Annotated in this window: 51 protein-coding genes, 1 tRNA gene and 1 other RNA gene (1 of these 53 running past the window's edge); 17 read left to right on the forward strand and 36 right to left on the reverse strand. The window is 71.8% G+C overall.

Translation table 11 applies throughout. From position 1 onward, the window contains the following. A partial coding sequence (locus tag ACFWBW_RS25800) for a DUF2510 domain-containing protein (RefSeq protein WP_385376723.1) occupies positions 1-886 on the reverse strand: 886 nt, incomplete at its 3' end. 286 nt (positions 887-1,172) lie between these two features. Here ACFWBW_RS25800 and ACFWBW_RS25805 point away from each other — a divergent pair. Then, positions 1,173-1,652, forward strand: a complete 480-nt coding sequence (locus ACFWBW_RS25805) for an SsgA family sporulation/cell division regulator (RefSeq protein ID WP_385376726.1) — start codon at positions 1,173-1,175, stop codon at positions 1,650-1,652. A gap of 8 nt (positions 1,653-1,660) precedes the next feature. Here ACFWBW_RS25805 and ACFWBW_RS25810 read toward each other — a convergent pair whose 3' ends face one another. Next, positions 1,661-3,058, reverse strand: a complete 1,398-nt coding sequence (locus tag ACFWBW_RS25810) for an FAD-binding oxidoreductase (protein ID WP_385376728.1) — start codon at positions 3,056-3,058, stop codon at positions 1,661-1,663. A gap of 96 nt (positions 3,059-3,154) precedes the next feature. On the opposite strand from ACFWBW_RS25810, the gene ACFWBW_RS25815 reads away from it, so the two are divergent. After that, positions 3,155-4,639 (forward strand): tetratricopeptide repeat protein, encoded by a 1,485-nt coding sequence (locus ACFWBW_RS25815; RefSeq protein ID WP_385376731.1) that lies wholly within the window; start codon positions 3,155-3,157, stop codon positions 4,637-4,639. Between the two features lie 240 nt (positions 4,640-4,879). Here ACFWBW_RS25815 and hppD read toward each other — a convergent pair whose 3' ends face one another. Continuing rightward, positions 4,880-6,031 carry a 4-hydroxyphenylpyruvate dioxygenase gene (gene hppD / locus ACFWBW_RS25820; RefSeq protein ID WP_385376734.1) on the reverse strand — a complete coding sequence of 384 codons (1,152 nt, stop codon included), beginning with the start codon at positions 6,029-6,031 and terminating at the stop codon, positions 4,880-4,882. A 133-nt stretch (positions 6,032-6,164) separates the two neighbouring features. Here hppD and ACFWBW_RS25825 point away from each other — a divergent pair, with 133 nt between their 5' ends. The 8 genes from ACFWBW_RS25825 to ACFWBW_RS25860 all read left to right on the forward strand — a co-directional run bounded on the left by ACFWBW_RS25825 (position 6,165) and on the right by ACFWBW_RS25860 (position 12,781). After that, positions 6,165-6,635 carry an Lrp/AsnC family transcriptional regulator gene (locus ACFWBW_RS25825; protein ID WP_112448141.1) on the forward strand — a complete coding sequence of 157 codons (471 nt, stop codon included), beginning with the start codon at positions 6,165-6,167 and terminating at the stop codon, positions 6,633-6,635. 87 nt (positions 6,636-6,722) lie between these two features. Continuing rightward, positions 6,723-7,370, forward strand: a complete 648-nt coding sequence (locus ACFWBW_RS25830) for an ABC transporter permease (protein ID WP_274552927.1) — start codon at positions 6,723-6,725, stop codon at positions 7,368-7,370. Further along, positions 7,363-8,652 (forward strand): betaine/proline/choline family ABC transporter ATP-binding protein, encoded by a 1,290-nt coding sequence (locus tag ACFWBW_RS25835; protein ID WP_385376737.1) that lies wholly within the window; start codon positions 7,363-7,365, stop codon positions 8,650-8,652. The genes ACFWBW_RS25830 and ACFWBW_RS25835 overlap by 8 nt, the downstream gene beginning before the upstream one ends. After that, positions 8,649-9,515, forward strand: coding sequence for an ABC transporter permease (locus tag ACFWBW_RS25840; RefSeq protein WP_385376741.1), 867 nt, complete (start codon positions 8,649-8,651; stop codon positions 9,513-9,515). Before ACFWBW_RS25835 ends, ACFWBW_RS25840 begins: the two co-directional genes overlap by 4 nt. Then, positions 9,516-10,502, forward strand: a complete 987-nt coding sequence (locus ACFWBW_RS25845; RefSeq protein WP_385376743.1) for a glycine betaine ABC transporter substrate-binding protein — start codon at positions 9,516-9,518, stop codon at positions 10,500-10,502. Positions 10,503-10,586: 84 nt separating this feature from the next. Continuing rightward, complete coding sequence (locus ACFWBW_RS25850; RefSeq protein ID WP_385376746.1) at positions 10,587-11,180, forward strand: ArsR/SmtB family transcription factor; 594 nt, start codon at positions 10,587-10,589, stop codon at positions 11,178-11,180. A 48-nt stretch (positions 11,181-11,228) separates the two neighbouring features. Next, positions 11,229-11,483 carry a hypothetical protein gene (locus tag ACFWBW_RS25855; protein ID WP_385376749.1) on the forward strand — a complete coding sequence of 85 codons (255 nt, stop codon included), beginning with the start codon at positions 11,229-11,231 and terminating at the stop codon, positions 11,481-11,483. Further along, complete coding sequence (locus ACFWBW_RS25860; protein WP_385376752.1) at positions 11,480-12,781, forward strand: MFS transporter; 1,302 nt, start codon at positions 11,480-11,482, stop codon at positions 12,779-12,781. Before ACFWBW_RS25855 ends, ACFWBW_RS25860 begins: the two co-directional genes overlap by 4 nt. Here the strand turns inward: ACFWBW_RS25860 and ACFWBW_RS25865 are convergent. The 6 genes from ACFWBW_RS25865 to ACFWBW_RS25890 all read right to left on the reverse strand — a co-directional run bounded on the left by ACFWBW_RS25865 (position 12,711) and on the right by ACFWBW_RS25890 (position 18,992). Next, positions 12,711-13,508, reverse strand: coding sequence for a S16 family serine protease (locus ACFWBW_RS25865; protein ID WP_385376755.1), 798 nt, complete (start codon positions 13,506-13,508; stop codon positions 12,711-12,713). The two genes, ACFWBW_RS25860 and ACFWBW_RS25865, sit on opposite strands and share 71 nt — an antisense overlap. Positions 13,509-13,607: 99 nt before the next feature. Then, on the reverse strand, positions 13,608-14,249 hold the full coding sequence (locus tag ACFWBW_RS25870; protein WP_054222485.1) for an IclR family transcriptional regulator: 642 nt from the start codon (positions 14,247-14,249) through the stop codon (positions 13,608-13,610). A 405-nt stretch (positions 14,250-14,654) separates the two neighbouring features. Continuing rightward, a complete protein-coding gene (locus tag ACFWBW_RS25875; RefSeq protein WP_327252973.1) occupies positions 14,655-16,439 on the reverse strand; it encodes a DEAD/DEAH box helicase in 1,785 nt (594 codons plus the stop codon). 207 nt (positions 16,440-16,646) lie between these two features. Continuing rightward, positions 16,647-17,018, reverse strand: coding sequence for a type II toxin-antitoxin system death-on-curing family toxin (locus ACFWBW_RS25880; protein WP_385376759.1), 372 nt, complete (start codon positions 17,016-17,018; stop codon positions 16,647-16,649). Beyond that, the gene (locus tag ACFWBW_RS25885; RefSeq protein WP_053702279.1) at positions 17,015-17,212 is read right to left on the reverse strand and encodes a plasmid mobilization protein; all 198 of its coding nucleotides are present in this window, start codon (positions 17,210-17,212) and stop codon (positions 17,015-17,017) included. Before ACFWBW_RS25885 ends, ACFWBW_RS25880 begins: the two co-directional genes overlap by 4 nt. Before the next feature lie 319 nt (positions 17,213-17,531). Beyond that, entirely contained in the window at positions 17,532-18,992 is a 1,461-nt protein-coding gene (locus ACFWBW_RS25890; RefSeq protein ID WP_385376762.1) for an MFS transporter, read from the reverse strand. Positions 18,993-19,195: 203 nt separating this feature from the next. On the opposite strand from ACFWBW_RS25890, the gene ACFWBW_RS25895 reads away from it, so the two are divergent. Further along, a tRNA-Cys gene (locus ACFWBW_RS25895) sits at positions 19,196-19,270 on the forward strand. A 56-nt stretch (positions 19,271-19,326) separates the two neighbouring features. Here the strand turns inward: ACFWBW_RS25895 and ACFWBW_RS25900 are convergent. The 12 genes from ACFWBW_RS25900 to ACFWBW_RS25955 all read right to left on the reverse strand — a co-directional run bounded on the left by ACFWBW_RS25900 (position 19,327) and on the right by ACFWBW_RS25955 (position 34,580). After that, positions 19,327-19,869, reverse strand: a complete 543-nt coding sequence (locus ACFWBW_RS25900; RefSeq protein ID WP_385376765.1) for a hypothetical protein — start codon at positions 19,867-19,869, stop codon at positions 19,327-19,329. Next, a complete protein-coding gene (locus ACFWBW_RS25905) occupies positions 19,869-22,154 on the reverse strand; it encodes a hypothetical protein (protein ID WP_385376768.1) in 2,286 nt (761 codons plus the stop codon). The genes ACFWBW_RS25900 and ACFWBW_RS25905 overlap by 1 nt, the downstream gene beginning before the upstream one ends. Positions 22,155-22,170: 16 nt before the next feature. Continuing rightward, complete coding sequence (locus tag ACFWBW_RS25910) at positions 22,171-22,596, reverse strand: hypothetical protein (protein ID WP_385376770.1); 426 nt, start codon at positions 22,594-22,596, stop codon at positions 22,171-22,173. A gap of 55 nt (positions 22,597-22,651) precedes the next feature. Then, positions 22,652-23,833: a type VII secretion-associated serine protease mycosin gene (gene mycP / locus ACFWBW_RS25915; protein WP_385376773.1), complete on the reverse strand. Its 1,182-nt coding sequence runs from the start codon at positions 23,831-23,833 to the stop codon at positions 22,652-22,654. A 21-nt stretch (positions 23,834-23,854) separates the two neighbouring features. Then, complete coding sequence (locus tag ACFWBW_RS25920) at positions 23,855-25,366, reverse strand: WXG100 family type VII secretion target (RefSeq protein WP_385376776.1); 1,512 nt, start codon at positions 25,364-25,366, stop codon at positions 23,855-23,857. Continuing rightward, entirely contained in the window at positions 25,366-25,866 is a 501-nt protein-coding gene (locus ACFWBW_RS25925) for a hypothetical protein (protein WP_385376778.1), read from the reverse strand. Before ACFWBW_RS25925 ends, ACFWBW_RS25920 begins: the two co-directional genes overlap by 1 nt. 146 nt (positions 25,867-26,012) lie before the next feature. After that, positions 26,013-28,346: a xanthine dehydrogenase family protein molybdopterin-binding subunit gene (locus ACFWBW_RS25930; protein WP_385376781.1), complete on the reverse strand. Its 2,334-nt coding sequence runs from the start codon at positions 28,344-28,346 to the stop codon at positions 26,013-26,015. After that, positions 28,343-30,478 carry a (2Fe-2S)-binding protein gene (locus ACFWBW_RS25935; protein ID WP_385376784.1) on the reverse strand — a complete coding sequence of 712 codons (2,136 nt, stop codon included), beginning with the start codon at positions 30,476-30,478 and terminating at the stop codon, positions 28,343-28,345. The genes ACFWBW_RS25930 and ACFWBW_RS25935 overlap by 4 nt, the downstream gene beginning before the upstream one ends. Beyond that, complete coding sequence (locus tag ACFWBW_RS25940; protein ID WP_385376787.1) at positions 30,475-31,407, reverse strand: FAD binding domain-containing protein; 933 nt, start codon at positions 31,405-31,407, stop codon at positions 30,475-30,477. The genes ACFWBW_RS25935 and ACFWBW_RS25940 overlap by 4 nt, the downstream gene beginning before the upstream one ends. Before the next feature lie 434 nt (positions 31,408-31,841). Continuing rightward, positions 31,842-33,479, reverse strand: coding sequence for a beta-N-acetylhexosaminidase (locus tag ACFWBW_RS25945; RefSeq protein WP_385376789.1), 1,638 nt, complete (start codon positions 33,477-33,479; stop codon positions 31,842-31,844). A gap of 165 nt (positions 33,480-33,644) precedes the next feature. Further along, positions 33,645-33,932, reverse strand: coding sequence for a DUF3039 domain-containing protein (locus ACFWBW_RS25950; protein WP_243337322.1), 288 nt, complete (start codon positions 33,930-33,932; stop codon positions 33,645-33,647). An 87-nt stretch (positions 33,933-34,019) separates the two neighbouring features. Further along, entirely contained in the window at positions 34,020-34,580 is a 561-nt protein-coding gene (locus ACFWBW_RS25955) for a YqgE/AlgH family protein (protein WP_385376792.1), read from the reverse strand. Positions 34,581-34,865: 285 nt separating this feature from the next. Between ACFWBW_RS25955 and murA the strand changes: the two genes are divergently transcribed. Then, a complete protein-coding gene (gene murA / locus ACFWBW_RS25960) occupies positions 34,866-36,209 on the forward strand; it encodes a UDP-N-acetylglucosamine 1-carboxyvinyltransferase (protein WP_383951820.1) in 1,344 nt (447 codons plus the stop codon). Positions 36,210-36,460: 251 nt separating this feature from the next. Here the strand turns inward: murA and ACFWBW_RS25965 are convergent, their stop codons facing one another. The 8 genes from ACFWBW_RS25965 to ACFWBW_RS26000 form a co-directional block, all read right to left on the reverse strand. Continuing rightward, entirely contained in the window at positions 36,461-36,742 is a 282-nt protein-coding gene (locus tag ACFWBW_RS25965) for an HU family DNA-binding protein (protein WP_007264399.1), read from the reverse strand. Between the two features lie 333 nt (positions 36,743-37,075). Further along, positions 37,076-38,500: an NAD-dependent malic enzyme gene (locus ACFWBW_RS25970; protein ID WP_385376797.1), complete on the reverse strand. Its 1,425-nt coding sequence runs from the start codon at positions 38,498-38,500 to the stop codon at positions 37,076-37,078. A gap of 485 nt (positions 38,501-38,985) precedes the next feature. Then, positions 38,986-41,307, reverse strand: a complete 2,322-nt coding sequence (locus ACFWBW_RS25975) for a HelD family protein (protein WP_385376800.1) — start codon at positions 41,305-41,307, stop codon at positions 38,986-38,988. 150 nt (positions 41,308-41,457) lie between these two features. Next, a complete protein-coding gene (locus ACFWBW_RS25980) occupies positions 41,458-42,027 on the reverse strand; it encodes a CGNR zinc finger domain-containing protein (protein ID WP_385376802.1) in 570 nt (189 codons plus the stop codon). A 60-nt stretch (positions 42,028-42,087) separates the two neighbouring features. Then, complete coding sequence (locus tag ACFWBW_RS25985; protein WP_385376805.1) at positions 42,088-42,633, reverse strand: GNAT family N-acetyltransferase; 546 nt, start codon at positions 42,631-42,633, stop codon at positions 42,088-42,090. 47 nt (positions 42,634-42,680) lie between these two features. Next, complete coding sequence (locus ACFWBW_RS25990; protein ID WP_385376808.1) at positions 42,681-43,841, reverse strand: uroporphyrinogen-III synthase; 1,161 nt, start codon at positions 43,839-43,841, stop codon at positions 42,681-42,683. Positions 43,842-44,009: 168 nt separating this feature from the next. Next, positions 44,010-45,380 carry a nitrate/nitrite transporter gene (locus ACFWBW_RS25995; RefSeq protein WP_385376810.1) on the reverse strand — a complete coding sequence of 457 codons (1,371 nt, stop codon included), beginning with the start codon at positions 45,378-45,380 and terminating at the stop codon, positions 44,010-44,012. 141 nt (positions 45,381-45,521) lie between these two features. After that, on the reverse strand, positions 45,522-46,484 hold the full coding sequence (locus tag ACFWBW_RS26000; RefSeq protein ID WP_385376813.1) for a LysR family transcriptional regulator: 963 nt from the start codon (positions 46,482-46,484) through the stop codon (positions 45,522-45,524). 83 nt (positions 46,485-46,567) lie between these two features. Here ACFWBW_RS26000 and ACFWBW_RS26005 point away from each other — a divergent pair, with 83 nt between their 5' ends. Genes ACFWBW_RS26005 through ACFWBW_RS26015 form a run of 3 tightly spaced genes read left to right on the forward strand, consistent with a single transcriptional unit; the run spans position 46,568 to position 48,623 of the window. Beyond that, positions 46,568-47,974: an MFS transporter gene (locus ACFWBW_RS26005; protein WP_385376816.1), complete on the forward strand. Its 1,407-nt coding sequence runs from the start codon at positions 46,568-46,570 to the stop codon at positions 47,972-47,974. Positions 47,975-48,012: 38 nt separating this feature from the next. Next, the gene (locus ACFWBW_RS26010) at positions 48,013-48,276 is read left to right on the forward strand and encodes a hypothetical protein (protein ID WP_385376819.1); all 264 of its coding nucleotides are present in this window, start codon (positions 48,013-48,015) and stop codon (positions 48,274-48,276) included. Then, positions 48,273-48,623 carry a type II toxin-antitoxin system PemK/MazF family toxin gene (locus ACFWBW_RS26015; RefSeq protein WP_385376822.1) on the forward strand — a complete coding sequence of 117 codons (351 nt, stop codon included), beginning with the start codon at positions 48,273-48,275 and terminating at the stop codon, positions 48,621-48,623. Before ACFWBW_RS26010 ends, ACFWBW_RS26015 begins: the two co-directional genes overlap by 4 nt. A gap of 70 nt (positions 48,624-48,693) precedes the next feature. Here ACFWBW_RS26015 and ssrA read toward each other — a convergent pair. From ssrA to ftsE, 5 genes are all read right to left on the reverse strand, one after another. Next, positions 48,694-49,082, reverse strand: a transfer-messenger RNA (tmRNA) gene (gene ssrA, locus ACFWBW_RS26020). Between the two features lie 127 nt (positions 49,083-49,209). Beyond that, entirely contained in the window at positions 49,210-49,695 is a 486-nt protein-coding gene (gene smpB / locus ACFWBW_RS26025; RefSeq protein WP_266908355.1) for an SsrA-binding protein SmpB, read from the reverse strand. Between the two features lie 18 nt (positions 49,696-49,713). Beyond that, on the reverse strand, positions 49,714-50,940 hold the full coding sequence (locus ACFWBW_RS26030; protein WP_385376825.1) for a S41 family peptidase: 1,227 nt from the start codon (positions 50,938-50,940) through the stop codon (positions 49,714-49,716). A gap of 67 nt (positions 50,941-51,007) precedes the next feature. Then, on the reverse strand, positions 51,008-51,931 hold the full coding sequence (ftsX, locus tag ACFWBW_RS26035) for a permease-like cell division protein FtsX (protein ID WP_327252992.1): 924 nt from the start codon (positions 51,929-51,931) through the stop codon (positions 51,008-51,010). Positions 51,932-51,948: 17 nt separating this feature from the next. Continuing rightward, positions 51,949-52,638 (reverse strand): cell division ATP-binding protein FtsE, encoded by a 690-nt coding sequence (ftsE, locus tag ACFWBW_RS26040; RefSeq protein ID WP_243337359.1) that lies wholly within the window; start codon positions 52,636-52,638, stop codon positions 51,949-51,951. A 225-nt stretch (positions 52,639-52,863) separates the two neighbouring features. On the opposite strand from ftsE, the gene ACFWBW_RS26045 reads away from it, so the two are divergent. Then, a complete protein-coding gene (locus tag ACFWBW_RS26045; protein ID WP_385376829.1) occupies positions 52,864-53,058 on the forward strand; it encodes a hypothetical protein in 195 nt (64 codons plus the stop codon). Positions 53,059-53,191: 133 nt separating this feature from the next. Here ACFWBW_RS26045 and prfB read toward each other — a convergent pair whose 3' ends face one another. After that, on the reverse strand, positions 53,192-54,301 hold the full coding sequence (gene prfB / locus ACFWBW_RS26050; protein ID WP_327252994.1) for a peptide chain release factor 2: 1,110 nt from the start codon (positions 54,299-54,301) through the stop codon (positions 53,192-53,194). A gap of 313 nt (positions 54,302-54,614) precedes the next feature. Here prfB and ACFWBW_RS26055 point away from each other — a divergent pair, with 313 nt between their 5' ends. After that, a complete protein-coding gene (locus ACFWBW_RS26055; protein WP_385376832.1) occupies positions 54,615-55,664 on the forward strand; it encodes an isopenicillin N synthase family dioxygenase in 1,050 nt (349 codons plus the stop codon). A gap of 231 nt (positions 55,665-55,895) precedes the next feature. On the opposite strand, the gene ACFWBW_RS26060 is transcribed toward ACFWBW_RS26055, so the two are convergent. Continuing rightward, positions 55,896-56,885 carry the 3' portion of a serine/threonine-protein kinase gene (locus ACFWBW_RS26060; RefSeq protein WP_385376835.1) on the reverse strand. Its footprint extends 258 nt past the window's final position, so the window shows 990 of its 1,248 coding nt (coding positions 259-1,248); the start codon falls outside the window, past its right edge — the gene reads right to left on this strand; it ends in the stop codon at positions 55,896-55,898.

A 56,885-nucleotide genomic window follows, 5' to 3' on the forward strand; every position in this document is an offset into this window, starting at 1 on the left:
GGGCCGGGCGCTCCGCGGGCCGCACGCGCGCCGCGGGCCGCACGCGCTCCGCCGGCTCCGGGTCCGGGCCGGACGAGCCCGGGGCGGGGGGCCACACCGGGTCGGGATCAGGGGCCGCGGCGGGCGCGGGGGCCGCCGGGACCGGGGAGGGCGCCGACAGGATCCCGAGGCCGCCCGGGGCAGCGGAGCCGGACACCTGCGCGGGCAGGGCGGCGGACACGCGCGCCGGGGCCGGGACGGGAGCGAGGGCCGGGGCCGGGACGGGAGCCGGGGCCGGCGGGCGGGCCAGGGAGATCCCGCCGGGGCGGGCGGCCGCGGCCTCCTCGTGGCCCCAGGACACCCGGTGGTCGCGCGGCCCGCCGAACCCGGCCTGGTGCAGCGGGTCGACCTGCCACCCCGCGGGCTCGGGGTCCGCGCCGGGCTGCTCCCACGGCCCGGACTCCGCCCGGGGGGCGGGCGCGGACCAGGACTCGGACTCGGACCAGGACTCGGACTCGGGACGTGACGCGGCCGGCTCCGGCCAGGACTCGGGCTCCCGCCGGGGAGCGGGCTCCGGCCACGACTCGGACGACTCCGCCCGGAGGTCGGGCTGCTGCCGGAGAGCGGGCTCCGCGCGCGGCGCGGCCGGCTCCGGCCAGGCTTCGGGGGCCTGGCGGGGAGCCGGTTGCGGCCGGGGCTGCGGCCACCGCTCCGGCTCGCGCAGCGCCTCGCTCATGCCCGTCTGGTCGAGGAACACGGGACCCGTCTCGTCGGCAGGGGCCGCGGGGCGGCTCGTACCGGGAACCCAGTTCAGGCCGTTCCAGAACCTGACGTACCCGGGGATGGACGGATCGGGGTAGTAGCCCTCGCGGGCCGCGTGCTCGCCGTCACCAGGGGAGGCCGTCAATGTCCCCAACTCCGATCGTGGCTTGAGGCTTCTTGCAGGGGTGGACCATAGCCAAGAACCGCCCCCCGACAGGTCCGGTAACGGGAGAATCCAAGCGATCGGGGGAACCTTGGCGAACGCAGCCCCGTACGGAAGATTTCGGTCAGCCGATTGATTTCGGCCAATCCTCGATGTGCCTCGCGAAGTCGCGTCATACCCGGGCACTTCGGCGCTCTCTGCGGGTGTGGGCCGGTACTCCGGCCCGTGCAGCACCCGAACACGTACCCCGTACCGAAATGAGGCCGCCATGCAGCACCCCGTCGTCGAGCGCGAGCTGGAACTGAAGCTGGTCCTGTCCCCCGAGCGCAGCGTCCCCGTCCCCGCTCGGCTGCTGTACCTGACGGACGACCCGTACGCCGTGCACATCACCTTCCACACCGGCTCGAGCACCCCGGTCAACTGGACCTTCGCCCGCGAACTGCTGGTCGAGGGGGTGTTCCGTCCGTGCGGCCACGGCGACGTGCGGATCTGGCCCACGAAGGTCGGCCAGCAGGCCGTCCTGTGCATGGCGCTCAGCTCGCCCGACGGCGACGCCCTGCTGGAGGCCCCCGCCGTATCGGTGTCGGCCTGGCTGGAGCGGACCCTGCGGATCGTGCCGCCGGGCACCGAGGCCGACCGGCTCGGCCTGGACGCGGCGCTGGCCGAGCTGCTCGCCCCGACGCCGGCCGACGAGCTGTGGATGCGCGACCCGTGGCCGTCGGACGAGTCGGCGGACGGGGACCGGTGACCGGTGGTTCAGAACAGCTTGCCCGGGTTGAGCAGTCCCTCCGGGTCGAAGGCCTGCTTGACGGCGCGCTGCATCTCCAGCCCGACCGGGCCGAGTTCGCGGGCGAGCCACTCCTTCTTCAGGACGCCGACCCCGTGCTCCCCGGTGATGGTCCCGCCCAGTTCGAGCCCCAGCGCCATGATCTCCTCGAAGGACGCGCGGGCCCGCCGGGTCTCGTCCTCGTCGGCGGGGTCGAAGCAGACGATGGGGTGGGTGTTGCCGTCGCCAGCGTGCGCGCAGACCCCGATGAGCAGGTCGTGCGTACGGGCGATGGCGGCGGTCCCGTCCAGCATCTCCGCGAGCCGGGTGCGCGGTACGCACACGTCGTCGATCATCGTCGCGGGCCGCAGGGCCTCCAGGGCGGGCAGGGCCATCCGGCGGGCCTGGAGGAGCAGTTCGGACTCCGCCGCGTCCTCGGCCGGTACGACGGCGCTCGCCCCGGCGGCGGTGCACAGCTCCCCCACGGCGGCGAGGTCCTCGGGCGCGTGCGGGGTGTCGAAGGCGGCGAGCAGCAGGGCCTCGGTGGTCTCGGGCAGGCCCATCTTGCCGAGCGCGTTGACGGCGCGGACGGTCGTACGGTCCATCAGTTCCAGCAGTGAGGGCGTCAGACCGGCCTCCATGACGGCGCAGACGGCTTCGCAGGCGGCCGCGGCGGAGGGGAACTCGGCGGCGAGCGCGAGCTGGCGGAGCGGGGCCGGGCGCAGGGCGAGGACGGCCCGGACGACGACTCCGAGGCTGCCTTCGGAGCCGACGAACAGGCGGGTGAGGTCGTACCCGGCGACGCCCTTGGCGGTGCGCCGGCCGGTCCGCAGGAGCCTGCCGTCGGCGAGGACCACGTCGAGGCCGAGGACGTACTCGGCGGTGACCCCGTACTTGACGCAGCACAGACCGCCGGCGGCGGTGCCGATGTTCCCGCCGATGGTGCACTGCTCCCAGCTGGAGGGGTCCGGCGGGTAGTGCAGTCCGCGCTCGGCGACGGCGCGCGAGAGGACGGCGTTGACGACGCCCGGTTCGACGACGGCGATCCGGTCGACGGTGTCGATCTCCAGGATCCGGTCCATCTTCACGAGGGAGAGCACGACGCAGCCGTCGGAGGCGTTGGCCGCGCCGGACAGGCCCGTACGGGCGCCCTGCGGGACGACGGGGACGCGGAGCGCGTGGGCGGTGCGCAGGACGTGCTGGACCTGTTCGACGGTCCGGGGCAGGACCACGGCGGCCGGGGTGCCCGCGGCGCAGAAGCCGGCCATGTCGGTGGCGTAGGAGGCGGTCACCTGGGGGTCGGTGAGCAGGGCCTCGGGCGGAAGGCCTTCGAGGAGCCGCTCGTGGAGTTCGCGTGACCCGTCATCAACTTCGTCGACATCGTCCATGGGGCCAGCGTGGCACCCGGGGCCATCGGTGTGAACACGCCCGCGACGTTCTTCGGACACCTCGGCGAGCTCTTCATATTGACGCACAGTGACCCCATGGACCCTATGCGCGACGCATCCGTCTCCCAGGAGAGGCAGCAGCAGGCTGCCCCGCCCGTGACCTTCACCGGCCGCAAGACGCTCGTTGCGGCGGCGGCCCTGGTGGTCCTGATCGCCGGGGCCCTGCTGATCCGGCCGGCCCGCACGGGCGACGACGCGCGCCCGCCGGGGCCCAGCGAGCGGGCCCGCGCGGCGGTCGGGATGGGTGCGCCGGTGGCGGCGGTGGACCTGTCGGCCCTGGTCCTCGACCGGGAGAACTGGGTCGCGGCGCACCCGGACGACGACGCCTCGTGGGCGGTGCTGGGATCGGCGTACCTGGAGCAGGCGCGGCGCACGGCCGATCCCGGCTGGTACCCGAAGGCGGAGGGCGCGCTGAAGCGCTCGCTGGAGCTGCGCCCGGCCGAGAAGGGCAACTTCGACGCGATGACGGGCATGGGCACGCTGGCCAACGCCCGGCGGGACTTCGGGACCGGGAAGAAGTGGGGCGAGCTCGTACGGGCGCAGGAGCCGAAGCGGTGGACGGCGTACCCGGTGCTCGTGGACGCGTACGGCGGTCTCGGCGACTACAAGGCCGCCGAGAAGTCGATGGAGCGCCTGGTGGACCTGCGGCCGGGACTGGCGGCCTTCATGAAGGCCTCGCAGGTGTACCGGGACCGGGGCTGGCGCGAGGACGCGACCATGTCCATGGAGCACGCGGGCGGCGCGGCGAAGGCCCCGGCGGAGAAGGCGTACGTGCTGTTCCGGCTCGGGGAGCTGGCCTGGGAGCGCGGTGACGACGCGGAGGCCCTGAAGCAGTACGAGGCCGCGCTGCGCACCGATCCGGCGCAGGCGCAGGCGCTGGGCGGCCGGGCGCGGGTGCTGGCGGCGCTGGGCCGCGGCGGGGAGGCCGTACGGGACTACCGGATGGCGCTGGGGCGGGCCGCGGTGCCGGCGCTGTCGCTGGAGCTGGGCGAGCTGCTGGAGTCGCTGGGCCGGGGCGACGAGGCGAAGGCGGTGTACGACGGGATCGCGGCGCAGGCCGCCCGGAGCGGGGTCAACGAGGAGCTGCTCCTGGGCCGGTTCGAGGCGGACCACGGTGACCCGGCGGCGGCCGTACGGCGCCTCACGGCGGAGTGGGCCCGGCACAAGAACGTGCAGGTGGCGGACGCGCTGGGGTGGGCGCTGCACAAGACGGGCGACGACGCGGCGGCGCTGGAGTACGCGAAGAAGGCCACGGAGCAGGGACTGCGGATCGCGGAGTTCTCGTACCACCGGGCGATGATCGAGCGCGGCCTGGGCGACGTGGCCGGGGCGCGGCGGCACCTGGAGGAGGCCCTGCGGACGAACCCGCGGTTCTCGCCGGTCCGGGCGCCGCTGGCCAAGCAGGCCCTGGCGGCGATCGGCAAGCCCCCGGCGGGCGGCCCGGAGAACATGCGGCCCACCAAGCCGTGGGTGGCCCCGGAACTCCCGAAGGCGAAGCCGGTGCCCAAGCCGAAGCCGTAGCCGTAGGCGGGCGGGGCGGGACCGCTGCCCGGACCCTCCCCCAGCTACTACCGCAGGGGGGTGCCCCTGCCTGAAACGCCGGCGGGGCTGGATATTCCAGCCCCGCCGGCGTTTGAGGCGGTCTTTTCAGCCCCGCCGGCGTTTGAGGCGGTCTTTTCAGCCCCGCCGGCGTTTGAGGCGTGGGGGTCCGGGGCGGAGCCCCAGGCGGCAGCGCCACAGGGCCCCGGTCCACGCAACCCCCTAGAGGTTGCCCCGCTTCTCCTGCTCCCGCTCGATCGCCTCGAAGAGGGCCTTGAAGTTGCCCTTGCCGAAGCCCATCGACCCGTGCCGCTCGATCATCTCGAAGAAGACCGTCGGGCGGTCCTGGACCGGCTTGGTGAAGATCTGCAGGAGGTAGCCGTCCTCGTCGCGGTCGACGAGGATCTTCAGCTCGCGCAGGGTCTCGACGGGGACCCGGGTCTCGCCCGCCCACTCGCCGAGGGTGTCGTAGTAGGAGTCCGGGGTGTTCAGGAACTCCACGCCGGCCGCCCGCATCGCCCGCACGGTGCGGACGATGTCGTTCGTGGCGAGCGCGATGTGCTGGACGCCCGCGCCGCCGTAGAACTCCAGGTACTCGTCGATCTGCGACTTCTTCTTCGCGATCGCCGGCTCGTTGATCGGGAACTTCACCTTCAGGGTGCCGTCCGCGACGACCTTCGACATCAGCGCCGAGTACTCGGTCGCGATGTCGTCGCCCACGAACTCCTTCATGTTCGTGAAGCCCATGACCTTGTTGTAGAACGCCACCCACTCGTTCATCCGGCCGAGCTCGACGTTGCCCACGCAGTGGTCGATGGCCTGGAAGGTGCGCTTGGCCGGGGGCTCGACCATCGGGGCGACGGAGACGAAGCCGGGCAGGTAGGGGCCGGTGTAGTCGCCGCGCTCGACCAGGGTGTGCCGGGTCTGGCCGTAGGTGGCGATCGCCGCCAGCCGGACCGTGCCGTGCTCGTCGGTGAGCTCGTACGGCTCGTCGAGGCCGCGCGCGCCGTGCTCGACGGCGTAGGCGTAGGCCGCCTTCACGTCGGGGACCTCGATCGCCAGGTCGATGACGCCGTCGCCGTGGTCGGCGACGTGCTCGGCGAGGAAGCGGCCGCGGTCGGTGGTGGCCTTGATGACCGAGGTGAGGACGAACCGCGCGGCGCCGTTGGTCAGGACGTAGCTGGCCGTCTCGCGCGTGCCGTTCTCCGGTCCGGAGTAGGCGACGAGCTTCATCCCGAAGGCGGTCGAGTAGAAGTGCGCGGCCTGCTTGGCGTTGCCTACGGCGAAGACGACGGCGTCCATGCCCTTGACCGGAAAGGGGTCGGCCTTGGCGGCGGTGGACGGCGCGGTGTCGAGCGGCTGGGTCTCAGTCATGACGGCAGAGTCCCGCCGTTCCACAAGCTGCGCAATAGTTTCCATTTCTGCTGTACAGACTGCCCACTCTGAGCCCACCATGGCTGGGATATCTGTGCACTATGACCACCGACCGACCACCCCGGAGGCACCCATGGGAATCGACGAGCTCGATGGCCGGCTCATCGTCCTGCTCGCCCGCGAGCCCCGGATCGGGGTCCTGGAGGTCTCGCGCCGGCTCGGCGTGGCGCGCGGCACGGCCCAGGCCCGGCTGGACCGGCTTCAGTCGAACGGAGTCATCCGGGGGTTCGGTCCGCAGGTGGATCCGGCGGCCCTGGGGTACCCGGTGACGGCCTTCGCCACGCTGGAGATCAAACAGGGTCAAGGCGCCGACGTACGGGCCCACTTGGACGGGGTGCCGGAGGTACTGGAGCTGCACACGACGACCGGGCACGGGGACATGCTGTGCCGGCTCGTGGCCCGGTCCAACGCGGACCTTCAGCGGGTGATCGACCGAGTTGTCGCGTTTGATGGGATTGTTCGAGCTTCGACGGCGATTGTCATGGAGAATCCCGTACCCTTGCGGATCATCCCCCTGGTCGAACAGGCGGCCGAGGACGACTGACGATCGACGATCGACGACTGAAGATCGACGACTGGCGACCTACGACCGACCACTGACGTGCGGCAACGACGGATGGGGTGACGCGGCGTGAGCTTCTGGGCCTACTTGTCCAACCGCCACCAGCAGCTCCTCACCGACGCCTTCCAGCACGCCAGCGCCGTCTTCCAGTGCATGGTGATCGCGACCGCCCTCGGCGTCGCCATCGGCGTCCTCACCTACCGCAGCGGCTGGGCCGGGAACCTCGCGGTCACCTCCACCTCCACGGTGCTGACCATCCCCTCCCTCGCCATGATCGGCCTGCTGATCCCGATCGTCGGCCTCGGCGTCGCGCCGACCGTGATCGCCCTGACGCTGTACGGACTGCTGCCCATCGTCCGCAACTCCATCGTGGGGCTGCGCGGGGTGGATCCGGCCCTGGTCGATGCCGCCAAGGGCATCGGGATGTCGCGCGGCGCCCAGCTGCTGAAGGTGGAACTGCCGCTCGCCTGGCCGCCGATCCTGACCGGCATCCGGGTCTCCACCCAGATGCTGATGGGCATCGCGGCCATCGCCGCCTACGCCTCCGGGCCGGGCCTGGGCAACGAGATCTTCCGCGGGATCGCCTCGCTCGGCAGCGCCAACGCCATCAACCAGGTCCTCGCAGGGACGCTCGGCGTCGTCATCCTCGCCCTGCTCTTCGACGCCGCGTACGTCCTGCTCGGCCGTCTCACCATCCCGAGGGGAATCCGTGTCTGAGCCGACGCCGCCGACGACCAGCCCACAGCCGGCCGGGGACCCGCAGCCGGCCGCCGCCTCCGGCGCCACCATCCAGCTGGAGAACCTCACCAAGCGCTACCCCGGCAACCCCAACCCCTCCGTCGACGACGTCTCGATGGAGATCAAGGCGGGCGAGCTGGTGGTCTTCGTCGGCCCGTCCGGCTGCGGGAAGTCCACCACCCTGAAGATGATCAACCGGCTGATCGAGCCCACCTCCGGCCGGATCCGCATCGGCGACGAGGACGTCACCGACATGGACCCGGTCAAACTCCGCCGCAAGATCGGGTACGCGATCCAGTCCTCCGGGCTGTTCCCGCACATGACGGTCGCCGAGAACATCGCCCTGGTCCCGAAGATGACCGGCTGGTCCAAGTCCCGCGTGAAGGACCGGGTGGAGGAGATGCTCGACCTGGTCGGCCTGGACCCGCGCGAGTTCCACGGCCGCTACCCGCGCCAGCTCTCCGGCGGCCAGCAGCAGCGCGTCGGCGTGGCCCGGGCCCTGGCCGCCGACCCGCCGGTGCTGCTCATGGACGAGCCCTTCGGCGCCGTCGACCCCATCACCCGCGACCACCTCCAGGACGAGCTGATCCGCCTCCAGCACGAGCTGCACAAGACGATCGTCTTCGTCACCCACGACTTCGACGAGGCCATCAAGCTGGGCGACCGGATCGCCGTCCTGCGCGAGCGCTCGCACATCGCGCAGTTCGACACCCCCGAGGCGATCCTCACCAACCCCGCCGACGACTTCGTCTCCGGCTTCGTCGGCGCCGGGGCCGCCCTCAAGCGGCTCAACCTCACCCGAGTGCGGGACGTGGAGATCGCCGAGTTCCCGACCGTCTCCGTGGACGACCCGCTCCAGCAGATCTTCAACACCCTGCGCGCCGGCCAGGGCAACGAACTCCTGATGCTGGACCGGCGCGGCCGCCCGTACAAATGGCTGCGCCGCGGCGACCTGATGCGCGCCAAGGGCTCCCTCGCCCGGGCCGGTCAGCTCGTGCACGACACGGTGACCCGGGACGCGACCCTGCACGACGCCCTGGAGGCCGTACTGACCGACAGCGGCGGCCGGGTGGCCGTCACCGGGCGGCGGGGCGAGTACATCGGCGTCGTGGACATGGAGACGCTGATGAACTCCGTGCACGAGATGCTGGAGGCCGACCGGCTGACGGCCGCCGAGCACGCGCACGACCTGGAGGAGCTGCGCCACCACCGCGTCGAGCGGGACCTGGAGGGGCTCCGGGACGACGCGGAGGACTCATGAGCCCGCGCAACCCGGTCTCCCCCGAACGCCCGCCCGGCGAGCACGAACTCAAGGGCCACGTCTTCCGCGATCCGGAGGAGCCCGGGCCCGACGAGACGGTGATGGCCTCCATCGCACCGCCCCGCCCGGGGAGCCGGCTCACCTGGGCCCGGCTGGTGACCCTGCCGATCGTGCTGGCGCTGGTGCTGCTGGCCACGTACCTGTGGATCACCAACGCCACCCTCGACACGATCGCCGAGAACTCCCTCGCGGACGGCAACGTCGAGCTCCGGCTGTGGCAGCACGTCCAGCTCACCGCGATCTCCACCTTCTGGGTGCTGATCATCGCGATCCCGCTCGGCATCGCGCTCACCCGCCGTGGCCTGCGCCGGGCGGCCCCGCTGGTCACCGCCGTCGCCAACATCGGCCAGGCCACCCCGGCCATCGGCCTGCTCGCCCTGCTGGTCATCTGGCTCGGCATCGGCCCCTCGACCGCGATCATCGGCATGGTCGCCTACGCCGTCCTGCCCGTGCTGTCCAACACCGTCGCGGGGCTGCGCGGGATCGACCCGCAGCTGGTGGAGGCCTCGCGCGGGATCGGGATGTCCTCCATGGGAACCCTGATGAAGGTCGAACTGCCGCTGGCGGTCCCGCTGATCCTGGCGGGCGTACGGACGGCCCTCGTCCTCAACGTCGGCACCGCGACCCTGGCCACCTTCGGCGGCGGCGGGGGCCTCGGCGACCTGATCACCTCCGGGATCCAGACCCAGCGGATGCCGGTGCTGGTGCTGGGCTCGGTGCTGACGGTGGCGCTGGCACTGTTCGTGGACTGGCTGGCCTCCCTGGCCGAGACGGTTCTGACCCCGCGCGGGCTGGAGGCGTAGATGGCCAAGCTCTCCGTACGGACGGCCACTGCGGCCTGCGCGGCCCTCCTGCCCCTGCTGGCGCTCGCGGGCTGCGGGCTCAAGAGCGGCTCCCCGATGGTGGACGAGGCCCTGCCCGGCTCGGTGGGCCAGGGGCAGCCCCTCAAGGGCGCCTCGCTCACGGTCACCTCGAAGAACTTCAGCGAGAACATCGTGCTCGGCCAGATGATCGGCCTGATCTTCAAGGCGGCCGGCGCGGAGGTGCTGGACCGCACCAACCTGCCCGGGTCGATCAGCGCCCGCGAGGCGATCATCCAGGGCGACGCGGACGCCATGTACGAGTACACGGGCACGGCGTGGATCACCTACCTCGGCAACGACAAGCCGATCGCGGACCCGTACGCGCAGTGGGAGGCGGTGCGGGACGCGGACGTGAAGAACGGCGTGGCCTGGCTGCCGCCCTCCACCCTCAACAACACCTACACGCTGGCCATCAGCAAGAAGAACAACGCGAAGTACGGGCTGAAGACCATGTCGGACGTGGCGGCGCTGTCGCAGCGCGACCCCAAGGCGGTGACGATCTGCGTGGAGAACGAGTTCGCCTCGCGGGAGGACGGGCTGCCGGGGATGGAGAAGGCGTACGGGATGAAGATCCCGGCGGGCAACGTGATGAAGATGGACGCCGGGATCATCTACACCCAGGTCTCGAAGTCCGATTCCTGCCTGCTGGGCGAGGCCTTCACCACGGACGGCCGGATCAAGGCCATGGACCTGGACACCCTCGCCGACGACCGGCACTTCTTCCCCAACTACAACGCGGCGCCGGAGCTGCACGCGAAGACGCTGGAGAAGTACCCGCAGATCGCGGGCCTCCTGGACCCCCTGTCGAAGCGGCTGTCGACGGAGACGGCGCAGCGGCTCAACGCCCTGGTGGACGTGGACGGTCAGGATCCGCACGAGGTGGCGAAGGACTGGCTGGTGGCGGAGGGGTTCATCAAGGAGGGGTGACCGGCGGGCTCCGGACGAAGGATGCAAAGAAGTAGTTGCAAAGAAACCCTTGCACAGAGTTCTTTGCAACTCTACTGTTGAGGCATGCCCGAGAAGAACGCCGATTCCCAGAAGCCGGAGCCTCAGCTCCGCAAGCTCGACGCCCACTCCCTGCGCGGCCTGGCCCACCCCCTGCGCATCCGCCTGCTGGGCAGCCTGCGCCTGCACGGGCCGGCCACCGCCTCGCAACTGGCGGAGCAGCTCGGGGAATCGAGCGGGGCCACCAGCTACCACCTGCGCCAGCTCGCCGCGTACGGGTTCGTCGAGGATGCCCCCGAGCACGGCAAGGGCCGTGAGCGCTGGTGGCGGCCGTCCCAGGACGGCACCATCTTCGACGAGGCGCTGGTCTACGACGCCGATCCGGCCACGCGCGGCGCCGCGGAGGTCTTCCTGGCGGAGGTCGTGAAGATCCACGAACAGGAACTGTCCACCTGGCTGGGCGAGGCACACACCTGGTCGGTGGAGTGGCGCCGGAGTTCCGAACTCAGCGACTTCTCACTGCAGCTGACCCCCGCACAGAGTCACGAGCTGGTCCTCAAGGTCCACGAGCTGATCAACAGCTACCGCGATCTACCACCCTCCGAAGGCACGGAGACGGTCCGTTTCCAGACGCACGCCTTCCCGGTGCGCACCAAGTAGCGCCCACACCGCGCCCTCAGCAACCCCTTTCGCAGAAGGAGCCCTGCCGTGCACGCCTTCAGCCATGCCCAAATCCACGCCGAGATCCACTCCATCCGCACCGCCGAGGCCGCCGCCTGGCGCCGCGCGCGGGAGGCCGCACCGTACGCTTCCCGCGTTCCCCGCCTGCGGGCGCCCGCCCTGCGCAACCGGCTCGGCGAGAGCCTGATCGCCCTCGGCATCCACCTGATCCAGCCCGCGCACCTGCACGCGCGCATCACCCGCAACGCCCGGATCTCCCGCCCGCACGGCGGCATCGCGTGAGCCGTGTCCCCTTCACCGCCGTCCTGCTCGCCAACACGATCTCGATAGCCGGGAGTTCCCTGACGCTCATCGGCGTGCCGTGGTTCGTGCTCCAGACCACGGACAGTGCCGGCCGGGCCGGGATCGTCGCCTTCTGCGCGACCCTGCCCGTCGCGGTGGCCGCCCTCGTCGGGGGCCCGGTCATCGACCGGCTCGGCCGCCGCCGGGTCTCCGCCGTCTCCGACCTGGTGTGCGGGCTGTCCGTGGCCGCGATACCGCTGCTGCACTACACCGGGCTGCTGGAGTTCTGGATGCTGTGCGCGCTGATGGCCGTCTGCGGCCTCGTGCACACGCCCGGACTGACCGCGCGCTACGTCCTGCTCCCCCATCTCGCCGAGCACGCCGGCACCACCATCGCCCGCGCCGCCAGCCTCTACGACGCCGTCTCGCGCGGAGCCCGCATGATCGGGGCCGCGCTGGCCGGCGTACTGATCGCCACGATCGGCGCCGAGTCGGTCCTGCTCCTCGACGCGGCCACCTTCGGCGCCTCCGCGCTGCTGGTCGCCGTGTTCCTGCGCGGGACACCGGCCGCCGAGCCGCAGCGCACCGCCGGGAAGGTGTCGTTGACCGGCTACCGGACCGAACTCGCCGAGGGCTGGCGGTTCCTGACCCGGGCCCGGCTGCTGCTGGGCATCATGGTGATGGTCATGATGACCAACGGCATCGACCAGGGCTGGTCCTCGGTGCTGCTGCCCGTGCACGGCAGCGAGGTCCTCGGCGGACCCACCGCGCTCGGCCTGATGATCGCCCTCTTCGGCGGGTTCGCCCTGCTGGGGGCCCTGCTCTACGGAGCCTGGGGCGAGCGGTTCCCCCGTAGGGCCGTGTTCGCCGGGGCGTTCCTGCTGTGCGGGGCCCCGCGCTACGTGGTCGCCGCCTTCACCGACACCCCGCTGCCGCTCGCGGTCACGATGGCGCTGTCCGGGCTGGGCGCCGGCGTGCTCAACCCGATCCTGACCACCGTGATGCTGGAGAAGGTGCCCGACGCCCTGCGCAGCCGGGTAGCGGGCGTGACCACGGCCGGCTGCGAGCTGACGATGCCGCTGGGCGGGCTGGCCGCGGGACTGCTGGTCGACGGCTTCGGGGTGACGAAGGCACTGCTGGTGTTCGGCGGGACCTACTTCCTCGTCACGCTCTCGCCGCTGGTGTTCCCGTCCTGGCGGAGCATGGAGACGGAGGCGGCCTCCCGGCTCAGCAGGACGGAGCCTGCTCGCCCTTCTGCAGAGCCCGCAGCGCGTCAACCGCACCCGTCAGCGAAGTGACGGGGACCAGCCGCAGCCCCTCGGGGAGTTCGGACTTGGCGTCCGAGCACTCCGCCGCCGGTACGAGGAACACGCTCGCCCCGTCGCGCCGCGCGGCCTGAGTCTTCAGGGCCACCCCGCCGACCGCGCCGACCTCGCCGGCCGCGGTGATGGTGCCCGTACCGGCGATGGTCCTGCCGCCGGTGAGATCGCCTCCGCTGCCGTTCCCGTCGAGCTTGTCGACGATGCCCAGCGAGAAGAGCAGTCCGGCGCTCGGACCGCCGACGTCGGCGAGGTTCAGCTCGACCTTCACGTCCTTCGGGTCCTTGTGGAGGTAGCCGAGGGCGGCCTGGGAGGCCGTCGACTGCGACTTGGTCATCTCCTCCATGTTGTGCTCCTCGATCTCCTTGTCGCTTCCGCCCGACGGGTACACCGCCTCCCTGGGCATGACCGCCCGGGAGGTGTCGAACCAGTCGCCGACCAGCGCGGGGAGGGTGACGGAGGTGGAGGGGCCGGTGGCCTGGATGGTGGTCATCCGCAGCTGGCCGGCGGTCTCGCGGGTGGGCGCCCCGGTGATGGAGATGATTTGCTTGCCGTCACGGGAGCCGAGCACGTCGGCCGTGAGGCCCGGCTGCGCGATCACGAAGGGCAGCGGTGCGAGGGCCGCGACGGCGAACAGCGCGAGCACGGGCACGGCGCAGACGGCGAGGGCGGCGGGACGCGGCAGACGTGTGAGGCGAGAGAGCACCGGGCCAATCTAGCGCGGGTGCCCCCGAACGGGTCGAGCCGCGCCCCCGTCGGTCGGGGCGCGGCTCGGTGTCCTGATGTACAGCTGGTGTGCCCTGCGCTAGCGCAGGGCGTCGGCCACCTCGCGGGCGGCGTCCACCACGCGCGGGCCGACCCGCTCGGGCACGGCGTCGGCCAGCATGACGACGCCCACGCTGCCCTCCAGCCCCGTGATGCCCACGAGGGGCGCCGCGGCACCGCTGGCGCCCGCTTCGAGCTCCCCGTGGGTGAGCGTGTACCCGGGCTCGATGAGCGTGCCCTGACGGGCGGCCAGGATGGCCCGGCCGGCCGCCCCGCGGTCCAGCGGATGACGGAAGCCGGGCCGGTAGGCCACGTGGTAGTCGGTCCAGGTCGGCTCGACGACCGCCACGGCGAGCGCTTCGGTTCCGTCCACGAGGGTCAGGTGCGCGGTGGCGCCTATGTCCTCGGCGAGGGAGCGCAGCGCGGGCAGCGCCGCCTCGCGCACGAGCGGGTGCACCTGGCGGCCCAGGCGCAGCACTCCGAGCCCGACGCGGGCGCGGCCGCCGAGGTCACGGCGGACCAGGGCGTGCTGTTCGAGGGTGGCCAGGAGGCGGTAGACCACGGTGCGGTTCACACCGAGGCGGTTGGAGAGCTCGGTGACGGTCAGACCGTGGTCGGTGTCGGCGAGCAGTTTGAGAACTCGGAGTCCTCGGTCGAGAGTCTGGGAGGTTTCCGCGGTCACGACGCCTCTCCCTCTTTCGGTGGGCGGCGGTGACTCTCTGGGGATAGCGCCGCCGGTCCCTCGGCGACGCACGGAGAGGCCGCCGGTAGCGGCCATGGCACCGGCTGCGCTCCCGCGGCGGCGCTGCCACGGGGCGTTCGATGCGGGGACAGTAGCGAGCAGGTTCGCTCAGCGGAAGGGCTCGTCCAGAATCCGGGCGCCTACTGGCGTTTTGTGCCGGTTGAAAACGCGCATCGCTGTCAATTCGTGACCTTCGGCCCCTGACGGCGACTCACGCCCCGGCCCTTCCTCGCACGGGCCCCGAAGGGCCTCCCACCACGGGTGCGGCGGCGCCGCTACGACGGCCCGGGCGGGCGGGGACCGTACAAATCTCCCCTCGCCCCCCGTGCCGCATTCCGTAGGAAATCACCGCATCCGGGTGGCCCACTCCTGGACCTTCTTGATCCGCTCGCGCAGCTGTCCCGCCGTGGCTTCCGCGCTCGGCGGGCCGCCGCACACGCGGCGCAGTTCGGTGTGGAGCACCCCGTGCGGTTTGCCGCTCTGGTGGACGTATGCGCCCACCATCGTGTTCAGCGACTTCCTCAGCTCCAGCAGCTCCTTGTGGGAGACCACGGGCCGCCGGTCGGCGGGCAGCTCCAGCAGGTCCGCCTCCGAGTCCGGCTTGCGCTTGCTGTGGGCGATCTGGCGCGACTGCCGCTTCTGGAGCAGCATCTGCACCTGGTCGGGCTCCAGCAGCCCGGGGATGCCGAGGTAGTCCTGCTCCTCTTCACTGCCCGGGTGGGCCTGCATGCCGAACTCGGCGCCGTCGTAGAGCACCCGGTCGAAGACGGCGTCGGACTCCAGCGCCTCGAAGGACATCTGCTCCTCGTCGCCGGTGTCCTCGTCCTCCTGCTTGTTCGCCTCCTCCATCTCCTTCTCGGAGTCGGCGTACGGGTCTTCCTCGCCCTGCTTCTTCGGCTTGTCGAGGACGTGATCGCGCTCGACTTCCATCTCGTTGGCGAAGCCGAGCAGGTAGGGAATGGTCGGCAGGAACACCGAGGCCGTCTCGCCGCGCCGGCGCGAGCGCACGAAGCGGCCGACGGCCTGCGCGAAGAACAGCGGGGTCGAGATGGTGGTGGCGTACACGCCGACCGCGAGGCGCGGTACGTCGACGCCCTCGGACACCATGCGGACGGCGACCATCCAGCGGTCGTTGCTCGCGGCGAACTCGTCGATCCGCTTCGAGGCCCCGGTGTCGTCGGACAGTACGACGGTGGCCTTGCTCCCCGTGATCTCCTTGATCAGCTTGGCGTACGCGCGCGCGGAGTCCTGGTCGGCGGCGATGACCAGCCCGCCCGCGTCCGGGATGCCCTTCCTGACCTCGGTCAGCCGCTGGTCGGCGGCGCGCAGCACGTTCGGCATCCAGTCGCCGCGCGCGTCGAGCGCCGTGCGCCAGGCCTGCGAAATGGCGTCCTTGGTCATCGGCTCGCCGAGGCGCGCGGCGATCTCGTCGCCCGCCTTGGTGCGCCAGCGCATGTTGCCGCTGTAGGAAAGGAAGATGACGGGCCGCACGACCCCGTCGCCCAGGGCGTTCCCGTAGCCGTAGGTGTAATCGGCGGAGGACCGCCGAATTCCGTCGTTCCCTTCCTCATAGGCGACGAAGGGAATGGGATTCGTGTCGGACCGGAAGGGCGTGCCGGTGAGGGCGAGCCGCCGGGTCGCCGGGTCGAACGCCTCCAGGCAGGCCTCGCCCCAGGACTTCGAGTCACCGGCATGGTGGATCTCATCGAGGATCACCAGGGTCTTGCGCTGCTCGCACCGGTTGCGGTGCAGCATCGGGCGCACGCCCACACCCGCGTACGTGACGGCGACCCCGTGGTAGTCCTTGCTGAGCGGGCCGGCGGAGTAGTCCGGGTCCAGCCGGATCCCTATCCGGGCGGCGGCTTCCGCCCACTGCTTCTTCAGGTGCTCGGTCGGCGCGACGACGGTCACCTGCTGGACCACGTGGTGGTGCAGCAGCCAGGACGCGAGCGTCAGGGCGAAGGTGGTCTTTCCGGCGCCGGGGGTCGCGACGGCGAGGAAGTCGCGCGGCTGGGTCTCCAGGTACCGGTCCAGTGCACCCTGCTGCCAAGCTCGCAGGGCGCTGGCGGTACCCCACGGCGCGCGGCCGGGGAAGGCGGGTGAGAGGTGGTGGGAGGCGGTAGTAGTCACGGTCTCCGGTTCGGTCTCTCGGCGGCGTTTCCGTTCCGGACGTGCATTCCGGGCATCTTCCGGGCGTGCGGTCCGGGCATCGGTACGGCCGGCGGTACGGGCAGTCGTACGTAGGACAACCGGGCCACCTTACCGGCCCGGGCCCGCCCCTCGCGGAGGGACAGGCCCGTGACCTCGGCGCGTGCGGCGAGCATCACATTCGCGTGTTCAGCGCGCGAACCTCGGCAGTTGGGCTGCGATCTTGGGGACGTCCAGGGCGCCCTGGCACACGTCCAGCACGAAGTGTTCGGCCTCGTCGACGTCGAAGCCGGCGTCCAGCGGGTGGCCGTTCATGTGGAGGAAGACCCAGGTCGCGTACCAGGCGATGCGCTTGTTGCCGTCCACGAGGCCGTGGTTGCGGGCCAGCGATTCCATCAGGGCCGCGGCCTTCTCCCAGATGTCCGGATAGGCGTCCTGACCGAACACGCTCGACTGTGGGCGCGCGAGCGCCGAATCGAGCAGTCCGTAGTCGCGCACCTCGCTGGTCCCGAGCCGCTCCGCGAGGTTCAGCACCTCGGGCAGGGTCAGGTAGTGGGTCACGCAAGCCTCCGGTTCAGCTCACCGCTGACCTTCAGGACGTGCTCGGCCGCCTCGTTGAACAGCCGGGAATGTTCGTTTATGGCCCTGATCACCGCCTCGTGCGCGAACGACTGCATGCTGCGGCCCTCCGCCTCGGCGCGCTCGCGCAGGGCATCCAGCTCTTCTTCGGTGAACCTGACGTTGAGACCAGCCATGACCTGATGGTACCGCGCGGTACCACCCAGTGTCAGCCCTCTTTCCCGCCCCCGCCGCAACAGCGCGGCCGCCCCACTGGCCACTCCGGCGACACCAGGCTGCTTCACGCCCACCGGCCCCGAGGTGACCCCCCTGGCCCCACCCGCCCGCACACACAGGGCCGACGCCGGCCGAATCCAGCCCGCCGACTTCCGGGGCCGGCCCCGGCCCCACCCACCCGCGCACAGAGCCGGACGGCAGCCCCATCCAGCCCCGCCGGCGTTTGAGGCGCGGGGGTCCGGGGGCGGCGCCCCCGGCAACGGCGCCGGACCACGGGCCTCAGGCCTTCCGCGCACCCTCCGCATCCAGCCGGGTGGCGACCCAGGCGCCCACCAGGGCCACGCAGGCCATCGGCAGGAACACCACCACGAACGCACCGGGGTGCGAAGCCCCGCCCCCCTCCACCACGGAGTGCGCCGCACCCACCGCTCCCCCGCCCAGCGCGGCGAACGCGGCCCCGCCCGCCGCCAGCAGCACCACGTTCGCCAGCGCATCCGAGATCTGCAGCGACGCGGAGTTCGCCCCCGCCTCCTCCGGCGCCGAAAGCTTCAGCAGCAGCACGCTCGTGGAGCCGATGACGAGCCCCATCCCCAGGCACCCCAGCGCCCACACCAGAGCCAGGGTCCACACCGGCACCCACTCCACGAGCACCGCCGGCGCCCCGGCGATCGACGCCGCGACCATGATCATGCCCAGCACCATCAGCCGTTCCCGGTACGGCGCCGCCCGCCCCTGCGACTGCACCCACGAGCCGGCCGCCCACGTCACCCCGCCCAGCGCGAGCGAGAACCCGGCCATCGTCGGGCTCAGCCCCCGCTGGGTGACCAGCATCAGCGGTACGAAGCTCTCGGCCGCGATGAACGACCCCGCGGCCACGCCCCGCAGCAGCACCACCGACGGCAGCCCGCGCCGCGCCAGGTAGGTCCCGCGCGGCAGCAGCCCCAGCACGGCGGGCACCAGCAGCGCGGCCCCCGCGATCCCCGGAACCAACGACAGCCACCTCAGATCCTGGGCGGCGTACTGCAGCAGCCCCGCGCCGGCCGAGATCCCGAGGGCGAGCCGGATCCGCCGCCGGTCGAACGCCACGGGCGGAGCCTCGGGGTCCACCGGCCCGGAGGCGCTGCGCCGTATCGCGGGCAGCGCCACGGCCAGCGGTACGAAGACCAGTGCGGGTATCCCGAGGAAGACCCAGCGCCACCCGAGCTGCTCGGTCACCGTGCCCGCGGCCAGCGGTCCCACGATCGAGGGCACGACCCAGCTCGCGGCGAAGGCCGCCATGATCGCGGGCCGCAGCCGCTCCTCGTAGGCCCGGCTCACCACGACGTACAGCGCGACGATGACCAGCCCGCCACCGAACCCCTGCACGGCCCGCCCGAGCACGAACATCCACATCGCCCCGGCGGTCCCGGAACACACCAGCCCGGCGGCGAAGGACCCGATCCCCACGGTCAGCGGCCGCAGCGGCCCATGCCGGTCGGCCCACTGCCCGGAGAGCACCATCCCGAAGAGGCTGGTCGTGAAGTAGGCGGAGAAGGCGAAGGCGTACAGCCCGATCCCGTCCAGCTCCCGGGCGGCCACGGGCATGGCGGTCCCGACGGCGGTGGCCTCGAAGGCGATCAGAAAAATGACGGAGATGATCCCGATGCTGAGCGTCCGGTACGCGGGCCCGAAGATCCCGCCCTTCGGGTGGCCGGGTATCGGTGCGACGGGTGCAGCAGCTCGCTGCGGGAGGACGCTCATCGCCCCAGAGTAAGGCCCGTACCGCTATTTCGACCCTGTCATTCCGACCGATCCCGCCCCCTCCCCCAGCCCTAGGCCAAAGGTCCCTCCCACCCTCGCCGGCCTCCCTCTGTGAACGCGGCATGGCAGTCACATTGCACGCCCCACGATTCCCTTCCCCGCCCTCCCGCGCCCTCGTACGGTCATACCCATCACCACCACACAGCCGTGTGCCCGAGTGGTTTAGGGACTCGCCTGCAAAGCGGGTTACGCCGGTTCGATTCCGGTCACGGCTTCCACGAAGAAGGCCGCTCAGGATGTTCCTGGGCGGCCTTCTTCGTGCCCGGAGGCGGTGCTAGACCCCGCACCGCGTCTGTTCCTTGGCGGCGTCCAGATACTTCTTCATGAGCCCGGTGAACAGCGGGCGCCGGTCCGCCGGCTTCACCCGGTCCACCGAACCGCTGAGCCGCAGTTCCAGCTCGAAGGAGTCCTTGGAACCCTGGCACGTGATCGCGACGGCGGCGCCCCCGTCCCACACCTTGCCGTTGTCCGCGAACGGCAGCGGATCCGGCTTCTCGTCGTCCAGGTGCCAGAAGAAGTGCTGTCCCAGAGGCTGGCGCTTCACCGAGGACAGAACCCGGTTCTCACCGTCCACGGCGATGGTGCAGGTTCCGCCCTTGAACACCGGGGTCAGTTTCAGGCTGGCCGGCGACGACTCCTTCACCGTCTCTCCGTCACCCATCAGCGGCTCCAGGTCCGAGCGGGTGAAGACACCGAAACAGGACCGCTCCGGCAGCTGAGGGGCGGCTGCCTTCTTCTCTTCGGAGCAACCTGTCAGCGCGGCCGCTGCCGTGAGCCCGAGAGCCACGGCGGCGGCGGCCGTCCGGGTGAAGCGCATCAGGAGCCCCCGTTCGAAGTGGCGACCTGACCCCGGCCGACCGCGTGGGCGTTCGCCGTCTCCGTCGATGCGACACCGGCCAGGGAGTCGATCGTCCTCTGGTTCATACCGGTTCCGTTCGCGGCGTGGCGCACCGACGCGGCGGCGGACTCGCCCGCCGCGGTCTGGGCGTCGGTGTACTTGATGACGGCCTCCGAGTTGGCGTCGTCCCTCTTCTCCGCCTGGTCCTTCTCGGCAGCCTTGACGACACTGTCCGTGATGTCCTCCTGCAGCCATTCCACTACGTCCCCGGCCAGCGGAACCATCTCCAAGTACTTGCCGCCAGCCGCGCTGATCCCCCGGTTGATCCACTTGGCGTTTTCCTCGACACCCTTGACGTACTCCTCAGCCTTGTGGCCGTTCTCCGCGAAGGTCCCCTCCGCCCTGGCTTCGGAGAGGATGCCCGCGATCTGGCCGCCGGGATGCACGGCGACCTTGATCGCCGCGTCCACGTCCTCGTACTCGCTCCGGTGCACGATGACGTCGTTGATGAGCGCTGTCGTAAACGCCCGCTGCGAGTTGGTGATCGCCCCGTAGGCATCCGGGTCCTGGCCGACGGCCCCGATGAACGCCGCCATGTCGGCCTTGTGGAACTCGGCCGTCTCGCCGTTCGTCTTGATCGTCCGGCTACCGTTCTCCGCTGACACCTGGAGGTCCGGCATGTACTCCGCCGCCATCTGCCCAAAGTGGCCGGACAGGCCCTTCAGCGGGCCTTCGCCCTCGCCGGCCGCCGCCGCGATCAGCTCCGGCTTGTCCCCGACCTTCTCGACGACCCGTTCCATGACGGAGGCCATCTCCTTGGTGTGCGGTACGGGCTTCGCGTCCTCGTCGCCCGCCGCACGGCCCGACACCGCCGCTTCCAGGGCGCCGCCCAGCGCCTCTTGCGCCGCGTGCGGGTCGCCCGCCTTCGCCATGTCGAAGCCGTCCGCGTACGGCTTCTTGTCGAGCATGTAGTCGACCATGCCCTGGTCCTTGCCGTGCTGACCGCCGACCGGCTTGTCGTCCTTGGTCACGATGCCGTCGCCGTTGGAGTCCTCGCGGACCGGCTCGTTGAAGAAGGCCGTCGCCGCGTCCGGGTTGTTGCCCAGCGCCTCCATCAGACCCGTCAGCGGGTAGAAGCCCCGGCCGCCGCCCTCGCCCTGGTTGAGAACCGAGTCCAGGCCGTACGGGGCGTGGTACTCCCAGGCCTTCGGATCCTTGCGGTCCATGGCGACCATGTCGCGGCCGACCGAGGTCAGGAACTCCTTGTCGTACGTACCCTCACGGATCAGCGCACCGAGCGCCTGGTAGCCGTAGATCGTCGTCACACCACCGGTGACCTGCATCTCCTTGCGGCCGGCCTTCATCAGCTGGGTCGTCCACGCGGCGTCGAGGTGGTTCGGCACGTCCTTGTGCGTGGCCAGGCCGAGCATCGCGCCCATGTCGCTCTGGATGTTCGCGACCATCAGCGCGCGGTCCTTGCCCGCGGCGCCGAGGCTCGTGGCATCCAGCGACATGGTGGCGTACATCTCCAGCGTGCCCTCGGCGCCCACCGTCCGGTAGAAGCCCGTCGCGAACTCGGGGTCCTCACGGTTGTCGTCGAGCAGGTCCTCCAGCTCGCGCAGCGCCTCGGGGTTGCGGGCCGTGCCGCCCTCCCCCGTGACCTTCTTCATCAGCGCGGCCGCCCGGTCCGCTTGTTCGGCGTCCAGAGTGGAGTACTTCGGTGCGGTGAAGTTGTTGTCGTCCGTGACGTTGGCCTGGAGCGCGCGCACGAGGGAGTCGTCCGCGTCCTGGGCGTCTTCGACGGCCCGGTTGACCCGGTCCTGCCACAGGCCCTGGTTCTTGCGGAGCGTGGCCTGGTAGTCCGGATCGTGCTGGGCGGCGTAACGATCCTGCGCATCGGCGAGCGGGATGGCGGACACCCGCCCGCTCTCGTCGATCCGAAAGCCGGCCGCCGGGGCGTCCGCGACCAGCTTCTTGATCTGTTCCTGGACCGCCTTGAGGGTGGCGTGCCCGTCGGCGAGCAGGAGCTGGATGCCCTTGGCCTGCCGGGCCGCGTCGTCGAACTCCTTGGCCGTCTTGTCGACGAACGGACGGGCGACGCCCGCCGTGACGCCGTTCCACTGGGCCCTGTCCGACTTGGCCTTCATCCCGTCGCGGGCCGACGCCGCCAGCTCGTCCAGTTTCTTGACCATCGCGGCCCAGTCGGTGATCGCGGTCTGGAGCGGGCCCAGGGGCGCGTTCATGACGTTCTCGTACGTCAGCACGTGTCCGACACCTTCGTCACTTGAGGAGCTCGTCGATCTTGGATGCCGTGAAATCGGCGTGCAGCTGCTGCTCTTCCTTGCTGTGCGAGGAGAGGGAGTAGTTCAGGCCGTTGGAGATGTTCGCGCAGGCGGCGACGAGCGTCTTGAGCTGGCTCTCCCAGCGGGTGTTGACCTTGAGTAGGACTGGGCCGCTCGCGAAGCCCTCGCGCGTGAGCGCGCCGGCCGCCTCGGCGGTGGAGGCGGCGGCGTGCTTGCCGTCGTTGGAGAGCCGGGTGTGGAGCTTGTTGGCCTCGGAGCCGACCTCGCCGATGTGGTCCTGGTTCAGCTCCAGATCAGCGCTGCCACCGCCGGGGCCGGGCGCGGCCGGGACGCTGTTGAGCCGCGTGGCGACGTTGGCTGAGGCAGTGCTCCTGGCCGCGGACCATTCCTCGTCGAACGACATGGCGTGGCCTTCCCTTCTGGCTCTGGTGGTGTGCGCTTCTACGGGGTCGCGCGAGTCAGCGGCTGCGGCGCCGGAGGGCAACGGCGGTGACGGCTCCGCCGATGAGCACGCAGGCACCCAGCCCGAGGGCCAGCCAGGGCAGGCTGCCACTGCCGCCGCCATCTGCCTTCGCCTCGGCCTGGGGCGCGGGGGCCGCCTGGTCGGAGGGAGCGGTGGAGGAGGGCGCCGACGGGGCCTTCGTGCCGGTCCCGCCGCCGGCTGCGGCCAGGTCGGGGATCGGGTAGACGTCCGCGGGGCCGGGGTCGCCAGGGTTGGGTACGGCGGTGCGGGGGCGGACAGTGCCGTAGCCCAGGAAGTCACTGCGCTCGGCGCCGTCAATGGGCTTGCCAGCGGTGTTCATCATGACTCGAAGCACCTGGTTGTTGGTCCAGCCTGGGTGAGCCGACCAGATCAACGCCGCCGAGGCGGAGGCGAGGGCGGTGGCGTTGCTCGTTCCCGAGCCCTTGCAAACCCCTGTCTTACCAGAACAAGCCGTGACGATGTCAGCACCAGGTGCCGTCAGGTCAACTTGCGCCCCATGCTCCGACTCCGCAGTTGCTTTGCCCCCGGAGTCAACAGCGCCGACGCCCACCACTCCCGGTGTTGCAGCCGGGTAGAGGACTTCATTCGATCCATCGCCCCGATTACCTACGCCGGCAAAAATCAACTTGCCTTTGGACAAGGCGTACTTCACCGCATCTAGACGCGCGGGATCTTCTTCACCCGAAGCCAGAGAGATACTGATGATCTTCGCGTCCGTGTCTGCCGCATACCGAATAGCTGCCGTCCAGGCGGCGTTCTTAACGTCAACGCCCTCTGGCACACGAATCGGAAGAATCTTGGCCCCGGGCGCGAGCCCAAACGCCCCGTCACCGCTTGGATGTTTCCCCGTCCCAGCAATCAGCGCGGCCATCGCCGTGCCGTGCTGATTGGAGTCCGTTCGCTCATCTCCGCTGTACGTCGTGGCAAAGTCCTTGCCAGGAACGACCTGCCCTTCCAACTCAGGGATAGGCGCTACACCACCGTCGATGACGGCAACCGTGATGCCTGCCCCCGTGCTGGTCTTCCAGATCTGGTCGGCCTTCATCAAGGTGAGATGCCATTGCCGGGACCTGATGCTCTCCGCATGGGCTGGGGTTGCGGCGATCCCGACCAGCAGAAAACCTGCCAAGGTCGCCGTCGTCTTACGCATACGCATCCCGTGCAACGTCCGCTCCACTCAGTCGATCACCGGCGGAACGACACGACCATCGCCCTGCCACGTCTCTTCGTCCTCAGCCAGGTAATCAGGGCGCTCACCCTGACGGCCATCACCCCGTCGACCCGAAGCAGGTGCACCAGCAGCACCGTGACCCATCGGACCAGCCATCGGGCCCGCACCCGATCCACCGCGAACCAGCCCGGAACCGCCCTGGGTGAACGGCTGCCCACCAGCGATCGAGCGGCCACCCACACCTGACTGGCGCCCACCGACGACGCCGCCCGGTTCGGTGGCGAGACGACGGCCGGCCATGGGGTTGCCGAGACCGCCTTGCGCTCCGCCACCGCCCATACCCATGCCGCCGCCCATGCCCATGCCGCGCCCGGCCGTCTGCGCGCCCTCGCCGCCGATGACCGTGCCACGGGGAATGCTCGCGCCCGGCCCACTGGGCGTCACCGGCCGACCGCCCGAGATCCCGCTGTCGCGCGGGGGCAGACCGGCAACACCACCTAGTCCGCCTCCCTTCCCACCAATTCCTCCAGCGCCGGGAATGGTCCCGCCGGGACCAAAGCTGCCCGGACCGCCACCGCCGATCGGCTTCTGTACGCCACCGCCCGGCGGCAGCGTCACGGGTGGGACAAACCCACCGGGGGTAATAGCCGAACCGCCGCCACCCGGTCCGACCGGACCCGGGCTTCCGGGTGCTCCCGGAGCCGGGGGAAGGGTCGTACTCGGCGCCGGGCCGACGTTATCGAGACCGGTGCCAATGTTGCGGTCCGGGGGCACAGGAACGGGTGCCGGAGACGGCTGCGGGCCGGGCGCAGACCCGGAGCCAGGCGGCGAACCGCCAGGACCCGCTGGTGGCGGGGCATACGACGAACCGCCTGCCCCAACTACCTCCTGCGAAGCCCCTCCAACTGCTCCTTGAGCAGCCCCTCCGGTTGCCCCCGGAGAAGTCCCTCCAGATCGCTCGACATCCCCATACCCAGCGACCGGCGGTGGAATGAACGGCTCCGGCCACTTCGGAAACGTCGGAATCTCCGCCATCTCCATCCCAGTAGCCGAGGCCTCGTACCCCTGCGCCAGCTTCGTCATCTGCTGGATCGCCTGCTGCCGGTCGCCGCTCAGCTTCGAGTGTGCCTGCTGGCCGATCTGCGCCGCGTCGGGGTCGTTGCGGTACTCGCGGGAGGCCTCCAGGTTGGCCGCGGCCCCGCTGTCGTACGTCGGCATGTTGGCCTTGACCTCGATGACGACCTGGCTGGCCTGCGTCAGCTGCTTGCCGCCCTCGGCGCTGTATTCGCTCAGGCGCAGCGTCGCATTGCCCGTGCGGCTGACCCAGTCCTGGAAGGCCGTGGCCGATTCGCCTTCCCAGCCGGTCACCCGGTGGTCCTTGAGGCTTTCGCCGATCTCCTTGATGGTCGCCGCGGCGTCCGTCAGCTGGGCACCGCGGGTCTTGAGGGTTTCCGCGTTGGCCGAGGCGAGCATGGCCAGCAGCTGCTGGTGGGTGTGACTCTCGAAGTTCGTCGCCATCAGACGCCCTCCCCCTGGCTAAGTCCCGGCCCAGCCCCTTGTGAAGCCGAGCTGTGTGGAGGCGGCGGCGCCAACGGGTCCCGTTCCGGGACATAGTTCGCGTCGGCCTGCTTGCTGATCGCCAGCATCCGCCGCTTCGTGTCCTCGTCGACGCCCTCGAAACCGCCGTGGCTCGTCTGGATCGCGAGGCTCAGCCCCTCGATCTGCTCAGCCAGCCCCTTCGACAGCGCGAGCAGCTGCGTGTGCACGTTCGTGTAAGCCGTGAACAGCCGCTTGGCCTCCGCGAAGCCCTCCCCGAGGGAGTTCTCCGGGAGGGTGCCGTCGGCCAGTTTCTTGTCGCTCGCCGGAGAGCCGTCCAGCTTCGCCAGCAGACCGTCGACCCGCTTCTTGTAGTCCGTCAGCGATTCGTACTCGATCTGGAGCGCGCCCAGAGCTGCCGGCGAGGCAACGCCCACACCGAAGTCCACTCCGAACACGCCCGGCCCATAGTCCACTGCCACGATGGCCTCCCCGACTCCCCGTCGTCCCCGTTCACACCCGCTTCGCGTGCATTCGCACACGCACGTCGCCAGTGTCCACAAACACTCTATCGACAGACACCGACAGGCCCAAGTTTCGGGTTGCAGGTGCAATCAGGGTCACAAGGTTACGAGTTGGGCGCCGCCACCGCCGCAGATGGCCGGATCGGGAGCCTGTTGACCGGGCGGCCCGTGGCCGCGCGGACCGCCGAGGCCACCGCCGCGGGGGCCGTGACCACCGGGACGGCGCTCGCCGGCTTGGCGCCGAAGGGGGCCACCACGTCGCGTTCCTCGACGAGTTTGACGATGCGGACCGTCGGGGCGTCCAGGGAGGTGGGCAGGGCGTAGCCCGTGAGGTCGGGGTGGCGGATCAGGCCGGAGGCCGTGCGGAGGTTTTCCGTCAGGGCCGCGCCCACGCCCTGGATGACGCCCGCTTCGATACGTGCCGCCAGTTGGCGGGGGTTGAGGACCCGGCCGACGTCCTGGGCGACCGCGAGTTCCACGACGCGTACCGAACCGAGCTCGATGTCCACGTCGACCACCGCGCGGATCGCGCAGAAGGCGAGGCCCACGAAGGCGTCGCCCTGGCCGTCCCCGTCCAGCGGCTCCGTCGGGTGGGGGCGGCACTGGGCCGTGGCCCAGAGTTCCTTGCCCTCCATCGCCTCCGCGACGGTCGTGGAGAAGGCTCCGTCGTACGACGTGATCCGGCCATCCGCGATCTGGAGGAGTTCGGTGGACATGCCGAGCTTGTGGGCCATCGGCTGGAGGAGTTGGGTGCGGACCATCTTCGCCGCGCGTTCCACCGCGCCGCCCGAGACCCAGGTGTGCCGGCCGTGGGCGGAGGGGCCCGCCGGCGGCTGGTCGGTGTCGACCGGGGCCACGACGACCTCGTCCACGCCCAGGGTCTCCTGGACGATCTGGCGGGCGAGCGTGGAGAAGCCCTGGCCGGTGTCGACGGCCGCGCAGATGACCGTGGCCGCGCCGCCGACGATCTTCACGGTGGCCGTGGACACCTCGTCGGTGCCCTCCGCGCCGAGCATGTGGACCATGCCGACCCCGTACCCGACGCCGCGCCGCACCGCGCCCGGCTCCCCCGCGCCCTCCAGGCCGCCCGGGAGCAGCCACTCCTCCTCCGGGGTGTCCTTGGGAAGGGCGGGCAGCTCGTGGTCCCGTACCGCGCGCAGGAGTTCGGCCACGGGGGCGGGGCAGGTGACGGTCTGGCCGGTCGGGAGCAGGTCGCCGGTGGCCAGGACGTTGCGCAGGCGCAGCTCGGCGCCGTCGATGCCGAGGGCGGCAGCCAGCTTGTCCATCTGGCCCTCGTAGGCCGCGCAGACCTGCATGGCGCCTTCGCCGCGCACGTGGCCCGACGGGGGGTTGTTCGTACGGACCGCCCAGCCTTCCACGAAGGCGTGCGGGACGACGTACGGGCCGCAGGCGAAGGCCACCGCCGCGGCGAGGGATTCCGAGGAGGCGTCGGCGTAGGCGCCCGCGTCCATCAGGATCTGCGCCTCGACCTTGACCAGACGGCCGTCCGCGTCCGCGTGGTGGCGGTAGCGCAGCAGCGTCGGGTGGCGGTGGGGGTGGCCGAGGAAGGACTCCTCGCGGGTGGCGGCCAGCTTGACCGGGCAGCCGGTGCGCAGGGCGAGCAGTCCGAGCGGGAGCTGGAACGCGGCGTCCTCGCGGTCGGCCGTCGCGCCCGGGACCCCGGTGACCACGACCCGTACGCGGTCCGGGTCGAGGCCGAAGCAGGCGGCGGCCAGGTCGCGGTCGGTGTGCGGGTCGGTGGAGGCGGTGTAGATCTCCACGCCGCCGTCGGGGCGCGGTACGGCCAGTCCGGCTTCGGCGCCGATGGGGGCGGGGTCCTGGCGGCCGATGCGGTAGAGGCCCTCGACGACGACCTCGCCGGTGGCTTCGGGGTCGCCGTAGCGCAGCGGGATGTGCCGGATCAGGTTGCCGTCGGGGTGCAGGTCGGGGGCGCCGAAGGCCTGTTCGGGGTCGGTGACCGGGTCGAGGAGCTCGTACTCGACGGCGATCGCGGCGGCCGCGAGGCGTGCGGTGTCCGGGTGGTCGGCGGCGACGGCGGCGATGGGCTCGCCGTGGTGGCGGACCACGTCGTGCGCGAAGACGGGCCGGTCGGCGATGCGGCGGCCGTGCGTGGTGGCGCCGGGGACGTCGGCGTGGGTGACGACGGCCCGCACGCCGGGCATTTCGGCGGCGGCGGAGGCGTCGATGGAGAGGATGCGGGCGTGGGCGTGCGGGGAGCGCAGTACGGCGGCCCAGAGGAGGCCCTCGGCCCACAGGTCGGCGGCGTAGGGGAAGGTGCCCTCGGTCTTGGCCCGGGTGTCGGTGGCCGGCACGGACGCGCCGATGCCGCGCGGGACCGCCGGCTCCGACGGCTCCGCGCCCTCGGTGAGCGGTGTCGTGACCGCTGCCGGGACCGTCGCCGCGTCGTGGGCGCTCACGCCGTGCCTCCCTCATGGTTGCCGTGGTTGCCCTGCATCCCGTGGTTCCCCTGGTTCCCGTGGTTGCCCTGCATCCCGTGGACGCCGCCCTCGCCCGGCGGGGCCTGGTGCGGGATCCGGGCCTCGGCCGAGGCCGCGGCGGCCGCTTCGGCAGCCGATCCGCGCTCGGCGACGACCTCGCGCACGGCCTCGATGACGCCCGAATAGCCGGAGCAGCGGCAGAGGTTGCCGCACAGGGCCTGGCGGGTCTCCAGCTCGCTGGGGGCGTGGTTGCCTTCCAGCAGATCGTGGATGGTCATGGCCATGCCGGGCACGCAGAACCCGCACTGCACCGCACCCGACCTGCACAACGCCTCTTGTACGTCCGACAGTTCCCCGTCGGTCGCGAGACCTTCCACGGTCCGGACCTCGCTGCCCGCCGCGGTGGCCGCGGGGACGAGGCAGGAGGCGACGAGCCGGCCGTCGACCTGCACGGCGCAGGCGCCGCATTCGCCCTGTGAGCAGCCGTCCTTGGCGCCGGCGAGGCCGAGGCGCTCGCGCAGCACGTAGAGGAGGGACTCGCCGATCCACGCCCCGGTGACGGGGCGGTCGGCCCCGTTGACGCGCAGGACGTAGGAGGCCGACGGGTGCTCGTGCTGGGCGACGGCCGCGGCGTCCGCTCCGTCGGCGGCTTCTTCCTCGTACGTCGCCCCCTCGCCCGGAGCCCCTTCCGCCGTCTCCGCCGAAGCCGTCCCGACAGCCAGGTCGGTGTCGTCCGTACCCGGCGCGGGCGCGGCCGGGGCTCCGCCGGCGGCCGGTACGGCTCCGCCGTCACCCTGCTCCGCCTCCACGGCCCCGGCTCCGGCGCCGTCCTGGTCCCCGGCTCCGCCCGGGCCCGGCACACCCGCGCCGAACCCCTGCTCCGCCTCGACGACCCCGGCTCCGCCGTCGGCCCCGAACCCGCCGGCGGCCCCGGCTGCGTCCACATCCCGGGCTTCGTCTCCGCCCCGGACTCCGTCGCCATCCCGGGCTCCGTCGCCGTCAAGGGCTTCGTCATCACCCCGGGCTTCGAAACCACCCCGGGCCTCGACCCCACCCCGGGCTTCGCCCTCGTTGCCCGGGTGCTGGCGCTCCCCCGAGTCCGGGACCTGCGCCGGGCCATGGGCGGCTTCGATGTCGTGCGGGGCCGGGTAGCCCGGCTCCCCGTCCAGCGGCGTACCGACCCCCGGGCCGCCCAGTACGCGCGGTCCGCGCCCCGGGGCCGAGCCGAAGGATCCGCCGGCCGGTGCGGAAACCCCGGGGAACACCCCGGAGCCCAGCGGGTCTGAGCCCAGCGGGTCCGGACCCGGCCCGTCGGTGCCCGGCCCGTCCCCGCCCGGCTGCTGCGCCACGTACCCGCGCGCACCCTCGAAGTCCGGATGGGCCGCCCACGGGGCCGCGGCCCCGCCGGGCAGCGTGGCGGGGGCCCGGCTCCAGTCGGCGGAAGCCGCGAGCTGCCCGAAGCTGCCGGTGTCGCCCGCGCCTCCCGGGGTCCACACGTCGCTCGCCGCCGCCTCGGGGAACCGCCACTCGGCGGTGGACCCCGGCTCGTGCACGGCCGCCGCCCGGTTCCCCGCGAGGGGCTCACCGAAGGGCTCGCCGAAGGACTCACCGAGGGGCTCGCCGAAAGGCTCCGCGTAGGACTCGGCGAAAGGCTCCGCGCGGGGCTGCCCGAAGGGCTCCGCGAAGTTCTCCGCGCCGGGCTCGGCCACCTGCTCCGCCGCCGGATCCGCGAACGCCGCGGCCACCGACGCGGGGATCGGCACCGACGCCGGAATCGGAGCCCGCGCCGCGGCTCCCGCGGCACCCGCCCCCGCACCCGCGTCCGCCGGAGCCGCCGAACCGGCCTCCGGCCACTGCACCGGGATCGTCCACGTGCCCGTGGCCGCCGGATCCGTACTCCCCGAGCCCAGCGGCACGATCATCGGCGGCGGCACGTAGCCGTGCCCGGGGGCCGCGAGGGGCTCCCCGGTTCCGAGCGCGTCCAGCATGTCCTGCGGCAGTTTCACGAAGGCCGTCGCGTCGGAGTCGTACTCGCCGCCGTGCGGCACCGGCTCCCAGCCCCAGTGGGGTCCCGTCGAGCCCGCAGCACCCGTGTTGTCGTTCTCACTCATGAGCTCAGCGCCCTCCCCAGGGCCCTCCGTGCCAGCACGGCCACCGTCCGCCGCAAATGCAGTACTGCGGGAGCCACCGGCTCCCCCTGGTCGGGCACGCACGCCGCCGCGACGTACTCGCCGAAGGCCTCGAGCGCCTCGGGGGCCAGACTGCGGTCCCCGTCCCAGTCGATCAACGAAGCAACCCACTGCTCGGCTTCCAGCGGCCGCAGCGGCATCGGGGCGACCGCGCCGATCGCGCAGCGCACACCCCGGCGCGCGGGGTCCAGCACGAGTCCCACGGACGCCACCGCGCGCCCCGGTCCCGTACGGCCCGTGGCCTTGAGGAACACCTGCGGCGCGTGCAGCAACGGCACCCGCACGAAGCCGATCAGTTCTCCGGGGCGGAGCATCTCCCGGCCGGCCAGCAGGTGCGAGACCGGGATCTCGCGCTGCGATCCGCCGGGCCCGACGATGACGAGCACGGCCTCCAGCGCGGCCAGCACGGGCAGCGCGTCACCGGTCGGCGCGGCCGTGGCGATGTTGCCGCCCAGCGTGCCGGCGTTGCGGATCTGCGGCGGGCCCGCGGCGCGCGCGGCGGCGGCCAGGGCCGGGATCAGGGCGGCGAAGTCGGGCCGGCCCATGCGCGCGTGCGTGAGTCCGGCGCCGAGGAGCGCGTGGCCGTCCTGGTACTGCCAGCCGCGGATCTCGTTGATCCGGCCGAGGCCCACCAGGGCGGCGGGGCGCAGGAGTCCCGCGTTGACGGCGGCCATGAGGTCGGTGCCGCCCGCCACGGGGACGGCGGCGGGCATGGCCGCGAGCGCCGCCACGGCCTCGTCGAGCGAGGCCGGCAGCGTCACGGACTGCGCCGCGTTCCCCGCCCGCGGGTCGCTGCGGGGCCCCTGGGACGAGTCCCGTGCCTGCGGTGCGTGCGGTGCGTGCGTGGTCAACCCAGCTGCCCCTTCCCGATGTCCCGGTCCCGGCGCTCACGCCTGTCCGCCGTACGGTACGTGCTCACCGCCGGGAGGTGGCAACTCTGGCACATCTTCCGGAGCACCGGACGCGAGGGTCCACCGCCCGCGCACCACCGGCGCACCACCCTCTCGAAGCCTCCCGTGCGGACCCTCGTACCGCCCCTCGCACGGCCTTCGCACCAGCTGCTCGATCCGGCCGCGATCCCGCCGCGGTCCCGCCGTGATCCGGCCGCGACCGGGCTGCGATCCGGCCGTGATCCGGTCTCCGTCCGGCCTCGATCCGGACTCGATCCCGCCCCGCCGGCGCCGCGTTCCCCCGCCGGCGCCGCGTTCCCCCGCCGGCGCCACCCCGGCACCGCCCCGGCGCCGCCGCCCCGCTCCCGCCGAGGCTCATCCCCGCGGGGGGCTCGTCACACGTTCGGGGGCGCTCCCTCGATCGGGCGCCCGAGCACTCCGGGCCTGCGCTGCCACGGCAACGGGCCGCCCGGCGGCCGGTAGTCGACCCCGAGGGCGTCCAGGCGCCGGTAGTGCGCCGTCATCCGCGCCTCGAAGTCCGCGTAGTCCCGCTCCCCGGGCTGCGGCAGCCGGGACCACACCACCTCGGCGAAGGCCGCGAGGCGCGGGAACGCCTGGTAGTCGACGCGGCTCTGGTCCTCCATCACCTCGGTCCACACATTGGCCTGCGCACCCAGCACGTGGGCGGCCGCCTCTTCGGACAACTTCGGCGGTACTGGCTCGAACCGGTACACATCCTCCAATGTCCGTACGTACCCGATGGGCATCGGCTCGTCCCCGCCGTCCGCCTGACGGTGGTCCAGGTACACCTGCTGCTCGGGGCACATCACCACGTCGTGGCCGGCCTCGGCGGCGGCGATGCCGCCCGCGTAGCCGCGCCAGGAGGACACGGCCGCTCCCGGGGCCAGTCCGCCCTCCAGGATCTCGTCCCAGCCGATGAGCCGGCGGCCCCGCTCGGCGAGCCAGCCGTCGAAGTGCCGGATGAACCAGGACTGCAGACCGTCCTCGCCGTCGACCCCCAGCTCGCGGATCCGCTCCTGCGCGACCGCGGAGCCCTTCCACTGCGCCTTGGGGCACTCGTCGCCGCCGATGTGCACGAAGGGCGAGACCTCGGCGGGGAACAGCTCCAGCAGTTCCTCGAAGACCCCCTCGTAGAACCGCAGGACGGCCTCGGTGGGCGCGAGCACGTTCTCGTTGATGCCCCAGTCGTCCCACACCCCGAGCGCGGCCGTGTCCACCACGTCGGTGTTGCCGAGCTCCGGGTACGCGGCGATCGCGGCCTGCGAGTGCCCCGGCACGTCGATCTCCGGCACCACCCGCACGTGCCGCTCGGCGGCGTAGGCGACGATCTCGCGGATGTCGTCCCGGGTGTAGAAGCCGCCGTGCGGGGTCTCGTTCCACAGCGGGGAGGCCCGGTGGCCCCACCGGCTGCGGGACCGCCACGCGCCGACCTCGGTGAGCCTCGGGTAGCGCTCGATCTCGATCCGCCAGCCCTGGTCGTCCGTCAGGTGCAGGTGGAGCACGTTGAGCTTGTGGGCGGCGAGCAGGTCGATGTAGCGCAGCACCCCGTCCTTGGGCATGAAGTGCCGGGCCACGTCGAGCATCAGCCCGCGCCAGCCGAAGCGGGGGCCGTCGGCGACCTCGATGTACGGCAGGCTCCAGGTCCGGCCGGGCAGCGGGGCCTTCCGGCAGGCGTCGGGACCCAGGAGCTGACGCAGCGTCTGGGCACCCCAGAACAGCCCGGCCGGGCTCGCGCCCGTCAGCTCCACGCCGTCGGCGCCGACGGTGATCCCGTACGACTCCGGCCCGAGTTCACCGGCACCTTCGGGGTCGATCCGCAGCCGTACGTCGGCGCGCACGCCGGCCGCGGCCGGCGGCAGGCTCCAGCCGGTGGCGGACCCCAGCTCCCGGCGCAGCCACCGGGCGACGCCCTCGGTGCCCGGCCCGGCCTCCAGAACCGGCTCGGGCCCCAGGACGAGGCGGCGGCCGCCCCCGTCCGGAACCGCGACCTGGGGTACGGGGATCAGGTCCATGCGTCAGCCCTTCACAGCAGCCAGCCTGTTGCACAGTGCGCAACGACCATTCCGCACCGTGCTCGTCGCGGCCGACCCTAGCCCGCCCCGAGGGCACGGAAAAGGCCCTCGGTGCGCAAAGCTGCGCCCCGAGGGCCTTCGTCCCGCTCCAGGAGGGCCGCAGGACTACTTCCCGTCCTTGCCGCCCTTGTCCTTGTCCCCGCCGGGGCCCATGGACTCGTAGATCTCCTTGCACATGGGGCAGACCGGGTACTTCTTCGGATCCCGGCCCGGAACCCAGACCTTGCCGCAGAGCGCGACGACGGGGGTGCCCCCGAGCGCGCTCTCCATGATCTTGTCCTTCTGGACGTAGTGGGCGAAGCGCTCGTGGTCGCCGTCGCCGTGGGACACCTGCGGCGTCGGCTCTACGAGGGTCCCCGTACCAGTCCCGCGATCGGGCTCAAGAGTGCTCATGACTGCCAGGGTACCGAGTCCCTCGCGCGCGAGGGATCCGCGGCGGGCGCCCCCGGCCCGTCCCCGCCCCCGCCCATGTCCCCGGGCTCAGTTCAGCGACGGGTCGTCCGCGTACGTGGCCACCATGGCCAGCTCGCTGCGCTGGCGCCGCAGCACCGCGCGCCAGAGCCGCTCGGGGTCCGGGAAGGAGACGTCGCCCGGCTCGGAGTCGACGACGTACCAGGCGCCCACGCCCAGTTCCTCCTCCAGCTGCCCCGGGCCCCAGCCCGAGTACCCGGCGAAGATGCGCAGGCCGCCCAGGGCCGCCGCGAGGAGTTCGGGCGGGGCCTCCAGGTCCACCAGGCCGATCGCCCCGTGCACCCGGCGCCAGCCGAGCGGCCCCTCCTCGCCCGGGATGACCGCCAGGCCCAGCGCGGAGTCCAGCGCGACCGGGCCGCCCTGGAAGACGACTCCGGGGTCCTTGGCCAGAGGAGCCCAGGACAGCAGGACGTCACCGACGCCCACCGGGGTGGGGCGGTTGAGGACGACGCCGAGCGAGCCCTGCTCGTCGTGGTCGAGCAGCAGCACCACCGCGCGGTCGAAATTCGGGTCCGCGAGGGCGGGGGTGGCCACGAGCAACCGCCCTGTGAGGGAGGACACCTCGGTCATGGCGACATGATCTCGCACATTCGCCCGCGAGGGGGAGTGGGCGGCACGTTCCGATACGTGCGCAGCTCAGGGCGCACCGCGGCAATTCGGGGCGCGCACGGGCCTCCTGGCGGCCGCCGGCCGGACCCCCGCCGGAAGGAGACGCTCCGCCACCTGGCGGGCACCCAGGGTGTTGTACCGAATTCATGACAGTCCTACGGCCCCGTCAGCCTTACGAACAGGGGGGTAGTGCCCCTTACCCTTTTCACTGGCCCCCTGCCCACCCCTCTCCGGAACGCGAGATTCATGACCGGCATCAGTGACGATGTACTGCTTGTCCACGGCGGAACTCCGCTCGAGGGCGAGATCCGTGTCCGCGGCGCGAAGAACCTCGTACCCAAGGCGATGGTCGCGGCCCTGCTCGGCAGCGAGCCCAGCCGGCTGCGCAACGTTCCCGACATCCGGGACGTCCGGGTCGTGCGCGGGCTGCTCCAGCTGCACGGGGTGACCGTCCGCCCCGGCGACGAACCGGGCGAGCTGGTGCTCGACCCCTCGCACGTCGAGAGCGCGAACGTCGCGGACATCGACGCGCACGCGGGCTCTTCGCGCATCCCGATCCTCTTCTGCGGCCCCCTGCTGCACCGCCTCGGCCACGCCTTCATCCCCGGCCTCGGCGGCTGCGACATCGGCGGCCGGCCGATCGACTTCCACTTCGAGGTGCTCCGCCAGTTCGGCGCGACCATCGAGAAGCGCGAGGGCGGTCAGTACCTGGAGGCCCCGCAGCGACTGCGCGGCTGCAAGATCCGCCTGCCCTACCCGTCGGTCGGCTCGACCGAGCAGGTGCTGCTGACGGCCGTCCTGGCCGAGGGCGTCACCGAGCTCAGCAACGCCGCCGTCGAACCGGAGATCGAAGACCTCATCTGCGTCCTGCAGAAGATGGGCGCGATCATCTCCGTCGACACCGACCGGACCATCCGGATCACCGGCGTGGACCGCCTCGGCGGCTACAACCACAAGGCGCTCCCGGACCGGCTGGAAGCCGCCTCCTGGGCGTCCGCGGCGCTGGCCACCGGCGGCAACATCTACGTGCGCGGCGCGCAGCAGCGTTCGATGATGACGTTCCTGAACACCTTCCGCCGGGTCGGCGGGGCGTTCGAGATCGACGACGACGGCATCCGCTTCTGGCACCCGGGCGGCCCGCTCAACGCCATCGCGCTGGAGACGGACGTCCACCCCGGCTTCCAGACCGACTGGCAGCAGCCGCTGGTCGTGGCGCTGACCCAGGCCACCGGCCTGTCGATCGTCCACGAGACGGTCTACGAGTCCCGCCTGGGATTCACCTCCGCGCTCAACCAGATGGGCGCGCACATCCAGCTCTACCGGGAGTGCCTGGGCGGCAGCGCCTGCCGCTTCGGCCAGCGCAACTTCCTGCACTCGGCCGTCGTCTCGGGGCCCACCAAGCTCCAGGGCGCCGACCTGGTCATCCCCGACCTGCGCGGCGGTTTCTCGTACCTGATCGCGGCGCTCGCCGCCGAGGGCACCAGCCGGGTGCACGGCATCGACCTGATCAACCGGGGCTACGAGAACTTCATGGAGAAGCTCGTGGAACTGGGCGCCAAGGTCGAGCTCCCGGGCGGCGACCTCGTCTGACGGGCATCGTCCGAAGGGCATCGCCTGACGGGCACGGATCCGCGCCCGCGGGCCTAGATCCACACAGACCGCCCCAGAACGCCCCCACAGGCCCCGTACAGGGCCTGTGGGGGCGTTCTGGCTCCCGGGGGCCACCCGGGGTGCCGCAAGCGACGAGAGGCGGCCACCCGGTGCCGGGTGGCCGCCTCTCGCGTACTACGTACTACTACTGCCGTCCCAAGGGCCTCTGTGGCCCTCGGCACAAGGGCGGACTACTTGCCCTTGGCGGCTTCCTTGAGCTTGGAGCCCGCGGAGACCTTCACGCTGTAGCCGGCCGGGATCTGGATGGGGTCGCCGGTCTGCGGGTTGCGCGCGGTGCGAGCGGCACGGTGGGTGCGCTCGAAGGTCAGGAAGCCGGGGATGGTGACCTTCTCGTCGCCCTTGGCGACAATCTCGCCGACGGTCTCGGCGAGCGCGGCCAGAACGGCGTCGGCGTCCTTGCGGGTCACCTCGGCGCGCTCGGACAGAGCGGCCACCAGCTCACTGCGGTTCATGTTGTACTCCCGTGTTCAACGTGCCTTAGAGGCGTGAGATCGAAGCCGATGCTGCCAGGGCCCTAGGACAGTCCCCGGACCCGGGTCTGACGTCAGACCCTCTCGCCCGGTTACGCATCCTGCCCCCACCACCGGCGGGAAAGCCAATCCGGCACCCGCCGGGGTCACACGAAAAGCGCCACAGTCACGCCGCGGTGACGCTCCGTCCGCACCGGAAGACGCCCGGATGGGTGTCCGGAGACGCGGACCGCGGGCCACGCGGGCATCCCCGCAACCCTATGGGCGGCCCGGGGGGCCCGCATCCCGCGACGCGCCGGGGAGACGCGCCGGGGATCAGACGGAGGTGGGCGCCGTCACGGCCGCGGAGGCCGCCTTGCGGACGGCTCCGGCGACCGCGCCCGCGACCTTGTCGTTGAAGACCGACGGGATGATGTAGTTCGCGTTCAGCTCGTCCTCGCCGACCACGTCGGCCAGGGCGCTCGCGGCGGCCAGCATCATGTCGGTGTTCACGGTGCGCGACTGGGCGTCCAGCAGGCCGCGGAAGACGCCCGGGAAGACCAGCACGTTGTTGATCTGGTTAGGGAAGTCGGAACGGCCGGTGGCCACGACGGCGGCGGTCTGGCGGGCGATCGCCGGGTCCACCTCGGGGTCCGGGTTCGCGAGCGCGAACACGATCGCGCCTTCCGCCATGGCGGCCACGTCCTCGCCGGACAGGACGTTGGGGGCCGAGACGCCGATGAACACGTCGGCGCCGACCACGGCCTCCTTCAGGGTGCCCGTGTAGCCCTCGGGGTTGGTGTTGTCGGCGATCCAGCGCAGCGGGGAGTCCGCGGCCGCGTCGACGAGGTCGGGGCGGTCCGCGTGCACCACTCCGTGGATGTCGGCGCTGACGGCGTTCTTGACGCCCGCGGCGAGGAGCAGCTTGAGGATGGCGGTACCGGCGGCGCCGGCGCCCGACATGACCACCTTGACGTCGCCAACGGCCTTGCCCACCACGCGCAGTGCGTTGGTGAGGGCGGCGAGGACCACGATGGCGGTGCCGTGCTGGTCGTCGTGGAAGACGGGGATGTCGAGGGCCTCGCGCAGCCGGGCTTCGATCTCGAAGCAGCGCGGCGCGGAGATGTCCTCCAGGTTGATACCTGCGAAGCCCGGGGCGATCGCCTTGACGATGGCGACGATCTCGTCGGAATCCTGGGTGTCCAGGCAGATCGGCCAGGCGTCGATGCCGGCGAAGCGCTTGAAGAGGGCCGCCTTGCCCTCCATGACGGGCAGCGCCGCCATCGGGCCGATGTTGCCGAGGCCCAGCACGGCGCTGCCGTCCGTCACGACTGCGACGGAGTTGCGCTTGATGGTCAGACGGCGGGCGTCCTCGGGGTTCTCGGCGATCGCCATGCACACCCGGGCCACGCCCGGGGTGTAGATCATCGAGAGGTCGTCGCGGTTGCGGATGGGGTGCTTCGACTGCATCTCGATCTTGCCGCCGAGGTGCATCAGGAAGGTGCGGTCGGAGACCTTGCCGAGGCTGACCCCCTCGATCCCGCGGAGCTTCTCGACGATCTCGTCGGCGTGCGCCGTGGACGTCGCGGCGATGGTGACGTCGATACGGAGCTTCTCGTGGCCGGATGCGGTCACGTCGAGGCCGGTGACCGAGCCACCGGAGGACTCCACGGCGGTGGTGAGCTGGGAGACCGCGGTACCGCTCGCGGGCACTTCCAGGCGGACCGTCATCGAGTACGAGACGCTGGGCGCCGTTGCCATGGCCGTGTTCCTCTTCTGTCCCTGGTTCTTGTACACACAGGGTCCCGCGCCGAGCCGCCGAGAACATGGCAGGTATGGCAGGACCTGTTGTCCGATCGTCCCACCTACCAGCCGGTACAAGGTAACCAGCTACAAATTTCGGAAGAACTCTTCCACCATACGAGATAACCGGGGTCTGCGGAATGGGTGGCCCATACAAAAAGGTCCGCGCCCCCCACTGGGTGGAGGACGCGGACCTGGTGCTTCATACGCCTATGACACCGACCCGCCATGCTCGCCTCGCGGCAAGTGGTCGCTCTAGGCGACTAAGGTTGGGCCCGGGGGCTTGGATCGAGTCGGTGCCGTAACCCAGGCTAACAAAGGTTCGCCCGAACTGATCCCCCCACCGGCGACCGGTTGAGGGACCACGCCGTTGGCCGCCGACCAACCGGCCCTATGACGGAAACCGGCCCCCTACGGCGGCACCCTCCGGCCCTACGGCAGCCTCACGGCCGGAGCAGCGCCGCGACCCCCTCGGCATCCGGCTCGTCCCGGTCGGTGGAGATCACCGTCAGCTGCTGCGTCGCACGGGTCAGGGCCACGTAGAGCACCCGCAGACCGGCCGGGGACTCGTCCGCGATCTCCGCCGGGGAGACGACCACCGTGGCGTCGTACTCCAGGCCCTTCGCCTCCAGGCTGCCCAGTGCGACCGCCCGCTCCCCCAGCTCCGCGAGCCAGCCCGCCGCCTCCGCGCGCCGGTCCATGGCCACGACCACGCCGACCGTGCCGTCCACCTGCTCCAGCAGCCGCCGGGTCTCCTCCACGACCGTGGAGCGCAGGTCCCCCGTCGCCGCCGTGAAGCGCGGCAGCAGGCCCGTGGAGCGCACCGCCGTCGGCGGCTCCGTGCCCGGCGCCGCCAGCTTCAGCACCCGCGAGGCGACCTCGGCGACCTCGGCCGGGTTGCGGTAGTTCACCGTCAGGGTGAACTTGCGCCGAGGCCGCGTGCCCAGCGCCTCGTCGCGCGCGGCGGCCGCCTCCTCGGGATCGGTCCACGAGGACTGCGCCGGGTCTCCGACCACCGTCCACGTGCCGCCCCGGCCGCGTCGGCCGACCATCCGCCACTGCATCGGCGTCAGGTCCTGCGCCTCGTCGACGATGACGTGCGCGTACTCGGTGCGCTCCGCCGCGAGCCGCTCGGCCCGCTCCCACTGGGTCTCCTCGCGGGTGGGCATCAGCTCCTCCAGCCCGCTGAGCTGATCGAGCGGATCCATCTGCCGCTTCTTCTTGGGCCGCGCGGGCGCGCCCAGCAGCTGCTGGAGCTCGTCCAGGAGCGCCACGTCGTGCACCGACAGGGCGCCCTTGCCGTCCGGGCCCACCCGGCGCAGGGAGCGCGCCACCTGACGGGTCTCGCGCGGGTTCAGGTCCCGGCGCGACCAGCGCGACAGCCGCCGCTCGTCGGCCATGCAGGCCAGCACCCCGCGCGGGGTCAGCTCGGGCCACCAGGCGTTCAGGAAGTCGATGAACGCGTCCTCCGTCGAGATGTCCTCGTCGAAGGCGGAGCGCAGCTCGGCCGCGAGCTCCGGGTCGCTGTGCCGGCCGTGTCCGCCGGACTTGGAGTACAGCGCGTCGAGCAGGAGCTTGCGGGCGCGCGGGCGCAGCAGGTTGACCGGAGCCGTGCCGGACAGGACGTTCTGCCGGATCCGGTCGAGGTCGGGGGCCTCCAGCTCCTGGCGGCGCCCGAAGGCCACCACGCGCAGCCGGTCGGGGGCGGGGGCCCCGCCGGGACCGCCGAACTCCAGTGCTCCCCGTACGGCCTTGCGCAGCACCTTCAGCATCCGGGACGAGCCCTTGACGCGTGCCGTGGACGGGTCGTCGTACGTGGTCGCCTCGGCCCCGTCGACGAGCGAGCCGAGCGCCCGGATGGCGACCTGGCCCTCCTCGCCGAGGGAGGGCAGGACGCCCTCGGTGTAGGCGACCAGGAGCGGGGTCGGGGAGACGATCAGGATGCCGCCGGAGTAGCGCCGGCGGTCCTGGTAGAGCAGGTAGGCGGCGCGGTGCAGGGCGACGGCGGTCTTGCCGGTGCCCGGTCCGCCCGCGACCTCGGCGACCGAGGCGGCGGGCGCCCGGATGACGAGGTCCTGCTCGGCCTGGATCGAGGAGACGATGTCGCGCATCGAGTGCGTACGGGCCCGCCCCAGGGCGGCCATCAGGGCGCCGTCGCCGATGACGGGCAGCTCGCCCCCGTCGAGGAAGGCGGTCACCTCGGGGCGCATCAGGTCGTCCTCGACACCGAGCACCTTGCGGCCCTTGGAGCGGATGACCCGGCGGCGCACGACGCGGCCGGGCTCCTTGGGGGTGGAGCGGTAGAACGGCGCGGCCGCGGGGGCCCGCCAGTCGATGACGAGCGGCGCGTAGTCGGAGTCGAGGACTCCTATGCGGCCGATGTGGAGCGTCTCGGCGATATCGGCCGTGAGGTCGGTGCGGATCGCGTCGTCGGCGGGTTCGACGGAGGTGAAGGCGCCGTCGGGGCCCCGCTCCCCGTCCTTGCCGAGGACCAGGTCGATGCGGCCGAACAGGAAGTCCTCGAACTCGTTGTTGAGACGGTTGAGGTGGATCCCGGCACGGAACACCTGCGCGTCCCGTTCCGCGAGGGCGCCGGGCGTGCCGACCTGGCCACGCTTGGCGGCGTCGTTCATCAGGAACTCCGCCTCGTGGATCTTCTCCTCAAGGCGTCGGTACACGTGATCGAGATGCGTCTGCTCGACCGCGATCTCCCGATCGCGGACGGAATCCGCCGTGCTGTCGACAGCGGCATTCTGCGCGGCCACCAAGGCCCCTTTCTGACGTGCATGGGCAGCCGTCAACCGTACGCGAAGGGGCCCGTGTGCGCACGCCCCTTCCGGGACGGCTCGCGGATCAGGACGAAGATCACGCCCGGCGGGGGCCGCGGGCGGAGCCGGCCGGAGCGGGAGGCGGGGTCAGCCGGGGCGGGATTCGAGGACGCGCCGCCGGTGGCGGGCCACGCGCTCGCGGTTGCCGCAGAGCTCGCTGGAGCACCAGCGGCGGCGGTGTCCGCGCGAGGTGTCGAGGTAGACCCGGGCGCAGCCGTCGCCCTCGCAGGCGCGCAGCAGCTCCCGCTCGCCGGGGTCGGTGAGCAGTTCGACGGCGTCCCGGGCCACGGCGGCGAGCAGTCCGGCGCATTCGACGCCGCCGCACAACTCGCGTACGAGGTGCCCTTCTTGGTCCTGTACGGCACACAGTCCCGGGGGTGCACCGGCGGCCGCCGCGTTGACCCGGGCCAGCGCGGCCCCGGGCGGCGCGGCTCCGGCCAGCTCGGCCCGTACGAGGCTCTCGACGTCTGCGCGCAGCACCTGGAAGGCCCGCACCCAGTCGTCCCCGACGCGGCCGAGCGGCGTCCGGTCGGGCACCAGCCCGGTTCCGGTGAGCCACAGCCGCAGCCCGTCACCGTCCCGGATGCCGTCGGTACTCGCGTGGGGAGAAAAAGTCGCCACCAGGTCCAGGCAGACCCGCCCGGAGTCGAACCACATGCCCGTCACCGCCTCCCAGTCGGGGCGTGCCCCCAGAGTGCCCGTCCATCGGGCACTCGGCTAGAGGGCGGGCGGCTCGTCGTTCAGGAGCAGCTGGAAGAGGCGGTGGTCCCGCCAGTCCCCGCCGACGTGCAGGTAGCGGGGCGCGAGCCCGTACTGCTCGAAGCCCGCCTTCGCGAGCACCCGCTGCGAGGCCAGGTTCTCGACGCGGGTCCCCGCCTCGACGCGGTGCAGCCCCTCCTCATCGCGGGCGATCCGGATGACCTCGTGCAGCGCGGCGGTGGCCAGCCCCTTGCCGGTCCAGGCCTCGTCGATCCAGTAGCCGATGGCTCCGCTGCACAGTGCCCCGCGCACGATGTTCTGGAGGTTGATCGCCCCGACCTGCCCGCCGTCGGCGTCGAGCAGCACGAAGGGCCGCGCCCGGCCGCCCTCCTGGTCCGCGAGGAGTGCTTCGATCCGCGACCTCTGCCCGGCCTCGGTGTAGAACTCCTCGTCCCGCCAGGGCTCGTAGGGCTCCATGTACGCCCGGTTGCGCACCAGCGTCTCGGCCCTCCCGGCGGCGTCTTCCAGCCGCAGAGCCCTCATCTCCACCCCGTCAATGATCATCCGGGCACGCTAACGGACGGCGCGGGCCCCGGCCAGATCACTGCGCCTCAGGCGTCCGCGTACTTCGTGTCCGCGGCCATGTCCAGCGACAGCCGGTAGCCGCGCTTGACCACGGTCTGGATGAGGTTCGGCGCGCCCAGGGCCACGCGCAGGCGGGCCATCGCCGTTTCCACCGCGTGCTCGTCGCGGCCCGCGCCGGGCAGGGCGCGCAGGAGTTCGGAGCGGGCCACGACCCAGCCCGGGCGCCGGGACAGCGCCCTGAGCAGCGCCATGCCGGCCGGAGGGACGGGGCGCAGCTCGGCGTCGACGAGGACCGCGTGGCCGCGCAGCTCCAGCCGGTGTCCGGCCACCGGGAGCACGCGGGCCCGGCCCGGGAGTTCCTGGCACAGGAGCTGCACGAGGGGTCCGAGCCGGAAGCGCTCGGGCTGCACCGTGGTCACGCCTTCCGCCTGGAGCGGAAGGGCCGTCACCGGCCCTACGCACGCGGAGAGGACCGACCCGCCGGTCAGGGCCGCGATCACGGATTCCCGTACGCCCCGCTCCGCGGCCCGCGTCAGCAGGGAGGCCGCCGCCGGGGCGGAGGTGAAGCTCACCGCGTCCAGCCCTCCGGAGGTCACCGCGTCGATCAGCCGGTCCAGCGGCCCGAGGTCCTCGGGCGGCATCCAGCGGTAGACGGGTACGCCGACCACCTCGGCGCCGCCCGCCCGCAGGGCCTCGATGAACCCGGGCAGCGGTTCCCCGTGCAGCTGGAGCGCGATGCGCCGGCCGGCCACCCCGGCCGTGAGCAGCCGGTCCAGTACCTCGGCGAGCGATTCCGAGTGCGGGGACCAGGTCTCCACGAGCCCGGCGGCCCGGATCGCGCCCTTCACCTTCGGTCCGCGCGCCAGCAGTTCGGTCTCCCGCAGCCGCCCGAGCAGTTCCTCGCCGAGCCCCCACCCGTCGGCGGCCTCGATCCAGCCGCGGAAGCCGATGGCGGTGGTCGCCACCACCACGTCGGGCGCGCAGCCGATGAGTTCCTTGGTGGCGGACAGCAGCTCGGCGTCGTCGGCGAGCGGCACGATCCGCAGGGCGGGGGCGTGCAGCACGGTGGCCCCGCGGCGGCGCAGCAGGGCGATGAGCTCGTCGGCGCGCCGGGCGGCGGTGACCCCGACGGTGAATCCGGCGAGCGGGCCGGCCGGCGGACCGGTGGGGGTGTCCTGGTCGTGCATGGTGACCTGCCTCGCGCAGTGGTCGGGTCCGGTGTCGGGGTCCGATATCGGGGTCCGGCGTCGCGGTCACCCGCATGCGTGACGTTCGCGTGAACCGAGCCTGCCCTGGGGGCGTATCAGGCTCGGTTCACGCGTATTTCGGTGCCGTTAACCGGCGTGTGGCCGCCGTTACACCGAGGTGAGCTGCGGCTTCGCCTCCGCACCGGCCGTGGGGATCATCACCTGGGCGGGCCGGCGAAGGTATACCGCCCAGGTGACGGCGCAGCACACCGCGTAGAAGCCGAGGAAGGTCACGAAGGCCGCCGTGCCCGAGCCGGAGGTCAGGAAGGCCTCCCGGAATACCAGGTTGATGCCGAGCCCGCCGAGGGCGCCGACCGCGCCGATGAGTCCCATGGAGGCGCCGGACAGCCGCCGCCCGTACGCGGCCGCGTCCTCGCCGCTCATCCCGCGGGCCAGCGCCTTCGCCTGGAAGATGCCGGGGATCATCTTGTAGGTGGAGCCGTTGCCGAGCCCGCTGAGGACGAACAGCCCCACGAAGCCGATCAGGAACACCGGCAGGGATTCCCGTACGGAGGCCAGGATCACCACTCCGGTCGCCGCCGCCATCGCCACGAAGGTGCCCAGGGTGATCCGGGCGCCGCCGAAGCGGTCCGCGAGGGCCCCGCCGACCGGCCGGATGAGCGAGCCGAGCAGCGGTCCGATGAAGGTGAGCGAGGCCGCCTGGAGCGGGGTGCGGCCGAACTGCGTCTGGAGCACCAGCCCGAAGGCGAAGCTGTAGCCGATGAAGGAGCCGAAGGTGCCGATGTACAGGAACGCCATGATCCAGGTGTGCCCGTCGCGGGCCGCGTCGCGGACGGCTCCGGTGTCGTTGCGCACGGGCGCCAGGTTGTCCATCCGTACGGCGGCCAGCACCGCGGCGATCACGATGAGCGGGATGTAGGCGCCGAGCAGCAGCCGCGGGTGGCCGGCCCCGGCCGTGCCGATGACCAGGAGGGCGACGAGCTGGACGACGGGGACGCCGATGTTGCCGCCGCCCGCGTTGAGGCCGAGCGCCCAGCCCTTCTTGCGCAGCGGGAAGAAGGCGTTGATGTTCGTCATCGACGAGGCGAAGTTGCCGCCGCCGACCCCGGTCAGCGCGGCCACCAGCAGGAACGTGTTGTACGAGGTCCCGGGCTCCATCACCAGCCAGGCGGCGACCGTCGGCGCGAGCAGCAGCAGGGCGCTGACGACCGTCCAGTTGCGGCCGCCGAAGCGGGCCACGGCGAAGGTGTAGGGGACGCGGACCAGGGCGCCCACGCACGTGGCGGTGGCGATGAGGAAGAACTTCCCGGCGGGGTCGATCCCGTACTGCGGGCCCATGAAGAGCACCATCACGGACCACAAGGACCAGATCGAGAACCCGATGTGCTCCGAGAGCACGGAGTAGATCAGGTTGCGGCGGGCGGTCTTCTCCCCCGTCTCCCGCCAGAAGGTCTCGTCCTCGGGGTCCCACCGCTCGATCCAGCGGCCACCCTTGCGCGGTGCGGTCGTACTGGTCATCACACGCCTCCACAGCTGCTGCGATCACGTCGCGCTCGTCGGGCCTGGTCCGGCTCGTCGCGTCTCGTCCGTGGTGACGACCGTAGGAAGGGCTCGTTTCAGCCCCGGTCCCCGCCGGATGACCGGCGGGAAACCTTGCACTCACCCGCCGCCCGGGGCGGGTGTGAGCGCGGGCAGCCAGCTGTCCGGGGGCACGTCCAGCCAGCCGCGCCCGGCCCCGAGCTCGGCGGCGGCGCGGCGCAGCGCGTCGAGCCCGGGATGGCTGGATCCCTTCCGCCACACCATCGCGAGCGGGGACAGCGGCACGGGGGCGGTCAGTGGCCGCTTGACGGAGCCGGGCATGTCGAGGAAGTCCACCGTGGCGAGGACGGGACAGCCCGTCTTGGCCATGACGCGGCGGAACTCCTCCTTGCCCACCGCCACCGGCGCGGGCGGCGCCGGCTCGATGCCCCGCCCGGCGAACAGCTCGCGCGCCAGCCCGGTCCACTCCAGGGTCCGCGGGTTCCCGGCCCCGGTGTACACCGTCTCCCCGCGCAGCGCGTCCAGGGGTACGGCGTCCAGCGCGGCCAGCGCGTGCCCCTCGGGCAGCAGCACCGCGAGCGGCTCGTACCGTACGGGCGTCCGCGCGAGGCGGGCCCGCAGCGCCGGGTCGAGGCCGTCGGCGTACCCGAAGGAGACGTCGAGGCGGCCCGCGGCGATCTCGGCGGCGGCGTGGGTGAGCCCGGACTCGAAGCGGGCCATCAGCTCGCAGTCGGGGGCGAGTTCGCGGGCCCGCTCCAGGACGCTGCGGGCGGTGCCGGGGCCGTCGGTGTTGAGGTCGACGAGCAGCGGGCGGGGCCCCGCGAACACCCCGGCCAGCTCCTCGTGGGCGCGCAGCACGCCCCGGGCCAGGGGCAGCAGCCGCTCCCCGTCCGGGGTCAGCTCGACGGCGCGGGTGGTGCGGACGAACAGGGCCGCGCCCAGGATCTGTTCGAGCCGGCGCACGTCCCGGCTGAGGGCCTGCTGGGCCACGTAGAGCCGGGCGGCGGCACGGGTGAAGTGCAGCTCCTCGGCGACGGCGAGGAAGGCGCGCAGCAGGCGGGGTTCCACGTCTCGGGGCGTCACCTGCGGAGACTAACAACAGGAGGCGGTGAATGACCCCCGAACAGGTGTTGGACCGCCGGCGGCCGCGGCCCGAGCCTTGATCCATGCCCACCGCCACCCCGCCGCCCGCCGTCCCGCCGTCCGCCGTCCCGGCGGCCGGCCCCTCCGGCCTCCCTGGCGCTGCCCCGGCGGCCGCCGCCGCGCCGCCCGCCCGGCCTTCCGGCGCCGTCCGCCGCTCCGCCCCGGCCGCGACCGCCCCGCTCATGGCCGTCACCGGCACCACGCTGGTGCTCGCTGCCGCCCCGGCACGGCAGCAGCGCCCGGCCCGCACGGCGCGGCCGACCCGCGCCCCGGGCCCGTACCGGCGGCTCTTCGCCCTCCCCGGTACCCGCGGCTTCACCACCGGGAACCTCATCGCCCGGCTCCCCATGGGCATGTTCGGGATCAGCGCCGTCATGATGATCGCGGGCCAGCGTGGCTCGTACGCCCTCGCCGGCGGGGTCGTGGCGGCCGGTCTGGCGGCCACCGCGGTCGTGGCCCCCTGGACGGCCCGGCTGGTCGACCGGCACGGGCAGGCGCGCGTCGCCGTCCCCGCCACCCTGATCGCCGTACTCGGCTCGCTCTCGCTCGTCGCGTGCGTCCGTACCGAGGCGCCCGCCTGGACCCTCTTCGCCTCCTACGCCGCCACCGCGACCACCCCCAACATCGGCGGCATGTCCCGCGCCCGCTGGACGCACCTGCTGAAGGGCGACCCTGCGGCGCACCACACCGCGATGTCCTTCGAACAGGCCGCGGACGAGCTGGCCTTCATGCTCGGGCCGGTGGTCGCCGCGTTCCTCTGCACCGCCGTCTTCCCGGAAGCGGGCACGCTCGCCGGCGCCGCGCTGCTCCTGACCGGGATGCTGGTCTTCACGGCCCACCGCGCCACGGAGCCCCCGGCGGCGGCACCGGTCCGCGGCAAGTCCCCGCTGCGGAGCCTGGGACGGCTGCTGCCGCTCTTCTTCGTCCTCGGCACCATGTTCGGCTCACTGGAGATCACCTCCGTCGCCCACCTGGGCGGCCACGGCCTCGGCGCGCTCTCGGGCCCGGTCATCGCCCTCCAGGCGGCGGGCTCCTGCCTGGCCGGCCTGCTCTACGGCACCCTGCGACCGCGCGGACTGCCGGCCTGCCTGGCCGTCCTGGCCGGGGCGATGGCACTGCCCTGGGCCGCGGCGGCCACCGGCTCGGTCCCGGCCCTGGCGGCGGCCCTGCTCGCGGCCGGCACGGCCACGGCCCCGGTCATGGTCACCGCGATGTCCCGGATCCACGCCGCGATCCCGCCGGGCCGCCTCAACGAGGGCATGACCCTCGCCGTCACCGCGATCTTCGCAGGCATCTCGGTGGGCTCGGCGACGGCCGGCTCCGCGATCGACCACCTGGGCACGACCGCCCCGTACGCCCTCCCGGCGGCAGCGGCGCTGCTGGCGCTCCTCCTGGGCGGGTCGCGGGGCCCAAAGCGGCAAGAAGGCTAGGGATACCTATCGGGATACCTGACAGGTATACTCCGCGTATGGCAGCAGCAGCGATCACCACGATAAAGGTGCCCGTCGACCTCCGCGACCGGATCAGTGAGGTCGCGGCCGAACTCGGCGGCACGATGGCCGCAGCCCTGGAACGCCTCCTCGACGACCACCGCCGCCAGCGCATCCTCGACCAGTACACCCGCCTCCAGGCCGACCCGGTCGAGTGGGCCGAGTACATGGCCGAGCTGGGCGAGTGGGACGCCCTCGCCGGCGACGGCCTCGCCGGTGACCCCTGGGAGACCAACGCGTGAGCCGTCTCGCCCGCCCCTGGCAGGTCTGGTACGCCGACCTCTCCCCCGTCATCGGGAGCGAGCAGTCAGGGCGTCGCCCGATCCTCGTGCTCTCCTCCCCCACCCACGCGGCGTTCCCCATCCCCAGGACGATCGTCGTGCCCTTGACCACGAAGACCCGGGGCCTGGATCACCACGTCCCCATCACCTCCCGCGAATCCGGCCTCGACCGCCCGAGTTGGGCCCGCACCGACGACATCCGCTCCATCAGCGAGCAGCGCCTCGTCGGCCAGCGCCCCCTCGGCGTGATCACGGACAAGGAGAAGAACGAGGTCCGCCGGTACCTGCGCCTGATGCTCGACCTCTGACACGCACCCATCAGCGCACGACAAAGGCCCCGCAGCCTGACGGCCGCGGGGCCTGTGCCCAACATGGGGGTTGTGGAGATGGCGGGAATCGAACCCGCGTCCAACGGTGCAGAAGTAGGGCTTCTCCGAGCGCATTCCGCTGCGCTTTTCTCAGCCCCGGAGATCACACGGACAAGTCTCCGACGGGCTCAGTCACTGTTTGATTTCCCTCTATCCCCCGTGACCGGAGTTAGAGGTTTAGATCCCTAATTGACGCCAGGATCCGGACCGGGACCACTTCCGGGCTGACGCTCCTCACAGAGGCTTCAGCTCACTGTTATTAGGCAGCGAGGGTGAAGCGGGAGTTATCGCTCTTGGAGTTGGCGATTATTGTTTGCGACATATGGTTAACGAGATCATTGCCGCTTTCTCGGCTCGCTTCCCCTACATCGACATCCGCTGTCGAAACCGATCATCCCCATGTTTCACGCTGTTCAGTTATGAAATCCAGCAGGCGCTCTCCATGCGTCCCGCTCGACCGGCACCACCCGCAAGCGCGTGGTGCTGACGCCATGGTACGCGAAGTGGACCACGGTGTGCCAGGAGGTTAAAGCTGGCCGCGCTCCTTGCGCTTGACGGCCGAGATCACCCGGTTCGTCTCGCGCGTGTCCTGCTTCTCGCGCAGCGACTGCCGCTTGTCGTACTCCTTCTTGCCCTTCGCCAGCGCGATCTCGATCTTCGCCCGGCCGTCCTTGAAGTACAGGGCGAGCGGCACGATCGTGTTGCCCGTCTCCCCCGTCTTCGAGTCCAGCTTGTCGATCTCCTCGCGGTGCAGGAGGAGCTTGCGCTTGCGCCGCGCGCTGTGGTTCGTCCACGTCCCCTGGCTGTACTCCGGCACGTGCACGTTGTAGAGCCAGGCCTCGCCGCTCTCCACCGACACGAAGCCGTCCACCAGCGAGGCACGGCCCTGGCGCAGGGACTTGACCTCGGTACCCGTGAGCACGAGACCGCACTCGTAGGTGTCGATGATCGTGTAGTCGTGCCGCGCCTTCTTGTTCTGGGCGATCAGCTTGCGCCCTGTTTCCTTAGCCATAGTGCGGCCATTTTCGCACTACGGACCCACCCCGATGCCACTCAATACCGTGCGGGCCCGTTCCTCGACCCCGTCCGCCGCCGCCAGGTCCGGGGTGATGCCCGTACCGTCCAGGCTGCGGCCCGCCGGAGTGCGGTACGTACCCACCGTCAGCTCCGCCACCGATCCGTCGGGCAGCTCCGTGGGCATCTGTACGGAGCCCTTGCCGAAGGTGCGGGTACCGACCGCCACCGCACGGCCGCGGTCCTGGAGGGCTCCGGTGACCAGCTCGGCCGCGCTCATCGTGCCGCCGTCGATCAGCGCCACCAGGGGCCGGGCCGTATCGCCGCCCGGGGTCGCGTAGAGGGCGCGCTGTGCACCGCGTACGTCGTACGTCGCCACCAGCCCGCCGTCCAGGAAGGCGGAGGCGGCCGTCACGGCCTCGGCGACCAGGCCGCCGGTGTTGCCGCGCAGGTCGAGCATGACCCCGCCGCCGGGCGGTGCGGCGCGGACCGCTGAGCGGACCCGGTCACCGGAACCCCGGGTGAAGGAGGCGACCTTGATGACCGTGATCCCGCCGGGCAGTTCCCGGACCGTCACCGGCTCGCTGCGCAGCTGTTCGCGCCGCACCGTCTCCGTGAGGTCGGCGCCGCCGCGCGTCAGCTTCAGGACCACGGGGGTACCGGCCTCGCCGCGCAGCAGGGCCACCACCTCGGCCACCGCGAGCCCGGTCACGCCCTGCCCGTCGATGCTGAGCAGCCGGTCCCCGGCGCGCATCCCGGCCCGCGCCGCGGGGCTGCCGGGCTGGACCCGGTCGATCTCGATGCGGCCGTCGCGCAGCCGCCCGGCCCACAGGCCGACGCCCGTCCAGCGGCCGTCCAGGTCGTCGGCGAAGGCCTCGTACTCCCCCTGGTCGTACACCGCGCCCCAGCGGTCCCCGCTGCGGCTGACGACCTCCTGGGCCGCCGACTTCGCGGACTTGCCCTCGGCGACGGCCTCGGCAGCCGCCCGGGCCACCGCGTCCCGGTCGGCGGTGCCCGTCTCGCGGTGCGCCTGTGCCGGCGCCCGCGGCCCGGGCGGGACCCCGGTCGCGGAGGGCTCCGTACCCGCCACCAGAGCGGCGGGGCCCGCGGACCGGCCGGGGTCGGGGTGGTCCCAGCTCCCGGTGAAGGCGCCGGCACCCACGGCGGCGAGGAAGACCAACGTCAAAACGGCCCCGCGACGCACGTCGCGGGGCCGGAGACAGAAGGCGGGCAGTCCCGGCATGGCGCCGAGTCTAGGACAAGGCCCGCGGCGGTACGGGTGGTTGGCCGTACCGCTCGCGGGGCGCTCGTCACACCTTCAGGTACTTGCGCAACGCGATGAAGGCGGCCAGCGAGGGCATCAGCACGCCGATCACGAGCACCAGCGGCAGCTTGGTCAGGACCGAGTCCCAGCCGATGAAGTTGATGAGCTCCATCTTGTCGCGCAGTGCGGCGCCGTGGTCGATCACGAAGTACTGGCCGGCGCCGAGCATCCCGCAGGCGAGCAGCGCGCCGATGAGGCCGGCGAAGGCCGCCTCCATGATGAACGGCACCTGGATGTAGAAGCTGGAGGCGCCCACCAGGCGCATGATCCCGGTTTCGCGCCGACGGCTGAAGGCCGAGACGCGCACCGTGTTGACGATCAGCAGCAGGGCCACCACCAGCATGATCAGCATGATGCCGAGCGCGGCGATGTTGAGGTAGCCGAGGAGTCTGAAGAGGTTGTCCAGCACGGTGCGCTGGTCCTCCACCGACTGGACTCCGTCACGCCCGGAGAAGGAGGTCGTGATGACCTTGTACTTCTCCGGCTGCTTGAGCTTCACCCGGAAGGACTCGGGCATCTGGTCCGGCGTGATGGACGCGGCCAGGGCGGTGTGCCCGAACTGCTCCTTGTAGTGCTTGAAGGCCTCGTCGGAGGACTCGTACGTGACGGCCTCGACGAGGTCCATGCCCTTGAGCTCGGTCTCCAGAGCCTGCTTCTGCTCCGGGGTCACCGCACCCTTGGAGCAGGAGGCCCCATTGGTCGCCTCGGCATCGCTCTTGTTGCAGAGGTAGATGGAGACGTTGACCTTGTCGTACCAGTACCCCTTCATCTTGCTCACCTGGTCGCGCATGAGCAGGGACCCGCCGAACAGGGCCAGCGACAGGGACACGGAGATGATGACCGCGAAGGTCATGGTCAGATTGCGGCGGAGACCGACACCGATCTCCGACATGACGAACTGGGCGCGCATCGCGTCTCAGGAGCCTTTCAGTGCTGGTAGCCGTAGACGCCGCGCGACTGGTCGCGGACGAGACGGCCCTGCTCGAGTTCGATGACGCGCTTGCGCATCTGGTCGACGATCTGCTGGTCGTGGGTCGCCATGATCACGGTGGTGCCGGTCCGGTTGATCCGGTCCAGCAGCTTCATGATGCCGACGGAGGTCTGGGGGTCCAGGTTGCCGGTGGGCTCGTCCGCGATCAGCAGCGCCGGCCGGTTGACGAAGGCACGGGCGATGGCCACGCGCTGCTGCTCACCGCCCGAGAGCTCGCCGGGCATCCGGTCCTCTTTGCCGCCGAGGCCGACGAGTTCCAGTACCTGGGGAACGGCCTTCTTGATCTCGCCGCGCGGTCTGCCGATGACCTCCTGGGCGAAGGCCACGTTGTCGGCCACCGACTTGTTGGGCAGCAGGCGGAAGTCCTGGAAGACGGTCCCCAGCTGGCGCCGCATCTGCGGAACCTTCCAGTTGGAGAGCTTGGCGAGGTCCTTGCCCAGGACGTGCACCTGGCCGTGGCTCGCCCGCTCCTCGCGCAGGATGAGCCGCATGAAGGTGGACTTGCCGGAGCCGGAGGAGCCGACCAGGAAGACGAACTCGCCCTTCGCAATGTCCAGAGAGACATCTCTGAGTGCGGGGCGGCTCTGCTTCGGGTAGGACTTGGAGACGTTGTCGAATCGGATCACGGGTGCACCACGGTCGCCGGGAGTAGGTGTGCGTGACCATACGCGAACGGGCGCGAGGTGTGGACCCGGTGTCCGGGGTTGCCCGATATATCCCCTGGTCCGAGAGGTGCGCGACCGCGATTGCCCGGAGGGGCCGCGCCGAATGTCATCGAAGCTGGCACAGTGGGAGGGGGAACGGACCGGTTCCCGCGACCGTTGTAACCGAGGGGACGAAAGGAGGAGCGCATGACATATGACCGGCTCGTGTGCGCGAACTGCGCCGGACCCGTCAACCAGGGCCGCTGCCCGGTGTGCCGGGCGAACCGGGGGCGCCTCCAGCGGGAGGACCCCTTCTCCGGCGGTCTGAACCCGGTGGCGCTCATCGCGCTGCTGGTGATCCTGGTGGCCGCGCTGGCACTGGTGGCTCAGCAGACGGCGTAGTTCCTCAGCCGCCACGTCCCGATCAGACTCACATACGGAAGGGCCCGGACACCTTTACGGCGTCCGGGCCCTTCCGGCTGTTTCCTGCGAAGAAGCTGCGCAGCTACGCGCCTGCGTGCCTACGCCCGCGTCCCTACGCGGTCTGCTCCTGCTGCTTGCGCCAGCGGATCCCGGCCTCGAGGAAGCCGTCGATCTCGCCGTCGAGCACCGCCTGCGGGTTGCCGACCTCGAACTCCGTCCGGAGGTCCTTGACCATCTGGTACGGGTGCAGGACGTAGGAGCGCATCTGGTTGCCCCAGGAGCTTCCGCCGTCCTTGAGGGCGTCCATCTTGTCCTTCTCCTCCTGGCGGCGCCGCTCGAGCAGCTTGGCCTGGAGGACGTTCATCGCGCTGGCCTTGTTCTGGATCTGCGAGCGCTCGTTCTGGCAGGAGACCACGATGCCGGTCGGCAGGTGCGTGATGCGCACCGCGGAGTCGGTCGTGTTGACGCCCTGGCCGCCGGGGCCCGAGGCGCGGTACACGTCCACGCGCAGCTCGCCCTCGTCGATCTCGACGTGGTCGCTGGACTCGACGACCGGCAGCACCTCGACGCCCGCGAAGGAGGTCTGGCGGCGGCCCTGGTTGTCGAAGGGCGAGATCCGGACGAGACGGTGCGTGCCCTGCTCGACGGAGAGGGTGCCGTAGGCGTACGGAGCCTTGACCACGAAGGTGGTCGACTTGATGCCGGCCTCTTCCGCGTACGAGGTCTCGTAGATCTCGGTCGGGTAGCCGTGGCGCTCGGCCCAGCGCAGGTACATGCGCTGGAGGCGCTCGGCGAAGTCGGAGGCGTCCACGCCGCCGGCCTCGGCACGGATGTTGACCAGCGCCTCGCGCTCGGCGTACTCGCCGGAGAGCAGGGTGCGGACCTCCATCTCGTCCAGCGCCTTGCGCACGGAGACCAGCTCGATCTCCGCCTCGGCGAGGGTGTCCGCGTCGTCCATCTCCTGGGCGAGGTCGAACAGCACCGCCAGGTCGTCGATGCGCCCGCGCAGGCTCTCGGTCTTACGGACCTCCGCCTGGAGGTGCGAAAGCTTGCTCGTGATCTTCTGGGCGGCCTCCGGGTCGTCCCACAGGGACGGCGCGGCGGCCTGCTCCTCGAGCACGGCGATATCTGCCCTCAGCTTGTCGAGGTCCAGGACGGCCTCGATCGACCCCATGGTCGAGGAGAGGGACTTCAGCTCTTCGGAAACATCGACGACTGCCACGGGTCCAGCGTAGCCGGTCCCCGGGGGGCGCTCTCCGGCCAGGCCGAATCACCCGTACTAATGGCGGGTCGCACGGGCGTACGCTCACGGTATGACCGTCTTCCTCGTCAAGCGCCGCCATGTGGACCACATGCGTGTCACGACGACGAGCTGTCCGCCGCCGGACCACACCCAAGCCTGATCCACCCCGATCCGACTTGGTCCTGTACGCGGCCTCGCGGTCCCGGCGCCAACCCTGCCGGCGGCCCTCCCCAGCCGCGGCCCCCGCCATCCCTGGGGACAGGACCCCGTGACATCCCGAAACGGAGCAGTCATGCCGTCCGCGCACCCTTCTGCCTCTTCTCCTTCTGCTTCTTCTCCTTCTTCTCTTTCACCCTCGCTTCCGGTCCTGGACCTGTCCCACGCGGACGATCCGGAGCTGCGCGATTCCTTCCGCAAGGAACTGCACGCGGCCGCCCGCGACAGCGGCTTCCTGCACCTCACCGGGCACGGGGTCACCGCCGCCGAGACCGCCCGCATCCTGGAGCTGACCAGGGCGTTCTTCGCCCTTCCGGAGCCGGACCGGCTGGCCGTGAGCAACCTGAACTCCCCCCACTTCCGCGGGTACACGCGCATCGGACACGAGCTGACCGGCGGCGCCTCCGACTGGCGCGACCAGCTCGACGTGGGCGCGGAGCGGGCGGCGCCGGAGGTCGGACCGGACGACCCGGCATACCTGTGGCTGGAGGGCCCGAACCAGTGGCCGGCGGCGCTGCCGGAGCTGCGGGACGTGGTGCTGGAGTGGCAGTCCCGGCTGGCGGTGGTGGCCCACCGGCTGCTCCAGGAGCTGCTCGTCTCGATCGGCGCCCCGCCCGACTTCTTCGACGCGGCCTTCGCGGACCGGCCCCACCTGCACACGAAGCTGATCCGCTACCCGGGATCCGCCCCGACGGGCACCGACCAGGGGGTCGGGGCGCACAAGGACTACGGTTTCCTCACCCTCCTCCTCCAGGACTCGGTGGGCGGGCTCCAGGTGGTCCGGGACGGGGCCTTCCTCGACGTACCCCCGCTGCCGGGGGCCTTCGTGGTCAACCTGGGCGAGCTGCTGGAGATCGCTACGGAGGGGTACCTGACGGCGACGGACCACCGCGTGGTGAGCCCGGCGGGGGCCGTGGAGCGGTTCTCGGTGCCGTTCTTCTACAACCCGCGCCTGGACTCCGTCATCGAGACGGTCCCGGGCGACTACCTGGACGCGGCGCCCGGGATAGCGCACGACGCGTCGAACCCGCTGCACGCGGAGTACGGCCGCAACGAGCTGAAGGGGTGGGTCCGCGCCCACCCGGCGGTGGCGCGGCGCTGGCACCCCGAGCTGACGGGGGCGTAGCCCCCAGGGCCCCGCGGGGCCGGCCCGAGCCGCTGCGCGGGCGGGGCAGGGCCACTGCGCGGAGCCAGTCCCCTACCCGCGCTTCGCCCGTTCCCCGGGGCTCCGCCCCGGGGGCGCCGCCCGCGGGGTCTGGGGCGGAGCCCCAGGGGGTCCGGGGCGCAGCTCCGGGGAACGGTGGAAGGGCGGGTAGGGGACTTCGCCCCGCGGGGCCCACCCACCCGCACCCTGCGGCTACGGGGCCGTAGAGCCCGACTGCTTGCTGTCCTGGGGCGGCGGCGCCGAGTCGGAGGAGACGGCCAGCCAGCTGCCGACACCAACCGCAGCGGCCAGCGCAACCGCGGCAGCGGACAGCGCGAGCCGCCGCTTGCGTACGGTCTCCGCCCGGTGCCGCGCGGAGCCGGGCCGGTGCCCGCCGGCGGGACGTGGGACCCGGGCCGTGCCCAGCGCCCCGCCCGCCAGCTCGTCCGGTCCCGGCACCCGCATCGAGGTGTGGGTGTCGCGGTTGGAGTCGGTGGAGGAGCCGGGGACCAGCGGAACCACACCCCGCCGCCGCACCGGATCGGCGGCTGCCTCCGGTTCCAGGAACTCCGCCTGCTCCGGTTCGTCCGGCTCGTCCACGTCCAGCGGCGGCATCCCCGCCAGCAGCGGCAGCAGGTCCCGCAGCCGCAGGGAGAGCTCGGAGGCGCGCAGCCGCGAGGCGGGGGCCTTCGCCAGGCACTGGACCATCAGTTGCCACAGCTCGTCGGGGATCCCGGGCAGCGGGACGACGGTTTCCGTCACGTGGCGCCGCAGCACCGCCCCGGGATGCCCGCCGCCGAACGGCGTGAAACCGGCGAGGAGTTCGTACAGCACGGTGGCCAGCGCGTAGATGTCCACCGCCGCGCGCGGCGGCAGCCCCTCCACTATCTCCGGGGCCAGGTAGTCGGGCGTGCCGATGATCCGGGTGGTCGGGGCCGAGGCCCGTCCGCCGGTGGCCCGCCGGGGGGAATCGATGAGCTTGGCCACGCCGAAGTCGGTGAGCAGCGCCGGATGCGCGCCGCCCGGGCCGAGCGGGCCCTGCATGTCGAGCAGGACGTTCTCCGGCTTCACGTCCCGGTGCACGACCCCGGCCGCGTGCGCGGCGGCCAGCGCGTCGGCGACGTCCGCGACGATGGCGACGGCCGCCTCGGGGGCGAGCCGTCGCTCGCGGTCGAGTCGGGTGCGCAGGTCCGTACCGCGGAC

The sequence above is a fragment of the Streptomyces sp. NPDC059957 genome (assembly GCF_042730015.1).
In the GTDB taxonomy this organism is placed as follows: domain Bacteria; phylum Actinomycetota; class Actinomycetes; order Streptomycetales; family Streptomycetaceae; genus Streptomyces.

Excerpts from the sequence above, each read along its gene's own strand:
- ACFWBW_RS25805 (WP_385376726.1), top strand. The coding sequence starts at position 1,173 with ATGCAGCACCCCGTCGTCGAGCGCGAGCTGGAACTGAAGCTGGTCCTG.
- ACFWBW_RS25810 (WP_385376728.1), bottom strand. The coding sequence starts at position 3,058 with ATGGACGATGTCGACGAAGTTGATGACGGGTCACGCGAACTCCACGAG.
- ACFWBW_RS25815 (WP_385376731.1), top strand. The coding sequence starts at position 3,155 with ATGGACCCTATGCGCGACGCATCCGTCTCCCAGGAGAGGCAGCAGCAG.
- hppD (WP_385376734.1), bottom strand. The coding sequence starts at position 6,031 with ATGACTGAGACCCAGCCGCTCGACACCGCGCCGTCCACCGCCGCCAAG.
- ACFWBW_RS25825 (WP_112448141.1), top strand. The coding sequence starts at position 6,165 with ATGGGAATCGACGAGCTCGATGGCCGGCTCATCGTCCTGCTCGCCCGC.
- ACFWBW_RS25840 (WP_385376741.1), top strand. The coding sequence starts at position 8,649 with ATGAGCCCGCGCAACCCGGTCTCCCCCGAACGCCCGCCCGGCGAGCAC.
- ACFWBW_RS25845 (WP_385376743.1), top strand. The coding sequence starts at position 9,516 with ATGGCCAAGCTCTCCGTACGGACGGCCACTGCGGCCTGCGCGGCCCTC.
- ACFWBW_RS25850 (WP_385376746.1), top strand. The coding sequence starts at position 10,587 with ATGCCCGAGAAGAACGCCGATTCCCAGAAGCCGGAGCCTCAGCTCCGC.
- ACFWBW_RS25885 (WP_053702279.1), bottom strand. The coding sequence starts at position 17,212 with ATGGCTGGTCTCAACGTCAGGTTCACCGAAGAAGAGCTGGATGCCCTG.
- ACFWBW_RS25890 (WP_385376762.1), bottom strand. The coding sequence starts at position 18,992 with ATGAGCGTCCTCCCGCAGCGAGCTGCTGCACCCGTCGCACCGATACCC.
- ACFWBW_RS25900 (WP_385376765.1), bottom strand. The coding sequence starts at position 19,869 with ATGCGCTTCACCCGGACGGCCGCCGCCGCCGTGGCTCTCGGGCTCACG.
- ACFWBW_RS25910 (WP_385376770.1), bottom strand. The coding sequence starts at position 22,596 with ATGTCGTTCGACGAGGAATGGTCCGCGGCCAGGAGCACTGCCTCAGCC.
- mycP (WP_385376773.1), bottom strand. The coding sequence starts at position 23,833 with ATGCGTATGCGTAAGACGACGGCGACCTTGGCAGGTTTTCTGCTGGTC.
- ACFWBW_RS25920 (WP_385376776.1), bottom strand. The coding sequence starts at position 25,366 with ATGGCGACGAACTTCGAGAGTCACACCCACCAGCAGCTGCTGGCCATG.
- ACFWBW_RS25935 (WP_385376784.1), bottom strand. The coding sequence starts at position 30,478 with ATGAGTGAGAACGACAACACGGGTGCTGCGGGCTCGACGGGACCCCAC.
- ACFWBW_RS25945 (WP_385376789.1), bottom strand. The coding sequence starts at position 33,479 with ATGGACCTGATCCCCGTACCCCAGGTCGCGGTTCCGGACGGGGGCGGC.
- ACFWBW_RS25950 (WP_243337322.1), bottom strand. The coding sequence starts at position 33,932 with ATGAGCACTCTTGAGCCCGATCGCGGGACTGGTACGGGGACCCTCGTA.
- ACFWBW_RS25955 (WP_385376792.1), bottom strand. The coding sequence starts at position 34,580 with ATGACCGAGGTGTCCTCCCTCACAGGGCGGTTGCTCGTGGCCACCCCC.
- murA (WP_383951820.1), top strand. The coding sequence starts at position 34,866 with ATGACCGGCATCAGTGACGATGTACTGCTTGTCCACGGCGGAACTCCG.
- ACFWBW_RS25965 (WP_007264399.1), bottom strand. The coding sequence starts at position 36,742 with ATGAACCGCAGTGAGCTGGTGGCCGCTCTGTCCGAGCGCGCCGAGGTG.
- ACFWBW_RS25970 (WP_385376797.1), bottom strand. The coding sequence starts at position 38,500 with ATGGCAACGGCGCCCAGCGTCTCGTACTCGATGACGGTCCGCCTGGAA.
- ACFWBW_RS25980 (WP_385376802.1), bottom strand. The coding sequence starts at position 42,027 with ATGTGGTTCGACTCCGGGCGGGTCTGCCTGGACCTGGTGGCGACTTTT.
- ACFWBW_RS25985 (WP_385376805.1), bottom strand. The coding sequence starts at position 42,633 with ATGATCATTGACGGGGTGGAGATGAGGGCTCTGCGGCTGGAAGACGCC.
- ACFWBW_RS25990 (WP_385376808.1), bottom strand. The coding sequence starts at position 43,841 with ATGCACGACCAGGACACCCCCACCGGTCCGCCGGCCGGCCCGCTCGCC.
- ACFWBW_RS25995 (WP_385376810.1), bottom strand. The coding sequence starts at position 45,380 with ATGACCAGTACGACCGCACCGCGCAAGGGTGGCCGCTGGATCGAGCGG.
- ACFWBW_RS26005 (WP_385376816.1), top strand. The coding sequence starts at position 46,568 with ATGCCCACCGCCACCCCGCCGCCCGCCGTCCCGCCGTCCGCCGTCCCG.
- ACFWBW_RS26010 (WP_385376819.1), top strand. The coding sequence starts at position 48,013 with ATGGCAGCAGCAGCGATCACCACGATAAAGGTGCCCGTCGACCTCCGC.
- smpB (WP_266908355.1), bottom strand. The coding sequence starts at position 49,695 with ATGGCTAAGGAAACAGGGCGCAAGCTGATCGCCCAGAACAAGAAGGCG.
- ACFWBW_RS26030 (WP_385376825.1), bottom strand. The coding sequence starts at position 50,940 with ATGCCGGGACTGCCCGCCTTCTGTCTCCGGCCCCGCGACGTGCGTCGC.
- ftsX (WP_327252992.1), bottom strand. The coding sequence starts at position 51,931 with ATGCGCGCCCAGTTCGTCATGTCGGAGATCGGTGTCGGTCTCCGCCGC.
- ACFWBW_RS26045 (WP_385376829.1), top strand. The coding sequence starts at position 52,864 with ATGACATATGACCGGCTCGTGTGCGCGAACTGCGCCGGACCCGTCAAC.
- ACFWBW_RS26055 (WP_385376832.1), top strand. The coding sequence starts at position 54,615 with ATGCCGTCCGCGCACCCTTCTGCCTCTTCTCCTTCTGCTTCTTCTCCT.